Consider the following 42,353-nt stretch of genomic DNA (forward strand, 5'->3'; position numbering starts at 1 on the left):
GACAAAGCTAGCGACAGAGTGATAGCCTTGCGGTATACCGATGGCGGCACTGTACAGCGCTTCCCTTAGAAACAGCTCCTCATGCTGTTCGATAAGGTCACCAGCCCAGGTCTGACGAGCGCCATTGAGCGCGTCGCCTAAAGCCATCAGCAGTGAGGGAGACACGGCTCCGTTGTCCAGCTTCGTATTGATGATCTCTGACGCATATCGTTTTGCCGTCTCATAGTCTTGAGGCCTGCGACCGACAGACCGCACCAGTTGAAGTTTGGCATCATTAAGCGAGTGGCTGGCGACCACCTCCTCGAACAAGCGCTCTGCTTCGGCATGTTTCCCCAGGTTACGGAGCGTTTTTGCATGGTGGTGCTTGATTACAGCGGCTTGACGTGCACTGAGGTCAGCCATGGCCTCAAGATCGCCGTAGGCCTGCACGACCGTTCCTAGCCATTCTACGGCAACCACTTCCCCTGACGCTTGCCAGAGATAGCGTTCCTTTGCTTCGATTGTCTCGAGGACGACCAGGATGGCCACGTCGTTGTTGGCCGCGCCCAACGCCTTGAGCCGCTGAGCCTCTTCCAATGGGTTGGGCAGCAAATGGATCTGAATGGCGCTGCCTATCCAGACCATCGACAAAGCGTATAGGAATGCCGGACGACGATCACCATTCTCGACATTACTGGCGATCTTGCCCTTCAGTTGCGATGCGATCAGCTGTAAGCCATGTCCGTCCTCGCGGATCTGCTGGAGAATGAACGCCTCGAGCTTACTGTCGATTTGTCGTGCCTTCTCTTCGGTTAGCCAATCCAATGAACTAAGGGCGGTGAAGACGATATCGTGGATGCGGATCGACGCTTCGTTCTCGGGGGCAGTCAGTCCGTGACGCTCGAATGCTCTCAAGCGAAGCGGTCCGATAACGTACTTGAAAAACGCGCGATCGCAGTGACTCTGGCCCGCCCACTGGAACAGGCACAGCTCTTCCCCTAGTGCCGGTTTCAGCCGTCCGAGAATTCGGTCAGCAAGCCGTGCGCCACCAACCGGTAGATTAGCGACATTGGCGCAGTCCTCGGCGAGTTCGTTCCACGACACGCCCTCGTACGCGGCGGCATTAAGCATCACCAAGCTAAGAGGATGACCGCCGACTGCGCGCCAGATCGTCTGGAACTCCTCCATAGACGGCTGGGTATCAAGCCCCTTACCAAGCAATTCGCGAGCCTGTAGCTCTTTCATAGTAGGCATAGCGAACGCTCCAGGTGACGTGTTTTGCCGTGTGATCAGAATCCGAGAGTTCGGTCCACATAATGCGGCTAACTGTTCTACCACGAGGCTCGGGTTTGCATCGTCTACGACTAAGAATGTGCGGTTCCTGCGTAACAGAGCACTGACGTTACGCTCGGCACCGCCGCGCTGGACCGGAACCGACGAGAGCCGTTCGACACTGTCGATGTCGCGACCGCTGACCCAGAACCTGTACTCGAAACGGTGTTCGCTACGCAGTAGACAGGCGGCTGCGGCTTGTGACTTGCCAATGCCGCCAATGCCGCCGATCTCGACACACGGCGTTGTTTCTAGGAGCCGGTCCAGTTCTGCGTCGATCGCCTCATTTTTAACATAAAGCGCGCTCAGCGGCGGAGCGTTCAATGACGCGGGGTGGTCATCGCGGATCTCAGCCAGGACGGGTAGATGCTGGGCCAGGTCGTCGATCGCGTCGTCACGTAGCATCAGCGTGTCAATGATGGCCTCGGCGATAGCGCGGCTGTCCATCAGGTGGAGGCGTCGCCCGACCATGCGATCCTGCTGGAGGGCCGCATTTACCATCGCTTCGATTACGCCAGTTTCTGCGCGCTGCGAACTCAGCAGATAGATGTCTTCGGCCAATGGTGCCAGCGTGAGAGTGTGGTCGAGATCGCTCCAAGGCTTTTTCATTGCGCCCGAAAAATAACCCTTCACGATCGACGCCTCGACGACGATCCGGCCATCTTCGGAAACGGCATCCAACGCTCCCCCGACGGGGCTGCCGCCTACTGACGAACCGCGCTGCACCAACCTGACATCGTTCATTCGCTCAATCAGAATGACCCCAAAACGCTCGAAGATAGAGCCAGGTGCCAAGATGCCAAGCGAGTCAATCACGCGCTGGATGAGCAGATTGCGGGTTTGCGGATTCATGAAGTGTTCCGGGTATTAGTAGATCTGAGGCGACGTGCCACGGCCGCTTAGTTCGTTGCCGGAGAGTCTCGCAACAAAGGTTCGACCAATTGCCAGATATCGCGCGCAACCGCACTTGGCAACTGGTCCGCGTCGATAAGATGACAGCGTCTCGGGTTCTCGTGTGCCACCGTTAGTAGCCCGTCTTGGATGGCCGCGAAATCCCGCGTCGCTTCCGCCGGGTCGGCAACGCCGTCGTGACGCTGACCCCGCCGATGCTTTGCAACCTCGATCGGAAGGTCGAGGATGATCGTCAGATCCGGGAATGTGGATCCCACGACAATGTCGCGGGTCGACCGGAATAACTGGTGCAGGTCGACGTCGGATACCGCAACCTGAAACGCGTAAGTCGAATCGATGAAGCGATCGGAGATGACCCACTGGCCATTCGCTAATGCTGGCCGGATAATACTTTGTACGTGATCAAATCGAGCAGCGCTTACCAGCAAGAGCTGCTCTACGGGATCGAGTCGGCGGTCGGGCCGTGTCAGGATCGCCCTCACTTCCGCACCCAGTTGTCCACCATCCGGTTCCTTTGTCTGTAGCACCGATTGACCGGCGCTTCTCAGATGCTCAACAAGTAGCTTAACCTGCTCGGTCTTCCCGCTACCGTCGATGCCCTCGATACTTATAAATGGCATGTGCGTCCTTTCTGCTCAAACACAAGGAAGTGGTACTTAATGAAGCGTTCGAATACAGTTGCATTCGTATCCGCCGGTATGTTGTCGCCGAAGAAGCGCGATCATATGCTTGCGCGCCGGCAGCTATATCTCAACTACGGTGCATTATCGCTGGCAACGATCCTAGATGCCATTGGGACCGAGACCCTGCTGTTGCATGGCGAGCACAGCGAACCCGCCGACGTGCTTGGCGTGCTGCTTGATAAAGGCGTATTTCCGTCTCGGTTGCCAATAATGCTATCCATCCCCAGCTTCTATGCGCTTCCGTGGGCGCAGACTTTTTGCCGGCTAGTGCGTAGCGTTGATCCAGACGCCAGAATCATTGTTGGGGGACGTTGGGTAGTTGGGCCCGATCCTGACTGGTTGCATGCGAAACTGCCTGAGGCGAACCTACTCGTCCCAGGGCTGGCAGAACCGCTTATAGCAAGCCTCCTCACGAACTCCCCGGACTTGCGCCGCCTGCCTGCGCCAACACCAGATTTTGTCTTGAAGCATCCCTTGATATCAGGTTTCGAGCGCTATCAACCGAGTATCGAGGCATCGCGCGGGTGTGGCATGGGCTGCGCCTTCTGTGAGGAGCGAGATATCCGGCTTGAGAAGCTACGTGCGCCGGAGCAGATTGCAAGTGCATTTGCGGCGGTTGCTAGCCAGTATGGCGACAGCGAGATCCGACCCTATTTCCAGTCATCGATGTTCGCGCCTAATGAGAAATGGGGAACAGGCCTAGCGAATGCCTTTCGGGCAGCGGGCCTCAATGTCCAGTGGCGGACGGAAAGCCGCGTCGATGCGCTCACGCCTGAAACGATCGCCTGTCTCGCCGAGGCAGGTATGAAGGTACTCGATCTCGGGCTCGAAACGGCGTCGCCGACGCAGATCCTGAACATGCGCAAATCGCCCAATCCGGATCGCTACTTAGAGCGAGCGTCTACTTTGCTCAAAGCATGCAGCGATCATGGCATCGCCGCCAAGGTCAATGTCTTGCTTTATGCCGGGGAAACGACCAAGACTTTAGATGAAACGCGTTCGTTTCTCGATGAGCACAAGGGTTCGATTACCGGAGTCTCGGTCGGCCCGGTCGTGGCCTATGGCCCACCGAAAACTGCGGACATTCTTTTGCGTGAATGGTCGAGGAGCGGTGCTGCGCCGGTCGACCCAAGTAGCGCGAACGACAGCGGGATATCAATGATTCATCTCAGCCATGATTTCGACGCAAAGTCGGCTGAGGCCGCAAGCTTGGAATTGTCTAGGCGCTACATGGATGCAGACGCATATTTCTACCTGAAGAGCTTCTCTTATTACCCGCGCGACTATACGCGTGCGGACTTTGATTGTGATATTGCGGCAAGCGATACATCGCAGTTGCCGTTTCGCGCCTTTCCACGTCTCCCGTCCTGACTGGAAGAAAATGTCGATGGGCAGGCATCTGTATCGCTGAGCATGAACAAACTGACCCTGCCTCGATTCCACGTACGGCAACAAGTTGGAAGCATCAGATGTATAGGGTGTCGAGATGAGAGATAGCAATGCGCCCAAGCGGGAGTACACGGACGGGTTTAGTGCGGAGGCGGTAGGCTGGCCAAATCAGTAGCGTGCGCGTTTAGATGTTTCGCTCGCCGAGTTCGATGGTATTAGCAGTCTTCGTAAACCATGGTTTTACAGAGCTAGCTGCTACCGCGGGCGCGGCTTAGGCCGCAATTAGCCTGAAGCAGTAAGGAGATCTATAAAGGGAACGATCAGCACCGTACGGATCGCCATCGAAAGCAAATTACCAATATATGAAGCAGATATTTCGGTAATCGCCCAGTAATTGTGCAGAGTAATGGCGGGGCGATCAGCGCATCCAGCAGGGCACTTGTGATGATCACGGTAGCGCTGCCGCCGTTGGTCAATACGGCGGCGGGCACCATGGACACCAAAAGTAAGTAGGTCGGCTATCTGTCTGGGCCCGACCAGCTGCGCGAATATCTCAAAAAACTGGATTTAGCCGGCCAACACATCTGAGAAGCAAAGTAATGGAAAAGTTCGGTGGCCGGCACGTCGGCGTATGGTGCACCTCATTTTTTTGTCCTATCCAGTCGCAAGCACGCCTGTGGCAAGTCGGTGAATTTTTGTTATTACACCAGGCGCCGCATTTGGGCTTTGACGACAAGTTGTCAGCTCTGGTAACAGGCAGAGTATCGATGAGCGGGATGAGAGGAATTTCGTCCCCTCCGGTCTCAGGCGTAATGATTGATGCACCAACCACTGTGGCCTGATCAGGAAGCGGGGGAGTAATCCCCCCCTTCAGGATGAAGACTCCTAGTCGGCGATGAAGCCCCGCGTTCTCCATGTAGCCCGGACATAATCCGGAAATTTGTAACCTTCGCCTAGGGTCAGCCTATCTGCATGATCCGAGACGATGATTTGCGGAGTTACGCCTGTCTTCTTGCCGGTTTCATCACAGAACTTGGCCAACTGGGTGAACATGTTTGTCACAGCACTCATGTCTGCGTCGACTGCGTTTTCACGCTTGGCCTGTTTTGAAAGTTCTTGAGCATCGAAATCCTCTGCGTCATCCAGTGAGGCAGGGAAGTACACTTGGGTGGGCTGATCAAGGAACAGGATTGGTGGGATCTTGCACCCTTTGTTCGACAGCGCCGCGAACTGGTAGTGCAGGGACATGAACAAGGCGAGGTGAGAGTACAGCCAGTTCGCACCGCTGCCCATCGAGCGTAGGTAAACCCGAGTGTTCTGATTCTGCTGATACCAAAGGTCGAACGTTTCAACGTCAAAGCGCAGCTTCGAAGGCTTGTACGTTTCCTCGAAATCGAAGTGGTTGCCAAGCTCACACATCTTGGCGTCGATCTCATTGCTTAACGTTTTCAACCTGTCCTTGATGTCGTATTTCTCAAGTAAGCCGGCCAGGCGATCAACCTCAGTGCGCAGATTTTTTTCTTCAGTCGCCAGCTCCGACTCAGGTTTGTCCAACTGATCTTGAATGGCGATTTCAAGCCGAAGCTTGGCCTTGGTGGCCTGCTCATCGATCGATTTGGATGTCTTGAGCTTGGCAATTTCTTCATCGAGTGGCTGGATGTCGGCCTGGATACGACGCAGCTCTGCGTTCACCTTATCGAGCGCTTCCTGAATGTTTCGGCGCTCTGCAGCGAAACTCTCCCGAGCATAGGCGGACAGCTTGAGTTCGTCATTCAACCACTCAATAGCGCCTACGAGTTTGTTTGCTTCCATGGCGGGGGTGCTGGTATGAGCCTCGCAAAGCGGGCAATGAGCTTCGGACAGCTCAATGGAATCGGGCAATGTCTCAGCGGTCATGCTCAAGCTGAATTGTGTTGCAGAAGTCAGAGACTCATTGACCAGCCTCATCTGTCCCTGCAGCTTGCGCTTTTCGATGAGCGCAGCGATTCGTTGAGAGTGAAGTTCAGCCCGACGCATTTCAACCTGATCTGAGAGCACGTCGATTTTGACGGAACGCCCGGAAATCATCTTCAGCATCGTCGCGGGTTTGCTGTAGATGTCCTCAGCCGTGGCATCGACTAGAGGAAGACCTGCCAAGGACTTGAACTCGATTAGGTAACGGTTGTAACGAGCGATCGCAGCTTCTTTGCGCTGAGCTTGCTTGGGAATCTGCGCCTGGATTTTTTTGAGTTCGTGCTTGGCAACCTCATGATCCCGGTACAGATCGAAATAAGCTTCGTCCACAAGACCCATCAGAATCTTGAAGTGATTGATCGCCTGGTCACGTTTTTCCTTCTCATCGAAGCGGTAGAAAATCGCGTGCTTGTTGGCCACTAGGTTTTGATGCTGGAGCATGAAGGAGGAAAAACTGCGTACCGATGGAGTGGCTGATTTGTTGCGGCCGGCCGCTTTCAGGTACGGGTCTTCGTCGATGTTTTCCAGCGTGATCGCAAAATAGCGCCCAAGGCTTTTCTTGAAGTCTGCCAGTGGCATGTAGTGCTTGGGATCGAAGAAGGCCTTGGGTTGCTCGATTAGTTGGAGCAATTGATCTGGGTCGGAGCCTTGTACCTCAAGCAAAAAGCAGCGGTCGGATTTTTTCTTGCGTGCGGCCACGATGAAGTAGCTGGGAAATTGCAACGCAATGAAAAAGGTCTCGGCGCGCTCAGTGATCGTGCCCACCGGAATTGTGTCTTCGGTGCTGCCGAGGCAATAGTCGAATATTTCCAGGATCGCACTTTTTCCAGTGGATGACTTGCCAGTGATGACGTTGAGCCCAGGCTCCAGTCGCACTTTGTGAATTTTTTCTTGAGTGTCGACTACGCCGATGTACCGCAGAAAGCATTTCATAGAGACTTGAATCCTAACGTCCTGTAGATGGAAACGACGTCTGCCTCTGCGCAGACCATGGAAAGACGGCGGGCGGCTTCGAGTTGTTTGGGGTTGGCATTGGAGGCCCTGACGTCCCCGACCGACTTCACAGTTAGGTCGTCGGTGATCTCGATGCTTTGCTCTGCTTGAAGGACAAGTAGAGCGGCGTTGGTGAGGGATTTGAACTGCTGGGTGTTGTGGGTGAGCCCTACCAGCCGCGACTGCTCTTTGCAGAGCGTGCGCAGGTTGCTGGTCTTCCTCACGGCCAGCAGGTACGTTTGCATGGCCGGGTACAGCACCATGGGCAGCACCAGATAGCTCAACAGCAGGTCTCGTTCCCTAGGTTCGGAATGGGCGAAGAAGTTGTGGATCACCGGTGCCAGTGCGATGGGGGAACGCTGAAGCGTGAAAAGGTGTTCAATGGGTTTTGCACTCATTTCCAGAGCCTCCAGTGAAACTCCTTCGCTGAGCTTGCGGGCACTGAATCTGCGAGCATGTGGTAGATGCCATTGCGGAACTCAACGGGCGTGTCTTCGTAGTTTCGAAAGCCCACGACATCCAATTCACAGCGCGCGTAGTAGAACTTGAGGGATTCCTGCTTCAGTTTCGAAACCGACCAGGTTTCGTCGCAACCGATCATCAGTTTTGCCCTGCTGGCACTATGAGTGCGCATATGGTTCTTGCTGTAGCTTTCCACGTCGCTCTGTGACGTGGTGCAGTCCTTGATCAGCTCGGCAATGTATTCGTGGGCATGAAGCAGATCGGCAGTTGCCTCAAGAATAAGCTCCTCCTCGCCGCCGATCTCATCTAGCTTTTGGGCGTAAATGCGGTCACGCACATTCATCTCAGCAGCTTCCCGCTCGATCTCCTCAGTGTTGACACGGGGAAACTTCACCGAGCCAATCAGGTAGCGGGCGGTGAGCTCTGTGAATTTGCTGTCGAATTCCGCGGTGGTGAACCGCCATCCTTCTGTGACCTTAACGGCGCTGGTCATGAAGCCAAAGAGGTCATTCAAGAAGTCGTCCATGCGATGCTCATGGATGCTTTTAAGATGGGCCCTCTTGTACCTGGCGATCAAGCCAAGCAGGTCAGGTTGCTCGGTGATGATCTTGACCTTGGGCAGAGCCTCCATCAGCGACTCACGCATGGCTTTTGCCATCACCTTGCGCTGCAGGGTCAGCGCCTTAGAAGGCCCTGGAGTTTTTCCTCCTGTACCACCTTCCTCGCTTTGGTCAGCAGTTGCCTCTTTCTCCTGCTTGGCCTTTTCGAAGCGAGCCTCCGCATCCTGGAGGATACTTTCCAGCGCAGCCAGACGCTGATCAGTATTCCACTGATACCAATCTTTGATAGCTGCTCGCTCACCATAGGCCTGAGTCGTCAGCAGGATCAGGTTGGCGTATTGCTGATGATTGAAATCAGGCTTTAGCCAGTTATTGAGGGTGTTCCAGAGGTTTTCATGGCTGTCGGTCAGGCTGTCGCTGTACTCCTTAACCTCAACCTGATCACGGCCTTCGACGGTGACATCGCCAAACACCTCGATCCAAAGGACATCGTCCTTATCAAGGGTATGGCAGTAGTCGATCGCTACGTGGATTTGGTACTTCAGGGCTTCGTAGAGCTTTGATGCGTCAAAATCGAGCTTCGCGTTCACAGCAACTCCAATCTTGGAAAACAAGATTGGCCAGTGAGTAGCTAACTTCGCCATCCTGGCCAGGAAAATCCACGATACTGTATTGATATACAGGTTGAATGTATTCAGAGCGCAATCTTATCAGCCCAAGCTGGCTAAACGCCATATTGAGTCATGCTGATACGTCCCTGGTTCATAGACACCATTGAGCGGCAGCTTTTGGCCGGGTAGCGACGGTCTGACCTCCGCCGTCGCTGTGGATGGTCAAACCTATCTGCTCCGCCATTTCCAGGGCACCATCGACCTCAATACCCAGATATCTGGGTGCTTTTAGTTTCGTATGTCGAGGTGACTGAGGATCTCGATCAGTGCCCCTTGCGGTCAGGACATAGAACAACACTGCTATATCTGGAACAGCTTGAATGGCAATCAAACCTATGTCGGTAACGTCTGCATTTGGTCCCGGTGTCTGGTTGATTAGGCGCATCAGAGTGAGAAGCGACATGATGAGTTAGAGAGGGCTAGCATAGGCGGGTGTTATCGGGGCTGCTGCATGGATAAACGCCGACAGCCGCGTGGGTCAGTCTTGCTGCAGCAGGTCGAGCAGGAAGTCCATGAGCAGGTACGGCTTTTCGAAACAGGCATCAATGAGTGTATGGACGAAGAGTGTGCCGTCGTCCAGCATGAAGGGGATGGCGGAGCGATCGATCTTGAAGGTCTTCAAGCGCTTACGTGCGTTGCCTTTCTGGCTGAAATCGTCGGCGCGTAGGTCAAACTCTTCGTGGGTGTAGAAAATGAATTCGTGGTCGATATGCGAAACGAATAACCGGCCGCCGTCGATGAAATACTCCAAGTGGATCATACGGGTCACTGCGCAATCTTCAAGCAGTTCTGGGACGTGGGCGATTTCCTCAAAGGTCATGCTGTTCGCAGTGATCGAACACCAAGTTTTATCCTCACTGTCCGGTCTGTAAAAGGTCGAAACCGAGGGCCGTACAGCAGCACTATCGTTCGGCAAACTGCTTTTGCGGAGTACTGTACGCAGCACTGTCCCGTCCGGTTGTCGGGGCAGATTGTCCACCGTTAGCGGTACCGTGATGATCTGATAGCCTAGGGTGACGAATATGTGTTTGTCCGTTTCAATCAATACATCGTTGCTGGCTAGCAGGGCTAGGTCTTTAATTAGTCCCTCATTGCGCAGGCGCTCGAACAGCCTTAGTACATGCTCTGGGGTGTTTTCGATAAGCAGTTGCAGCGGTCGTTGCGGGTCGAGGATCCTATTGGGTATTCCTATTAGTAGTTTGGTATCCAGGGTGACTGAGTACAAGTTGTATTTGCTGTACTGCGTGTCGGTCTCAAGCAAGTCGACTTCCGCGGCCTTGTAGTACTGGTAAAGTTGCGTGGATTTTTGCGGCACACGCATGTATCTGCGTTCCTCGCGTTGCTCTGCACAGTGCGCTTCATACACGATGCGCAGCAACTTGGTGAGGAAGAAGTTGTTCTTGCACTGGCGAGCAGCGAAGTCCTTTGCGGCCACCAAGGTGGAGCAAAAATCGTCGTAGGAGCGCAGGGCCCGCTCTTGCAGGCTCTCGAAGCACACATCATCGAGTTCACGCTTCTTGAATTCTATTTCGCGGCGGTTATAGGTAGGATCGATATGAAGCCGCTCCAACTCTCCTTCGAGCCTGTTGCGTTCTAAGCGCAGGATGCTGTCCATGAAAGCTGCTTCTTGTACGGCCTCCTGCAACCATGGTATGGCGTTCTCGAATAGCGTCGCGTCATTGTCTAGGAAACAATCTGTGATCAGGTCGAATGTTCCGCCTTCGCAGCTGAAGTCATCTTGCAAACAACGCAGGCTTATCTGAAGGCGCTCCTCGCTGAGTGAGTCGAAGTAGCTTGCAAGTGCAGCGGGCAGCTTCATGATGAATGAATCCTGAACTATGGGAGATATTTAAGGCGTAGTAGGCATTATGTTGGATTGGCTGTCGGGTGACACTCGCTTGGCAGGGCAGCAGCCATCGGACTGTTTCTACTCCAAGCTCAATGAGGCCCGTTTTTCGTTGCGGTCGTTGTCCAAGGGGTGATCAATCATATCCGCCTGTCCCCCCCCATGAAAACTATTACGACCTGCAGCTATCAACCGCGGAACAGAGGAAATTGGTCGAGCAGAAAGTCCCACTCCGACTCAAAGATAACTGGTCCATTCGGGTGAGGCCGCGATCTAGCGCTCTTCCATCTAGCCATCGAAAGCAAATCGCGGACCTGCGATTTGACTAGGTTGCGCGTACGCGACGTTCCCCACGGGAACATGTCTCAGCGCGAGCCATCGTCATGCAGCAGAAAACCCAACGCCCCGTGCAATTAGATAACACCGAGCAAACGCGGGTAGCTTGCGCTCTTTAGCCAATGACTCATTTAGCGCGTGAGGCTCGGTTAATTGAGAGGGTGCTTCAATCCTTCACCGGACTATAGGTGAGTTCAAATCAGTGCCAGTAGTCTCAGGCGGGGTGTCACTGTCGAGCACCTGGAATCGGACATAACCTTCGACCTGAGTTTACGTTGTAGTTGCCTTTCCCATGCCACGGCAAGGGAGAGGGATGCCGGCTTTGCGACAAGCTTTGGCGACGGCGACGTCGGAAACACCAATTTCGTGGGCCAGTTTGACCATGGGTGTTTGCCATACTTTTTCGAACAGTTCCTTGACGGTAAAACTCACGAATGTGTACATGCAATCTGCCACCTTTGCTCATCGCCAATTATGGATCACAGCATGGGGACGTTAAATTCCGGTGAACGCAGGGTGAAACAGCCCTATGAGGATGTCCGGGGCTCTTTCGTCGTGTACGCTGGAAAAGACAACTTCGACTCGTTTGGCGTGTGCTCGTAGGTCGAGGACAGCACCGCACTGAGTCGATCGCCCAGCAAGTTCCAGGCGTTTTTCTTCTCGTCGGCATAGTCGTGATGCAGGTAATGGCGCCTCACCCGAGAGCCGGCCAGCACATGGTTTTGGCAGCGATCGATGATATCCAGGCTAACGCCTAAGGCTTGCATCATGGTCGCCCCCGTACGGCGCAGGTCATGCGGAGTCCAGTCGCCGTTTTGGCCGTCGGCAAGGACCAGGGTATCGTCATGGCACCGTCTGGAGAGGGCCTTGCGGTTTTTGAACCGAGCCTGGCGATCACCGACCTGTTTACTCACCACCTTTACGTCCACATGCCCATCATCCTGCTTGTTGGGAAAGCACCATTGCGAGTCGCCCGTCAGGATTTTGAGTTCCTGAAAGAAATGCAGGGCGAAGGGGGAGAGGAAAACATGGTGGTCTTGTTTCTTGCCCCGGGCGCCTTTGACGTTTTCGCTGGGGAGGAACCAGGTCTGCTGGTCTAGATCGACATTTTTCCATTCGGCCTGCAGCAACTCGCCAATCCGGCATAGCGTGCCCAGGCTGATCCAGAGCGCAAGCTGTGTTTCCTTCTTTAGCGGTCGAATGCCGTCGTATTTTTGGCCCGCGGGGAGGGCGTCGTAATCGGCGGTCATTTGCTGGAAGCGGGTGTGCAGTTCCAACAGCTCAGCCGGGGAAAGGATGCGGCTTCTTTCCGCTTCGTAGTCGGCAGGGATCAAGGGGGAGATGTCGACCAGTTCCGTCGGATCGCCCTCGACCAGTAACGCCCGCCAGGGCTGGCGCTTTCTGGCCCAGCTGAACATCTGGGTGAGGTCGGCGAAGAAACTGATGGCTTGTCGGTGAGCGCCGCGGTTGACCACGGTGCGGATCAGCGCCCGAACATCGTGTTCCGACACACTGCTCACCGCCGTTTTGCCGAGGGCCGGGTATAGGTCCTTGTTAAAACGGCGCTGCAATTCGGCATTGCCGTCTTTACGCGCGACGCCATCCAACAGCCAGGCCTTGGCCAGATCCTGGACGGTCAGTGTTTGCGCCTTCGACGTCTTTACCTGTTCGGCCTCTATATCAGCCGCGGCGTATGCCTGTGTCTTGGCGGTCTTCTTTTGCTCGTTAGGATTGATTTGCTCATCGATGAGCGCCCGGGCTTGGTTGCGTGCCTTGCGGATGTCCGTCAGGGATTTGCGCGGCCAGGTTCCGCAGGCGTACTCTTTGTTCTGGTTGCCCCACCGATAGCGATAGAAAAAGCTGACCGACACACCGTCCTTACGGACGGAGATTCGCCCGGCCAGATTGCCGTCCTCCCGGAGGATTCGGCCGGCATCGTTGGCGCTCAGCGACTCGAGTTCTTTGATGGTGATTTTGGCCATAAAATGGATTCCCCCTACTTTTACCCCCACAAAAACGTCGGCTCTTGATGGACGTTACTAGACTCTCGTGGAGCAGAACACCGCTGGAGCTCAAGTAAATACTAGCTTGGAAAAATCCAGAGTAAAATTTTGGAGTCTTTCAAAAAGTACGAAAAAGGAGATGGGGTGCTAGGGGTCGAGTGTTCGAATCACTCCGTCCCGACCATATTTTCTGTGTAAAATCAGATACTTAAGCCGATCATCTAGATCGGCTTTTTTGTGCCTGCGCAAAACCCGCGCAAATTCTCTATTTTTCACGCCTGCTTCCTCTTCAGAATTGACGCCCCCAAGTTCGCTCCGTTGGCTCTATATCGAATACGAAACCTATTGCGTCGGTGTCGAACTGGACGATATGTGGAAAATCTACGGCGGAAAGGAAGGCGCCACGGAAGAGCAACTGAGGACCGGAAAGTCAGCGACGAATCTACCAATCCGAACACGTCATGGCCAGTGAGCTCGCCTTCAGCTTGACCGGTCCACAACGCAAAATGGTATCGGCGATTCAGCGGATGATTTCCGTGGCGGAGTTGTCGGCGAATCGGGGATCACCGGTATCCGCAGGAGTCTGTGAGGATGGGGGTGAAAAATGACCATCTCGATTTTCCATTCGCAACCTGATGGTTGACGCTGGGGCCGGAACTGTCACCGGCCACCTTCGTGGTACTGCTGGAAAACTCAAAAGCCCCTGAGAGGATTGAATCTAACCTGGATCAACAATAAGCGACTGTTTTTAAGCGATTTTTTTGTTTTTTATCTTCCCAGACGAAGCGAAAGTTGATAAATTCCCGCGCATCTTACAGAGGCCCTTACAGAGGCCCTTACAGGGCTTATAGCGTAAGGTCGCAGCATCTCGATGTTGCTCGCAAGCTGCAAAATCAGGAATAGAGTGCTGGGCACTCGTAGCAACAGATACAGGGGCGTCGCCAAGCGGTAAGGCAGCAGGTTTTGATCCTGCCATGCGTTGGTTCGAATCCAGCCGCCCCTGCCATTTTCCTTATACTCATTCCGGTATAACTCAGCCGACATGCTCGAAAGCATGTACCGGCGCGTCCGCAGAGCGCCATTGCGGTAATAGAATCTTCAAGCGTCCTGCTCGTAGGTCTGCGCTAATATCCCACATCGATTTCATTGCAATACCGTAACCGTGAACCGCCCACTCTCGAGCAACGGCGCCATCATTCGTCTCGCGAGCGTTTGCAAGCGGGACCCTACAACTTTCGACTTTGCCATTTTGGGTGAAGCGCCAGTCGTTCGCAGTCCCGGCGACAGAGTTGAGGACAATGCAGTCGAAACGGCAATTCAATGATGATAAATTTCAAGTCGTTAGCAAGATGTATGGGCGAGAAGGGCGCGCCTGGTCCTGGGCTCGGATGACGGCAACAACTTCACCGAGCCTCAGAGCAGCGCTTGTTCCGATGGGCGATGTATTCGCGCTAACAATGGAAAGACAGAGCAATGCCCTGCAGAAGGGTTACTGAATGCCGAAGAAAAAGCCGGAAAGTAAAGTAGCCGCGACGGCTACTGCTAATGAAATTGAGCACGCCATCCAAGCCCTGAACAGAATGGCTGAACGCCTTTGGGGAGATGGTCGAGAGATAGAGGCGAAAGCCCTCCTTGACGCCCTGGATTCTCTAAACAGGGCACTGGACCGGATCAGGATTGGTGAAAGCCGCAGGGTTGTGACTCTTCATTGAAGACAGCCATGCACACCTTTTTGGATATGGACATTCAATGAAAAGCACCCGGTTTTTTATCTCCCTTTCATGCGCCGTAGTCGTTTCTTTGCTGAGCGGCTGTGCGGCCTCCGTAAAAAGCGGCGGCACTGAAGCGCTGACGATTGAAGAGTCCGCCAAGACGAACCTGGTGGTGAATATTCAGGGGAACGGCAAGGTCCGGCAGAACGAAGACTGGATTCGCCTGCGGCAAGAATGGAATGAAGCCCTGAAAAATGAAGCTGACCGCGCTGGATACCACCTCACTGAGTCGCATGTAGCGAACCCCGCAGAGAAAGAGGGGGTGGGCATCAAGATCAACGTTACGAATTTCCGGTATCTGACACCAGGTTCGCGTTATGTCGCTGGCGTGATGGTCGGCAACGCTTGGATTAACTCAAGTGCAGATTACTCAGATCTGAAGTCTGGACGCTTGATCGGGACCCGGACATATGACACCTCTTCATCTGCTTGGGGGGGGGTTATGTCAGCTATGACTCAAGAGCAGGTAGAGGCTATTGCGCAGCAAATCATAAGCGACATCAAGAGCGCAAAGGCTAAGTAACCTGGCGTGGCGAAGATCTGTGCTGTTCCGGCTGTGCAATGGCCGCTGATGGCAACGATTGTTTCAATAAAAAAGTGAATTAGCGGTGGTGGAAGTGACCGGCGCGCTATGTCGCGCCGGTTGAATCCAAAGCCGATAGCTGCCGCAGGCGAGTGAGTTATGCCCAGATGCATGTGTTCTCAGTTTTTTGGCTCGCCTTGTTCCACCATGGCGCGCCATTCCTGGACGCTTGATCGCTCGTTCATTCTGGCATGCCATGCATGCAATGCTTCACATCCATCAGGTATAGGCAGTTTCACCAGCGAGGCGAAAATCATGCCGCCCAGTACTGCAATGTCGGCCATCGAAAATGCATTGCCCGCCACAAAAGGCTGATTTTTCAGGACACTGTTGAAATAGTGCATCCCCCTTACGGCCTTATCCCGCATCCGCTCACCCCATTCAAAGTTCTGAGAAAGCTCGACATCCGGCCCAAGCCCTGGCGTCGCGTGATGGAAGTACGCGCTGACAGCGTCCAGAAATTCAATTTCCGCACGTTTGGTCATCATATGGATGATGCCTTTTTCAGTGGGCGTTTTACCGGTGAGCACAGGGCTGTCATCCAGAACATCCAGGAACTGAGTGATAGCGGTGCACTCCGCGATGAGCGTACCGTCGGCCAACTCCAGGACGGGAAGTGTTCCGGAATAGTTGATGGCGAGAAACGCTGGTTTCTTGTGCTCGCCTGTCCATAGATTGACCGGTACAAACTCGATCCGGGACAGCAGGCCTTTCTCTGCTAACGCGATTCGCACCCGCGCCGGGTAGGGCCCGTTGTACCAGTCGTAAATTTTCATCATTGGGAATTTCGACGCGTCGGAGTGATGCTGCTGAAAAGTCATGATTTATTTACCTACCTATCAAGTGGTAGGCAGAGATTGGGCGCTTGTTCCTGCGCTGTCAACAACTACCTACCAGATGGCAGGTTATGAAATATGCGAGTAACATCGCGCGAAATCACCCCATCAATCAAAGAATCGAGGAATGAAAACGTGAGCGAAAATGCCCGGGAAGCCATATTGGAAGCGGCCAAAGGGGCGGCTCAAACCCACGGCTACAGTGGGATCAATTTCCGAAGTATTGCTGATGCGGTGGGGATCAAGAACGCAAGCATCTATTACCATTTCGCGAGCAAGGCCGACCTCGGCGCCGCAGTAGCCAGGCGATACCGGGAGGACACTGTCAGTGTTCTGGAAGCCCTGCGCGGTGAACACCCCGATCCGATTCGCTGCCTGCAGGCGTACCCGGGTATCTTTCGAACATCTCTGGAAAACGGCAACAGGTTGTGTATGTTCAGCTTCATGGCTGCGGAACACCAGGACCTGCCCGAGGAGGTGAAGAGTGAAGTGCTGGCGTTTGCAGACATCAATGTGGCGTGGCTGGCAAAAGTACTCGCTGAAATCGGCCTGGGCAGCATTGAAGTGTGCGAGCGACGTGCCCGCGCCATTTACACCGCCGTGGCTGGCGCTCAATTGATTGCCCGAACTCGCTTCGATATCGGTTTATTCGACGAACTGGTTCAGAGCTATCAAGAGGCGGGACTCCTTCCAGCCTGACCGAAGGGGTGAAAGCAGTACGTCACGAATGGCTGCTCGCCGAACACCGCGCCACTCCCTTCCGACGGTTGGACTTTTCCTCGAGTTGGATGGCGAAATCCATGGCCTCTTGGTAGCTGAAACGGTAGGCCCAAGTCTTGCCAGTGTAGCGCTCGACGACCTGGAAGATGCCGAGCTGCAGGGTCACCACCTGGAAGCGAACACCGCGGCGCGACTTCAGTCGATTAGTGCGCCGGAAGAAATCGATGCGTGTTGCGTTGGAGCGGACGAGCAGGGCGCCGAGCTCTTCGATACGCTGCAGAAAGGATGGATGCATGTCTGATCCTCGAAGGGGGAGCATGTATTCGTAAGCACTCGTACCGCTAGCTGCTCGTCCATGGATGCAGAGCTAGTTCTGACGGATAAAGGTAGTCGTAAAAAAGCCATATCGAAACCTGACTCTTCTTTATGCGACACACGGACTTCTTCGCGACCCCTAGTGTTTTCTCTCACAACCCCTGCTGAGCCTGCACGGATCGACGGCGAGAAGGGCGAACGTCACCCTCTATCTATTCGAGGCAGACTCCAGGCGTTGTGGGCAAGCTATCGAGAAATGCGGCAATCTGCCGGGTGCCGCGTAAGTGCACCGTAGAAATGTGCGGGCCTATGGCCAGGCGCACCGCCTCGATACCCGGGCGATAGCCACGATCGAAATTCCACACGAAGTTCAGGAAGGTCAGGAATGCCCGGTCGAGTTTCTCTGTACAGCCTGCTGCAAGGTCAGGGCGAGGGCGGTTCATTACGCTGCGTATGATCACCCGGGTGAAACAGGTGAGCCGCGACGTATCGAGCCAGATGATCAGGTCGGCACGGGACAGGCGCAGGTCGAAGGTTCGCCGCGCATAGTTGCCTTCACAAATCCAGGCATCCGGTGCGATCGCTTCGCGGACCCGTGCGCGGAACTGCTCGGCGTCGGGTTCGACCCAGCCGGGCTCCCAGAACAGCGTGTCCAGGTGCACCACGGGCAGGCTCAGGCGCTTGCCGAGGGCGCGGGCGAGGGTGGATTTGCCGCTACCGGCATTGCCCAGAATTACAATCCGTTGCATGAGGACTTCCTGTCGCGAAAAAAGCCGGCGATTGTGCAGGTTTTGGAAGGCCAGTTAAAGGCTGATCGATGGGTTATTCAGGGCGAGACAGTTGCTGCAAATAAGCCTTCGGTGAACACCCGGTTTTTTGCTTGAAGCAACGGTAGAACGTGGACAGCGAGTTAAAGCCTGAGGCGCTGGCAATCTCGTCGATGCGTGAGGCGTGGCGTTGCGCATTCAAGCGTGAAAGGGCTTCATCCAGGCGCAGCTGATTCAGTAGCGTATAAAACGTTTGCCCCCGAACCTGATTGAGAAAGAACGAGATCTGGTTGCGTGTGTAGCCAGTCGATGCCGCGACATAAGACAGGTCCAGCCGTGGATCGAGGTAGGGCTTGGTCTGTTCGAAGTACTGCTGCAAATCATTGGCAAGCGCCCCGACCTGACGGGCTGATAATCCCAAACGACTGACCGCCTCAGCGCTAGAGGCCGGGCGGGTCAACGTTGAGGCATGACCGACCAATATCGCGTGTTCGTTGACTTTAATGATCAACCCGTCCCGTACCGACAGCGCTTCAACAGTGCGGAATGAAACAAGACCCTCGCTGCCATTGAGCGTCACCCGGTACTGCAGGAACGCGGTGTCGCCATCGATGCGCAAGCGATCGGTGTAAATCTGAAACTCTTCTGATCCCACCGGCATGCTTGCCGCGAGATAGTCGCGCAATTGCGAGTACTCGATGGTCCGGTTCTGGAAAAAATCGTTGTACTCGATGGCCGGGTGATAGAGCGCCATCACCGCGTCCAGGTCACGCCGCTTCCATGCCTCGTGATAACGCACCGCAACTTCATGAGTCTGTGTGCTCGAAGGATCCGCCAGGAAGGTTGGGGTGGTGGGTAAATCAGGTACTTCCACGACGAACTCCAGGGTGCAGATCAGGGCAAAGCCCAGAGTATTCCAGAAGCCGTACTTTTCCGCCCGTGTCCGCTGCGATGTTTGCCTGCCCGTTGTGCCTGTGAAAGCGTCGGGTATTGCTTTAGCGTCAGCCCAAGAATTTTACGGAGCATGAGCGCATGACACTTCCCATCGCGAACCAGTCCCTGGCGGACGCTCGGCCTTATCCTGTCTGGCAGGAAACACGAACGCCAGCGGCCGCCGCGCCAAGGCTCACGGGTGAAGTGACGTGTGATATTGCGATTGTGGGCGGCGGATTTGTCGGGCTATGGACTGCGTTGATGGCGCGTCAGCGCTGGCCTGAAGCAAGCATCGTTGTGCTTGAAGCCGGGCAGTGCGGTGGCGAGGCGAGTGGGCGCAATGGCGGGTTTTGTGCGCCGAGTATTTCCCACGGTGTTTCCAATGCGCTGAAACGTTGGCCCAAGGAAGCAGAGCAACTGGTGCGACTGGGCAGGGAAAACCTGGTGGCATTTGAGGAGGATCTGCAGCGCTATGACATGGACGTAGCGTTTGAGCGCTCCGGAAAATTGAATGTCGCGAGTCAGCCCTGGCAGGTTGAAGGGCTAAGGTCGATGCAGCGTAACTACGAGCGCTTTGGCATCGCCTGCGAATTTCTGGATGGCGAGAGGCTCAAGTCGCACCTCGACTCGCCGGCCTATGTTGCGGGCGTTTTCGAGCCCAATTACGCGCTGCTGAACCCGGTGAAGATGGTCGCGGAACTACGGCGCGTGTGCCTTGCACAAAGTGTGCAGCTGTTCGAGCATTCGCCGGTGACCGCATTGCATCAAGATCGCAATCATCAGGTACTGGAAGCCGGTCTGGGCTCTGTCAAAGCGGCCAAAGTCGCACTTGGCACCAACATCGCGCCGCCGTTGCTGGGGGCGCTGAAGTCCAAGGTCATTCCCATTTATGACTACGCATTAGCGACTCAGCCGCTCGGCGATGCTCAGCTGCGCGCCATCGGTTGGGTCGGCCGCTATGGGATTGCCGACAGTGGCAATCAGTTTCATTACCTGCGCAAGACCGAAGATAACCGCATCCTCTGGGGCGGTTACGACGCCATCTATCACTTCGGGAGCCGGCGCGACGAGGCGTTGACGCAACGTCCGGAAAGCTTTGCGACATTGGCTCGGCAATTTCAATCGGCTTTCCCGGCGTTGGCGGACGTCACGTTCAGCCATGCCTGGGGCGGCATCATCGATACCTCCGCGCGCACCACCCTGTTCTGCGGCACTTCGTCTGACGGCTGCGTTGCCTACGCCCAAGGGTTCACGGGGCAGGGTGTGTCCGCCAGTCGTTTCGCGGCACTGACCATGCTCGATTTGCTCGAGGGAAAATCTACCGAGCGCACGAAACTGGCAATGACCTCGACAGCACCTTTTCCGTTTCCCCCCGAGCCCCTGCGTTATGTGGGCGTGTCGCTGGCGCAGCGCTCACTGGCCCGAGAAGACCTTTCCGGACACCGCGACTGGCTGCTCAAAGGGTTTGATGCGCTGGGTATCGGTTTTGATTCTTGAACTGGAGTGAGAATGACCATGACCATGAGAAACCCTGATCACATCATCGATTTCGCCAACCCCGATTTGCCCGTCGTCGAGTTCGAAACCAGCGATCCCGAAGTGGTCGACACCCCGTATCGCAGCCGTAGCTGGCGGCACTTTGTGGCGCCGGAGAAAAAAGCGGTCGCAGGCATCTGGGAAGCGCCGGAGCACCTCGAGCGATGTGAGTGCGACTACGACGAACTCTGTCATTTGCTCGAAGGACACGTTCGTCTGACCGACAGCAATGGCGTCAGCCAGGAGTTCAAGGCCGGCGCCACGTTTGTGGTCGCCGCGGGCTTCAAAGGCACCTGGGAAAACCTGACGCCGGTGCGCAAAGTGTTCATGATCCTCCGGGGCTGATGCTTGTAGGAGCAAAGCTTGCTCGCGAAGGCGATTTTCAGTGAATAAAGCTGCGACTGACCTACCGCTTTCGCGAGCAAGCTTTGCTCCTACAGGGCTGCGTTCGCTTCAGTGTTGGGGAGCGCCATGATCGCCCTTGCTGCAATGTCAGTGCCGCGAGTCGCCTGCATATTCTTGCTGAACGCTTCGAGGCGCAGTTTCATCGACTGATCCGCCAGCAGCTGTTCGAGAGCGGCAGGAAGCGCGGACAGTGGATCGGCAAAGCGTGGCAAGTAGCGGCCGACGCCGACTTCCTCGGCGCGTACGGCATTGTCATGACCGTCCCAGCAGTAAGGAATGATCAGTGACGGCAAGCCGAAGTACAGCGCTTCGCAGAAACTGTTGTTGCCACCGTGGTGGACGAACAACTGACACTCTCTGAGCACGGCCGGCTGTGGAAACCAGCTGTCCAGATACACGTTGTCCGGGACGGTGGTGTACATGTCCCGATAGGCGCCAACGTTGATGAGAAAGCGATAGGGCAGGGTTTCGATGGTCCCGATCAGGCGCTTCATCATGTCGGTGTCGGCGGCACCGAGGCTGCCGAAGCTGATGTAGATCAGCGGCGCGTCGTTGTGCCGTGGGAAGTCGGGAACGATGTAAGGCGCCTCGCGGCGTACGCAACCGTCGAGGTACACATAGCGCTGCGGATCCAGCTGCGACTGGCGTTCATAACGCACTGGCGTCGGCGACAGCAACAGGTTGAGCCAGGGTGAATCGTTGAGGAACTGGCCAGGTGGGCAAGGCGCCGTTCCGTTGTTTGCGAGAAACTGCGAAAAGCGTTCATGGGCCGGTGCTACGGCTTTGCGGTAATGCACGGCAAAACGTTCGCGGGCCTCCGCGTCGCTGGCCAGGCAACCCGACAAATACGGCGGCACGGCGGCATCCGGCAGTTCGGTTTCAGCACAGGAGACCATCCGTACCCACGGGCATCCCGCGTTGGCGATAGCGGGGAACATGACCACGTTGTCGAGGACGATGACGTCCGGCTTAAGGCGCCCGAGCAACTGTTGCAGCGGCTTTTCCGCTTCAATCGCGGTGTCGATAATGGCTTCCCAGGCCGGCGCCACATAGCTGTCGATCTGCGCTAGCGGAGTCTGGTCGAAGTAGGGAATGTTGCGCTCGATAAAACGCTCCCAGTAATGCTGGTGTTCCGCTGCCGACAAGGGGCTGGCTTGTGGAATCGGGTACTCATCGAAGCCGTATTCGGCGAAAAGCCCTTGAAAATGTTCGTGGCAGATAAAGACCGGTTTTGCTCCCAGCTCACGCAGCGATTGGGCGATGCCAATGCAGTTCAAGGCCGCGCCGAAACTGGCTTCCGGAAACAGAGCGATAAGTTTTTGTGTGTGCATGGCGAGGACATCCAAGGCGGGTACAGCCCGCCGTGCCTGAAGATGATTGGATGCTGTCTTATTTTATAAAAAAAATCATCATGTTTTTTGAGCTGTTCAGCGACGCCCGAACAACTGGCCTTGCGGGATGCCGCGGTTGGCAGTTTGCGGGCGCTGGGCGGCGCTCAGGCGCAGGTGCAGTCGCAACAGGTCGGCGGCGATCTCCAGCTGTCCGCGCTCGATGTGCGCGATGATTTGCAGATGTTCGCGCAGGGCTTCCTGGAGGCGGTGCACGCTGACCGTCGGAAGCAGGTTCGGCAGGCGCCGCAGGCTTTGGTGCTGGAGCAGGGCGTCACCGATAAAACGATTGCCGCAGCTCTGGCCGAGCAGTTCGTGGAAGCTGATATCGAGTTCGCGAAATTGCTGGATATCGAAATGCTCTACGGGGCTCGAGAGCAAGGTTTGCATAGCGCTTCGCAGTAGCGCCAAGCGTTGTGGGTCGGCGTTGAAGTTTGGGCTGAGCAGGGCTTCCGGCTCCAGAATCAACCGGAATTTGAGGCTTTCTTCGAGGGCGGCGAGGCTGTTCAGCGACGGGCGAAACAGCCAGGACTGGCCGGGGCCGCGCTCGATGGCCTGGCTTTCACTCAGTTGTTGCAGGGCTTTTTGAGCGGCTGGCCGACCGATGTCGTAACGACGCATCAGTTCGCTGATGCTGATGCTGTCACCGAGGCGTCCGGCCATGCGGTCGCGCAACACCGAGGTCGCCAGCTCTTCTTCCTCGGCTTGTGGCAATGCGGCATTGAACGCCTGGCCGGTCGGCGGTGCGATCAGTCGATAGCCTTTGCCGGCCTCATGACTCAGCAGGTTTTCTTCCAGCAGTACTTTAAGTGCGCCACGAATCAGTGTGCGTGACACCTGGAATGTCCGCGCCAGCGCTTGCTCGGCGACCGGATCGCCGGCCACCAGCCCGGTTTCCTGGGTGTGCTCCAGAATCCGGCGGGCGAGTTCCAGGTGGTTGGTGCGGGGTTTCTTCTCGGGTGTTGTGCTCAAGCGTCTATCTCTTTTGGGCGCGTCGACTCAGGTGCTCATCTTATGCCATGCATCGCAAAACCGTCAGGCGCAAAAAAAACCGTTGACATCGAATCGTGCTGGTCCTAATTTCTAAAAAAAAACACAAGCAATCGTTTCTCTTTACACCGTACTGCCTTCGAACACAAAAATAATCAATCGTCGGGTGAGTATTATGAGAAAGCTGAAAGGCCTTATGTGTCTGGGATTGAGCGTCTCCCTGGCGATCGCTTCACAGGCTGCAAGTGCAAAAGACATGGTGATATCGATCTGGGACGGCTACATGGCCCCGGATGCGCTGGACACGTTCAAAGCGGCCAGCGGCGTTGACGTCGACAAGGCGTTGCACGCGACCAACGAAGAAATCATGGGCAAGCTGATGGCGTCTGGCGGTGAAGGCTATGACGTTGTGTTTGTCTCCTCTCCCTTCGCCGAAGTCTTGCACAAGCAAGGTCTGCTGGCAGACATCGATCCCGTCAAAGTCCCCAATCTTAAAAACCTCTATCCCGAAGCCACCCAGCTGGAATATGACCCGGGCAACCATTTCTCGGTGCCGTACACCTGGGGCACGACCGGGATTTGCTACCGCTCCGACAAGGTCGCACCAGCGCCGGTAAGCTGGAACGAACTGCTCAACCCGAGCGATGCGCTCAAAGGCAAAGTGACGATGCTCGCCACGGACCGCTGGATGCTCGGCGCCGGGTTCCTGGCCAAGGGCTGGTCAGTCAACGACAACGATCCCAAACAGATCGCCGCCGTCCGCGATCAGTTGATCGCTACCAAGAAACGCATCCTCTCCTTCGACGACACCACCTTTTACTCCAAGCTCGCTTCCGGCGAATCGCTGATGGCGCACGCGTGGGATGGCTGGTGCAACTACGGCACCCAAGCCAATGCGGCCATCAAGTTTGTCGTGCCCAAGGAAGGTTCCGACCTTTGGGTGGACACCATGGTCGTGCTGAAAAGCTCGAAGCATCAGGAGGAGGCGTTCAAGTTCGTCAACTTCATGCTCGCCAGGGAAAACCACGTCTGGGTGGCTGAAAACATCCTCTACAAAATCCCCAATCAGGCCGCAATGGCCGGTTTGTCCGCTGACCTGCTCAAGCAATACCCCAACTTGACGATCGCCCCGAGCGAGCTGTTGAAGATGGAACAGTTGCGCGATCTGGGTGGCACTACGCAAAAGGCCTACACCCGGGCCGTCACCGAAATCATGGCAGCACAGAACTAAGAACTAGTTCGCATCGATCCGAGGCATGTCCCGCATGCCTCGCCACGCTCGCACGCCGCCTCCGTTCCGGGGCGGGAGGATATGGGTAATGAGTGCTTTGCATGCTGACAGGCGCCTGTCGGCCTGGCTTCTTGCGCCCGGCTTTGGCTGGCTGCTGACCTTTTTGGTGATTCCGTGTCTGCTGGTGCTGGTCTACAGCTTCGTCGAACGCGGTGCCTACGGCGGTATCGACTGGCTGTTTACTTGGGAAAACTACCAGCGCGCGTTCGATCCGCTGTACCTGGGCATCTTGCTCAAATCGGCCAAGATCGCCGGTCTGGCGACGGTGTTTGCGGTACTGATCGGCTACCCGGCCGCCTACGCCATTGCGCGTGCTCCGCGGCGCCGGCAAGCGGTGTTCCTGTTTCTGGTGATGCTGCCGTTCTGGAGCAATTACCTGATCCGCACCTACGCCTGGATCGTCCTGCTGAATCGCGAAGGCTTGATCAACCGGATGCTGCAGATGTTCGGCTACAGCGGCGAACCGATCAGCTTGCTGTACACCGAAGCGTCGGTGGTGCTGGGCCTGGTCTACAACTACATTCCGTTTGTGATCCTGGCGATTTTCTCTTCGCTGTCACGGATCAACAACGAGCTCTGGGATGCGTCGAAAGACCTTGGTGCCTCGGGCTGGATGACTTTTCGGCGGATCATCCTGCCGCTGAGCGTTCCCGGTGTTGCGGCCGGTGCCGTGTTTGTCTTCGTCCTGAGCATCGGAAACTTCATTACCGCCGACCTGTTGGGCGGCAAGCAGGTGCAGATGGTCGGTAACCTGATCTACTCGCAATTCCTCACGGCGAGGGACTGGCCGTTCGGTGCCGCGCTGAGCTTCTTCCTGATCGCGATCATGCTGATTCTGTTGTTCGTTCAGGCATTGGTCGCCCGTCGTGCAGAAGGGGGCCGCGCATGAGCCAGTCACGTTCGGTTGGCGGCACGGTGCTCGGCACGCACCTGGGATTGGTGTATGCCTTCCTTTATGTGCCGATCCTGGTGTTGATCCTGCTGTCGTTCAACAAGTCCGGTTTGCCCACGGCGTGGGGCGGCGTTTCGCTGAAGTGGTACGTGGCGCTGGCGCGTAACTCGGCCATTTTGTCGGCGGCACTCAACACCTTGATCGTCGCGCTGTCGGCGACATTCATTGCCTGCGTACTCGGGACGTTCCTGGCGCTGGGCATCGAGTTGCGCCGCAAGGGCAATGACAAGGGACAAGTCGTCGACACCTTGTTGATGGCGCCGATGATCATTCCCGACATCGTCCTGGCGATTGCGCTGCTGAGCTTCTTCAACCTGCTCAAGGTTGGGCTGGGCCTGCACTCGATCATCATCAGCCACGCCGTGTTCAACATCGCCTTCGTTTGCGCAGTGGTGCGCACGCGGTTGAAGCACTTCGACTATTCGATTCTCGAGGCCTCGATCGACCTGGGTGCGAGCTGGTTCACCACCTTTCGCCGGGTGCTGCTGCCGGCGATATTCCCCGGCGTGCTGGCGGGCGGTTTGCTCTCGTTCACCTTGTCGGTGGACGAATTCATCATCGCCTTTTTCAACTCCGGTTCCGGCCAGGCGTCCACCACGTTGCCGATGCAGATCTACGCCATGATCCGATTTGGCGTCACCCCAGAAATCAACGCTCTGGCGACGCTGGTGATGCTCGTCAGCATCACTGCGCTGCTGGCTTCGCAGCGTCTCAACAAGGCTCCTCGCACCCATGAATAATTCATCTGCGGTACTGATCCTGGACAAGGTCAGCAAGTCTTATGGCAACGGTCTGGCGGTCGACGAGGTGTCGCTGAACATCCGCGAGAACGAGTTCTTTGCGCTGCTGGGGCCGTCCGGCTGCGGCAAGACCACGCTGTTGCGCATGCTCGCCGGTTTCGAAACACCCAGCGCCGGCTGCATTTATCTGGATGGCAAAGATATCTCGCCGCTGCCGGCCAACAAGCGTCCGTTGAACCTGATGTTCCAGTCTTACGCGCTGTTTCCCAACATGACCGTGCGCAAGAACATCGCCTACGGGCTGGAGATGGAGCGTCTGCCTGAGTCGGAGATCCGTCGCCGGGTCGATGAAGTGTTGAGCACTGCGCAGCTCGGTGAGCTGGCGGAGCGTAAACCGGATCAACTCTCCGGTGGTCAACGTCAGCGTGTCGCACTGGCGCGGGCGCTGGTTAAACGGCCGCGGGTGTTGCTGCTCGATGAGCCGTTGGGCGCACTCGACAAAAAGCTTCGGGAAAAAATGCAGCTCGAACTCAAACGCCTGCAACTCGAGAGCGGCATCACTTTCATCATCGTCACCCACGATCAGGAAGAAGCGTTGGTGATGTCGGACCGCATGGCCGTGCTCGATGGCGGCAAAGTCTGCCAGTGCGGCAGCCCGACCGAACTCTACGAAAATCCCAACAGCCGGTTTGTTGCCAACTTCATCGGCGTCAGCAACCTGTTTGAAGGTGTGCGTTCGGGCGAGCGCACGGTGCGCGTCAACGGACAGGAGCTGACCGTCGAGACCGACGCACCGTTGATCCCGGGCCAAAAAGTTGCCGTCGTTGTTCGTCCGGAACGTTTACAGGTGCTGGCGGAGGAGGGCGACGATTACTGCGCCAATCGGGTGACCGGCAACATCGTCGAAATCGCCTATCACGGCCTCGACACCAACGTGCATGTGCAAACAGCGCTCAGCGACAAGGCCTTGATCGTCCGGGTGCCGTCCTCGCAATTCGAATTTGCTCATTTTGCTATCGGTATGAGCGTCCGGCTCGGCTGGCAGGCTCGCCACGCCCGTGTTCTGACGCGCTGAACAATAAAAAAAGACCAGGCAGGAGTACCGCTCGATGAAACAGAAAGTGATCGCCTTCTTTCCGGAAGCCGCTTATGGCCCGGCGCTCAATTCAGTCGGTATCGCCCAAGCGTGCGAAGCCCTCGGCCACAAAGCTGTATTCCTCACCGACCCGGGCATGAGCGGCGTGTATGCCGGGTATGGTTTTGAAGAACACATGGTCAACATGTCGGCGCCCATGCCGGCCGAAGAAATGGCCCGTTACTGGGTCGATTTCATCAACGGCCACATTCCCAACTTCCGCAAATCCCCGCTGGATCAAATCGACAACTACGTGAAGGAATGCTGGGCCGCCATCGTCGACACCGCGAAGTGGGCGCAAAAGGATCTGCCGGCGGTGCTGGACAAGGTCAAACCGGACCTGATTTGCGTCGATAACGTGATTCTGTTCCCGGCGATCAAGCAATACGGCAAGCCCTGGGTGCGGATTATTTCCTGCTCGGAAAACGAAATCGAAGACCCGGATATCCCGCCGCACCTGTCGGGCATGAGCATCGACGACAAGGCCGGTCACGCACAGTTTCGGCAGCGTTTTGAAGAGGTGATCGGGCCGATTCACGAGGACTTCAACCAGTTCCTGCAAGCCCATGGCGAGCAGCCGTATCCGCTCGGCACATTCTTCGAAGCCTCGCCTTACATGAACCTGTTGCTGTACCCGGACGCGGTCAAGTTCGAGCGCCGTCATCCGTTGCCGGCCGAACGCTTCCACTACCTGCAAGGGTGCGTGCGTCACGATACGACGTACGAGATTCCCCAGTTCCGCGCCAACAACGACAAGCCATTGCTCTACGTCAGTTTTGGCAGCCTCGGTTCCGGCGATGTCGATTTGCTCCAGCGCCTGATCACGGCTGTTGGCAAGTTGCCTTACCGCGCGCTGTTCAACGTCGGTGAGCACCTCGATGAATACCCGGACCTGCCGGACAACGTGCTGATCTCCAACTGGTTCCCGCAGCCGTCGGTGATTGCCCAGGTCGATGCGGTGATCCACCACGGCGGCAACAACAGCTTTACCGAGTGCCTGTTCTTCGGCAAACCGGCGATTGTCATGTCGTACGTCTGGGACGGTCACGACAACGCCATGCGCGCTGAAGAAAGCGGTCACGGTTTCAAGCTCGATCGCTACGACTGGAGCGAAGCGCAGTTGGCGGAAAAACTCGCCGCCTGCCTCAACGACGAAGCGATGCGCCAACGTTTGCAGGACACCAGCGTGCAAATGCAATCACGCAAAGGGCCAGCGGACGCGGCCGCCATTCTCGACAAGGTGCTTAACAATGCCTGATCAAAACACCACGGCGGGTTTTACGCCGTACCTCGAAGCCGTCAGCAGTCGCACCGATCTGGTGGACTGGGGCGTGCAGAGCGACGCCGTCGAAGGCGTCTCGCACTCCAGCGGCCGACTGTTGTTCAAAGGCCCGAACAACAGTCCCGAAACCGGACTTTGGGTCTGCACGCCCGGTCGCTGGCGACTGTCGATTCCCCGTGACGAGCTGTGCCATTTCATCTCAGGCCATGCCACTTACCGCAATGACGACGGTGAAGTGATCGAAGTTCGCCCCAACACCCTCGTGCTGTTCCCGGCCGGCTGGACCGGCGAATGCCACGTCCGGGAAACCCTGCGCAACGTTTACATGCTGGCCTGAACCCGATTTTTTTTGGAGAGCAACACATGACTACCCCGTTTCTGTACGACCCGCTGAGCATCACTGACGTCAAGGATTGGGGCGTGATCCCGACCATGCTCGAAGGACAATCCCATGTCTCTGGCGTGGTGCTGCACAAAGGCCCCGAAGGCCAGTCCGAGTGCGGTGTGTGGATCTGCACGCCGGGTAAATGGTTTTGCCATGTCACCAGCGACGAGTTCTGCCATTTCCTCGAAGGCCGCTGCACGTACGTCCATGAGTCCGGCGAAGTGATCGAGATCAAACCCGACACGGCCGCCTTTTTCCGCAAGGACTGGAAAGGCGTATGCACCGTCCACGAGACGGTGAAAAAGGTCTACATGATCCGGTGAATGCCATGATTGAAACACGTGCGTTATCGCCAACTCGTGAGGACCAGCGTGCAGCCTTCCTGGCGCGTGCCGGCTTCGCCGAGGCGCAGCTGGTTGCGTTGCCAGCGGATGCCTCGACCCGGCGTTACTTTCGTTTAAGCGGCGAAGGTCTGTTGCTGATGGATTCGCCACCGCACAGCGAGCCGATCGGGCCGTTTGTGCAGGTTGCCCGTCACTTGCACGGGCTGGGGCTTTCCGCGCCGGCCCTGGTGCAGGTTGACGAAGAGGCGGGTTTGGCGCTGATCGAAGATTTCGGCCACGACACCTACACCCGGTTGCTCTTGGCCGGACATCCCGAAGCGGCGCTGTATCGCTTGGCCGTCGATGTGCTGGTGGCGTTGCATCGCGCGCCACCGGCGACAGAAATGGCGCCTTACGATGCCCGGCAACTGAGTGACGAGTGTGCGCTGCTGATCGACTGGTACATCCCGCTGCTGATTGGCAAGGAGGCGGCGTTCGACCTGCGTGATTCGTTTCTGAAACTGTTCGCCGAGGCCTGTAGCGATGTCGCGCAACGTCGCGAAGCCTTGGTATTGCGCGACTTCCATGTCGACAACTTGATGCTGCTGGAAGGCCGCAAAGGCGTTGCGGCCTGCGGGCTGCTGGATTTTCAGGACGCACTGATCGGTGCGGCGGCGTACGACTTGATGTCGTTGCTCGAAGACGCTCGCCGCAACGTGCCCGAAGCATTGCGCGTGGCGCTGCTGACGCACTACCTGATGCAACGTCCGGAACTCGATGCGCCGCGTTTTCTCGACGATTACCGGCGGTTGGCCGCCCAGCGTCACGCCAAGGTGCTGGGGATTTTTGTACGCCTGGCAGGCCACGACGGCAAGCACGGTTACCTGGCGCATCTGCCGCGCACCCTCGGTTTGTTTGTTCGGGCGCTGGACGCCGAGGCCTTTGCTCCGCTGCGCGATTGGCTCAACCGGCACGTACCGGGTTGGCGCGAGGATCTGCCGCCCGCGACCTTGGCGACGTTGCGCGAAACCCCTTATCGATTGGTTCAAGGATCAACCCATGACCACGTTTAACACTGACATTGCCCTGCGTTTCATCAACGCCGAGTACCAGCCCCTGACGAATGCCCGCGCCCGCGAAGTGCTTGACCCGGCGACGCTGCAACCTGTCGGGCGCGTCGGCGTATGCGGCGAAGCCGACGTGCAGGCCTCCGTCGATGCCGCCACCGCCGCGCAAAAACAATGGCGGTTGATCGACGCCAAAAGCCGTGCCGCGCGCTTGCATCAGTTGGCCAATGCCATCGAACAGAACGTCGCCTGCAACCGCGAAGTCGCGCGATTGATGACCCTGGAAATGGGTAAGCCGTTTCCTGAAGCCATGGGCGAATTGGCGAACTGCGCGCCGATCTTTCGCTACTACGCGGAAATGGCCCGGGACGATGCGGGCAAGGTCGCCGGCACCACGCAGATCGGCTCGTTCCAGCATGTGCGTTATGAGCCGTATGGTGTCAGCGTGCACATCATGCCGTTCAACTTTCCGATCCTGTTGATGTGCTGGACGGTCGCTGCATCGCTGGCGGCGGGCAACGCCTGCATCGTCAAACCGGCGGAAGCCACAACCCTTTGCACGCTCAAGTTCATGGAGCACTTCACCTCGCTGTTGCCGGGTCTGGTGTCTTGCGTGCCGGGCGATGCGGTGACTGCGCAGTTGCTGGTGAAGTCGACCGGGACTCACGCCGTGGCTTTTACCGGCAGCGTCGCGGCGGGCAAAGCGGTGGCGGTGGCCTGTGCAGAACAAATGAAACCGTGCGTCATCGAGGCCGGTGGCAGCGATCCACTGATCATCTCGAAACACGCACCACTGGACGTCGCAGCGGCGGGAGCGGTGACCGCGGCGTTCCACCTGAGCGGGCAGATTTGCACCTCGGCAGAACGCTTCTACGTGGTCGATGAGATCCACGATGAGTTCGTCGAGCAGTTCGCCGAACGTACCCGCGCCTTGCGCATTGGTCATGGTCTGGAGCGTACGGAAATCGGCCCGATGGTCAGCGAAGCCGCACGCAACAAGGTCATGCGCCTGGTCGACGACGCCGTGGCCAAGGGTGCGACGCTGATCTGCGGTGGACGGATTCCACCACAGCATACGGTGGGCTGGTTCTACGAACCGACCATTCTCACCGGCGTGACCCGCGACATGGCGATTCTCCAGGAAGAGTGCTTCGGCCCGGTCGCGGCGATTTGCCGTGTCAGCGATTTCGACGAAGCGGTGCGTCTGGCCAATGACTCGCCGTTCGGTCTCGGCGCATCGCTGTTCACCACCGATCTTGCCGAAACCATGGAAGCCGCCGAGCGTCTCGAAGCCGGGATGGTCTGGGTCAACAACCCACTGATCGACAACGACGCGCTGCCGTTTGGTGGCTGGAAGATGTCGGGCCTGGGCCGCGAACTCGGGCGTCAGGGTCTTGAAGCGTTCCGGCGCTCGAAAATGGTCATCATCGATCACCAGCCGAAAATTCAGGACTGGTGGTATCCGTATGCCGACGACGTGTTCTATCGCGATCAGGTTTAACTCATTCAGGTACACGGGAGGGTCGCAATGGGCGACAACATTTCCTGGCCAACCCTGGCGGTGATTCTCGCCGCCGGGCAGGGCACTCGCATGCGTTCGCAGTTGCCGAAAGTCATGCACCCGGTGGGCAATAGGCCGCTGCTCGGCCACGTGCTGGCGGCGGTCGAGGCCGCGGGCATCGAGCAAGTGGCGGTGGTGCTGGGTGCTGGCAGTCGGCCGGTTGCCGATTACTTGCAACGGGTTGCGCCCACTGCGCGGCTGTTTACCCAGCACGAACAATTGGGCACGGCGCACGCGTTGCTCGCGGCTCGCGTCGCGTTGCAGGCCCATGAGCAGGGCTGCGTGCTGGTGCTGTTTGGCGATTCACCCTTGATCAGTCCGCAGACATTGTTGCAGCTCCGTCAGACCCTGATCGACGGTGCAGCGGTCGCGGTTGCAGGGTTTCACACTCAACACCCCGGGCCTTATGGGCGACTGCTGGTGGAAGAGGGCCGCTTGCTGGCGATCCGCGAAGCCAAGGACGCCAGCCCGCAAGAATTGGCAGTCGGCTTCTGCAATGGCGGTGTCATGGGCTTGCGCGCCGACACCTGTCTCTGGTTGCTGGAACGCATCGACAACCAAAACGCGCAAGGCGAGTACTACCTCACCGACGCGGTGGCTATGGCCAACAGCGCCGGGCTGCAAGTGACGGCAGTGGAAGTCGATGAAGACGACGTGCTCGGGGTTAATGATCGCGAGCAATTGCATGCCGCCGAACAGCTTTTCCAGCAGCGTCGACGCCAAGCGGTCATGCAGTCGGGCGTCAGCCTGATGGCGGCGGATACTGTGTTCTTCAGTGCTGATACGCAGCTGGCCAGCGACGTATGCATTGAACCTTGCGTGGTGTTTGGGCCGGGCGTGAGCGTGGGCAGCGGGGTGCGGGTCGACGCGTTCAGTCGACTGGAAAATATTCGCTTGGAGCAGCCGCTGAATGAAGGCGTTCGCCATGCGTGATTAGCCCCTGCTACAGGGGCGTGTTTCGGTTTTATTCACTTCAGATACCACCCCCACGGCTGGTCACTGACGTACTCGGTCACTTGCTTGATCTCCAGGTAATTGTGCAAACCCCACTGGCCGAGTTCTCGGCCAATACCGCTGTGTTTCATGCCGCCCCAAGGCGCTTCGACAAAGGTCGGTTGCGAGCAGTTGACCCAGATAATCCCGGCGCGCAGTTGGTTGGCGACGCGAGCGGTGCGTTGTAAGTCGGCACTCATCACGGCGGCAGCGAGGCCGAAGCGACTGGCGTTGGCCATTTGCACCGCTTGTTCTTCGGTCTTGAAACGCTTGATGCACAGCACCGGGCCGAACACTTCTTCACGCCAGAGAATGCTGCTGTGTCCCGGCTCGTCGAAGATCGCCGGCTCAATGAAATAGCCGTCTGGCAAATGCGCCGGTTGCCGACCTCCGGTGAGCAGGCGTGCGCCGCTGGCCAGTCCTTGATCGATAAAGCCGAGGACCTTGTCGTGCTGACCTCGGCTGACCAAAGGGCCCAACAACACGCCGGGTTCCAGCCCTGGGCCGATGGTGATCTTGCGGGTTTCCTCAACCAGTCGTTCGATCAGCCTCGAGGCAATGTTTTCCTGTACCAGCAAGCGTGAGGTGGCGCTGCACACCTGGCCCTGATTCCAGAAAATCCCGAACAGAATCCACTCCACCGCAGCCTCGACATCGGCGTCGTCGAACACGATGAACGCCGACTTTCCGCCCAGTTCCAGGCTGATGTTCTTGATGTCGCGGGCCGCTGCCGACATGATTTTCGCCCCGGTGGGCACGCTGCCGGTGAAGGCCAGTTTGTCCACGCCGGGGTGCTCGGTGAGCGGACCACCGGCATCGGCCCCGAGACCGCTCACGACGTTCAGGACTCCGGCCGGAAGACCGATGCGGTCGGCGGCGGCCGCCAGTTCCTGTGCCGTGAGTGGCGTCAGCTCGGACGGCTTCAACACCAGCGTCGCCCCGGCAGCCAGCGCCGGGGCGACCTTCCACGCGGCCATCAGCAGCGGGTAGTTCCAGGGAATGATCTGCCCGGCAACGCCGATCGGTTCATGGCGGATGCGGCAGCGAAAACGTGCGTCCGGCAAGGCCAAAGGTTGATCCTGCTGCTGGTCCAGTTCACGGGCCAGCCCGGCGTAATAGCGAAAGCAACCAATCGCATCGCCCACGTCCCACTGCGCTTCGGGCAACGGTTTGCCGTTGTCGCGTACTTCCAGTTCCGCCAGCGCCTGTTGACCGTTCTCCAGTTCATCGGCCATCGCTTCCAGCCACTGCGCGCGTTCGGCGCCCGTGGTTTGGCTCCAGCCGTTATCGAATGCTCGCCGGGCGGCGCGCACTGCATGATCGACGTCTTCTTCAGTGCCCGCGGCGACCCGATGGAAAACCTGCCCGGTGGCCGGGTCGATGACGTCCAGGTAACCGCCCAGGTCCGGGCTGACCCACTCGCCGTTGATGTAAAGCTGATCACGCATGGTGTGACTCCTGGACGCCGGTGCGGCGGTTTTGCAGGTGACGGGAAGTGAACAGCAGCGCCAGCGACGCGCAGATGATGACGGTCGAGACCGCGTTGATCTCCGGCGTCACGCCACGGCGGATGGACGAAAAGATATAGATCGGCAATGTCGTTTCGGAGCCCGCGACAAAGAACGCGATGATGAAATCGTCGAAGCTGAAGGTGAACGCCAGCAGAAACCCGGCCATGATCGCCGGACTGATCTGCGGCAAGGTGACCCGCCAGAACGTTTGCATCGGCGGCGCATAGAGGTCCGCCGAGGCTTCGAGCAAGGCTTTGTCCAGCGAGTCGACGCGGCTGCGCACGATCACCATGACCAGTGCCATGGTGAACAGCGAGTGCGCGGCGATCACCGTGAAGAAGCCCATGTTCAACCGTGGAACGCTCGGTATCCAGGCTGCGAGCAACGGGTTGATCAGGTCGAACAGGCTAATGAATGCAATCAGCGTCGAGATGCCGATGACAATGCCCGGCACGATGATCGCGCAATAGGTTAGCGCATCGAACAGCAACCGCACTTTGGCGCCGGCGCGCTGCAAGCCGAACACCGCGAGCGTGCCGAACAGCGTGGCAATCACCGCTGAAGTGAAAGCAATGAACGCGCTATGACCCAGTGCCTCCATGATGAACGGGTTGCCAAACGCGCGACCAAACCACTGCACCGAGCAGCATTCGAACGCTAGGCCACTGCGCCCGGCGTTGAAGCTGAACAGCACAATCAACGCGATCGGTGCGTAGAGAAACAGGTACAGCGAAGTCGAATAGCTGCGCAGCCACATGTCACAACCCTCCGTCGGCAGGGCGGCCGCCATAGCGCGCCACCAGTTTCAAATACACGCCGATGATCAGCAGCATCATCGCCACCAAGGTCATCGCCAGCGCGCTGCCGAAAGGCCAGTTGCGCGATTGCAGGAACAGGTCGACCAATGCATTACCGACGAAGAACACTTTGCCGCCACCGAGAATGGCCGGGATCAGGAACTCGCCCATCAACAGGATGAACACCAGCATCACTCCGGTGATGATCCCGGGCGCGGAGAGTGGCAGGGTGATTCGCCGGAAACTTTCGAAAGCGCTGGCACCCAGGTCCGCCGACGCTTCGAGCAGACGCTTGTCGAGTTTTTCCAGGCTGACGTAAATCGGGAACACCATCAGCGGCAAGTAGCCGTAAACGATGCCGATCAGCACCGCCCATGGCGTATTGATCAGCCGCACGTCTTCAAGGCCAAGGCTTGCGAGCAAGGCTGGAATGCCCTTGCCGCTGAGGATGAAAATCCAGGCGTAAGTGCGGATCAGGAAACTGGTCCAGAACGGCACGATCACCAGCGTCAGCAACAGCGAGCGATTGCGGGTGACCTTGACCGCCAGAAAATACGCCAGCGGGTATGCCGCCACCAGGCACACCAGCGTGCCCAGTGGCGCCAACATCAGCGTGTTACTGAACGCCGCGCCACGGGAACCGAGGTTCAAATAGTTGGCCAGCGTGAAGCCCCCGGCGTAACCGCCCACGGCACTGCGCTCGCCGAAACTGAAGACCAGGATGATCACCAGCGGCATCAACAACAGCAGCAGGAACCACAGGGTCGAGGGCAAGAGCATCAGCAGGGTGATCCGCCGACCGAGGCCGCGCCGCTGGCGAACCTCGACCGACAGGGCACTGCCCGGCTGCACCGTTTGCGGGTGGGTGACGGCGTTCATGGGGGACTCCTCATTGGCCATGGTCAGGCGATCAGGCGGACTTGAAGCGCGCCATCAGTTCGGCGCGCGCCGGGCTGGTGAGCGTTGCTGCGGCACCGAACTCCAGAGGACTGAGCGCTTCGGCGGCCGGGTACATGATCGGATCGTCGAGCATGGCGGTGGGCAACAACGCATCGACGCGTTTATCGCCGCTCGGGTAGCCGTGGCTCAACACTTCGAGCTTGTTGTGCTGCGGATCGAGCAAGTAGTTGATGAAGGCGTAGGCCGCGTCCTTGTGTTCCGAGCTTTTGGGAATGGCAAAGAAGTCACTCCACAGTTCGCCACCTTCCTTGCCCAGTTCGAACTGCATCTGCGCGTTGTCGCGGTGCAACTGAGAGGCATCGCCGGTCCAGGACATCGCCAGCCAGGCATCGCCGCTGCGCATTGACGGCTGGATGTCGGAGTTGATGGCGAATAGGTGCGGCTTGACCTCGATCAGTAGTTTTTCAGCATCGGCCAGTTCTTTCGGGTCCAGGGAATTGAAGCTATAGCCGAAGCTTTTCAGCGCGTTGCCGATGGCGGTCAGTTGGTAGTCGTGAACCATCGTCCGACCGCTGGCGGGGCCTTGGGCTGCAACCCAGAATTCTTTCCAGCTGGAGGGGCCGTTCTTCAGTTTGCCGGTGTCGTAGAGCATGCCGGTCGTGCCCCAGTTTTTCGGCACCGCATACACCTTGCCGTCCACCGTTCCTTGCGCCATGAATTTTTGCTGGAAAGCCGACGCCTCAAAGTTGGGAATGCGCGACAGGTCCAAGGGTTCGATCAGGCCCAGGCCAACGTAAGTGCTGATGGTGTAGTTGGTCGGCACCAGTACGTCCCAACCACTGCCACCGGCCTGCAATTTGGCAAGCATCTCTTCGTTGGAACCGAACACGCTCATCGAAACGCGCGCACCGGTGGTTTTGGCGAAGGTGTCGAGGTTTTCCTGGCTGTGGTAATTCGGCCAGGTCGCCAGCGACAGGCGATCGCCCAGCTTGGCCTGCTCGGCAGTCTCGGCAGTCTCGGCAGCCTCGGCGGTGGAGGTCAGCAGGCCGGGCATGTGGGTTGCGACCACCGCTGCGGCAATTCCCAGGCCTGTGCGGCCAAGGAACTCGCGGCGGCTGATCGAGCCGTTCTGCCAGCTACGCAGGGTTTTGATAAACGTCTTCTGGTCCATAGCACGCTCCACATTCGGTTGATGAAACGAATCGATGATTTACAACGCCATGGCCAGGCCATTGGCGTGATCCCAGCCGACGCTCACTGCCGCGCCGTGTTCGAATGCATTGGCGCCGTGATCCTGCTGGCGCGGCACACGCACGCAAACCACGCCAAAGGCCTGGGTGCGTACGCGGTACTCGGTGGAGTTGCCGAGGTAGATGCGATCTTCCACGTGGCCTTGCAGCTTCACTTCGCGGGTCATGTCGGCGTTGGCGTTGGCGCTGGCGATGCTGATCAGCTCCGGACGCACCGCGATGCAACCGGCGACGTCTGCGCTTAAGGCTTTGCCGGTGGGCGTCAGTGGACTGGTCAGTTCCAGCCCTTGCTCGGTGCGCAGCACGACTGAATCGCCCTGCATTTGACGAACCGTGCCGTTGAATAGATTGGATTCGCCGATAAAGTCGGCCACATAACGGCTGGCCGGCGCTTCATACAGTTGTTCCGGGGTGGCGGTCTGGATGATCGAACCGTTGTGCATCACGCTGATGCTGTCACTCATCGACAAGGCTTCTTCCTGGTCGTGAGTGACCAGCACAAAGGTGATGCCGACTTCGCGTTGCAGGCGCAGCAATTCGGATTGCATTTCCTTGCGCAGCTTGCGGTCCAGCGCCGCCAGCGGTTCGTCCAGCAGCAACACGGTCGGCTTGTTGACCAGCGCCCGGGCCAGCGCCACGCGTTGCTGCTGGCCGCCGGAAAGTTCACTCGGTTTGCGTTGGCCGAAGCCGCTCAGTCGCACCATTTCCAACGCTTCATCAGCCATGCGCAGTTGGGTTTTTTTGTCGGGTCGCGGGGTGCGATAACGCAGTCCATAGGCGATGTTCTGCGCCACTGTCAGGTGCGGGAAGAGGGCGTAATGCTGGAACACCATGTTCACCGGCCGCTCAAACGCCGGCACTCCGGCAACGTTCTTGCCCGACAGGCGCACTTCGCCGCTACTGGGCTGTTCGAAGCCGGCGATCATGCGCAGGGTGGTGGTTTTGCCGCAGCCGGAACCGCCGAGGAAGGAATGGAATGAGCCGCGGCGCACCGCGAAGTTCAGGCCATTGACGGCTGACACCTCGCCATAGCGTTTGACCACGTTGCAGAATTCGATATCGCTTGGCGAAGTGTTGTTCACGCTGTTGTTCACGAGGCGGGCTCCCTTGCAGTGATGAATCAGTGCGTCGGGGGCCAAACTAGCAATCGGGGTTTTGCGCTGTATATATCCCTTGGGGGATAGAGTCGGTTTCAGGTATCAGGCTTCGACGACCAGTTCCTGGCCGGTAAGGTCGCGGATAAACAGCCCGAGCAATTCGGACTGGCTGCCGATGCCGAGCTTGGCGTAGATGTTCTTGCGGTGAATCTTCACCGTGCCAGGACTGATGCTCAGTTGTTCGGCGACCGAGGCGCTGGAGTGACCGCGTAGCAGCAACTGGACAATCTCTTGTTCGCGGCCGGTGAGGATGTGCGCGCCGAACTGATCGAAGGCTTCGCGGATCTTGAAGTCCAGGTCCTGCGCCGGGCGTGGTTGCTGGGCTTGACGCAAACGCCAGGCTTCATTGATGACCTGTTCAACCACGGCTTGCGCGCACTCGATCAACTGCATCTCGTCACGACCAAAAGCACAGCTGGCGGTAGATCGCATCAACGACAGAACGGCCATGGCGCCGCCACCGAGGTCGACGAAAAACGCCACTTCTTCAGCCAGCCCGGTTTGCTGGTAATACGTCAGGTAATACTCGCCGAGGTAGAAGTGGTCGGGTGCGAACTGTCGCAAACGCCACAGTCCAGGCGCTTGCCCGCGAGTGCATGCGAGGTAGAACGGATCCAGTAAATAGGGCCCGCACTGATAGTCATCGACATACACCGCACGCTTGTCGGCGGCGAAGGTGTCGAACAGCGCCAACGGCCGATGATTGCCTTCGTAGACGAACAGAACGAAGTGATCGACCGGGCAGACTTGCCGCAACCAGTGACTTAAGCCTGCTAACCGCGCATGCCCGGGAGGAAGGTCCAGTAAGTGGGCAACACCGGTAGTCCAGAGTTTCAGTTCCTTGGGGCGCATGGCGGCTTCAGGCAGGATTGGATCGCATTTAGATGCACAATTTACGCCATGGCTGTTTTGGCCTTGCAGGGCGGGGCGAGTGACGTCGAGCCGTTGAAAAGATGCCCCGTAACAGGGCCGGATGTTACCGAGTGCTACAGGGTTGGTATCAGTAGGGGTCGGCCGCCCATGGGGCGGTGTTTGAATGTCGACAGGCTCAAATCGATGGATCGGCCTCGGTATCGCCTATTCAGACTAGGCAGCCCTGACGATTCTCTCGTGTTCCCCGGGCACCAAACTCGAAGGCCAGAGGGGTGTCGTTTCATGCGTGACTGGCCAGCGACTACAGTTCCTACATGACCCGGCGAAGTGTTGTCGGTGTCCAGCCTGAGGGCTTGAACATGTCACGCGTTTTCGACGCGCCCTTCGCCTTGATCCGCTCAAAGCGGCCAGCGCAATTGATGGCGGTCGAAGAGGTCGAGGGCGGCGTTCAGGCGACCATTCGCGTCAGCGTTGAAATCGACGGCGAGGAACGTCCCGGCTGTGTGGTCGACACCATCAGCCGTTACTACCTCGCGTGAACCCTTTAGCAGAACATTCGAGGAGTCCAGCATGAAAGAAGCCGTCATCGTTTCGACCGCCCGTACCCCGATCGGCAAAGCCTTTCGCGGTGCATTCAATGACACCGACGCCCCGCAACTCGGCGGCCATGTGGTGCGCGAAGCCGTGCGTCGCGCCGGCATCGAGCCGGGCGAAGTGGACGATGTGATCATCGGCGCGGCGGCGCAGCAGGGCACGCAGTCTTATAACCTGGGGCGTCTGTGCGCGATTGCCGGCGGCTTGCCGACCTCCGTTGCCGGGATGGCCGTCGAGCGCCAGTGTTCATCGGGGCTGATGAGCATTGCCATGGCCGCCAAAGGCATCATGTGCGACGAAATCGACATTGCCGTGGCCGGTGGCCTGGAGTCGATTTCACTGGTGCAGAACAAGCACAAGAACCTGTACCGCAACCAGTCCGACGCGGTGATCGAGCTGGATCCGCACGCTTATATCCCAATGATCGAAACCGGGGAGATCGTCTCCGCACGCTACGGGATTTCCCGCGAGGAACAGGACGAGTACAGCTATCAGAGCCAGGTGCGTACCGCGCTGGCCCAGAGTAATGGATTGTTCGACCGTGAACTCGCGCCGCTGACCAGCCGCAAGGCGATCTTCGACAAGGCCAGTGGCGAAACCCGCTACGAATCCGTCACCTTGCTGCGCGACGAGTGCAACCGCATCGACACCACCCGCGAAAGCCTGGCTGCGCTGGAACCGGTGTGGCCGGGCGGTCAGTGGAGTGAAAAGGGCCGTTTCATCACAGCGGGTAATGCCTCGCAACTGTCCGATGGCGCTTCGGCCTCGGTGTTGATGAGTGCCAAATTGGCCGAGAAGCGTGGCCTGGAGCCGCTCGGAATTTATCGCGGGATGGCGGTCGCTGGCTGTAACTCCGACGAGATGGGCATCGGCCCGATCTACGCCATCCCGAAACTGCTCAAGCGCCATGGACTGACTGTGGATCACATTGGCCTCTGGGAGTTGAACGAGGCGTTTGCCTGTCAGGTGCTGCATTGCCGCGACACCCTGGGCATTCCTCCCGAATGCATGAACGTCAACGGTGGTGCGATTTCGGTGGGCCATCCTTTCGGTATGTCCGGTGCGCGGATGGCAGGTCACGCATTGGTCGAGGGGCAGCGCCGCGGATTGCGCTACGTGGTGGTGAGTATGTGCATCGGCGGCGGCATGGGTGCCGCTGCACTGTTCGAGGTGGTCTGAATGGTCAGTGCACGGCAGATTCAAGCTACTTGGGATTTCCAATCCATCTATATAGAAGGATTTGTTTTGCTCGTCTGTATAGAGAAGAAACGGGCTGTTTTCCGGCGTTCTGCAAGTGTTTGATAGAAAAGCTTAATTAAGGGTTGACGGCAGATTCTGGACGTCTATAATTCGCCCCACTTCCGGCGCAGTCGAAACGGAAAACTCCTTGGTAAACAATGAGTTACGCAGTTTTCGGCAGCGAGTTGCTTCAGGTCATCGAAGCCCAGAAGGAGTTGATCAGGCGGTCTGTTTTTGCCTAATTGACGATTCGATCTTCTCGGTCGAAAGCGGAACAAAAGAGGTGTTGACAGCAGCGATTAACGCTGTAGAATTCGCCTCCCGCTAACGAGAGATCGGAAGCGCAAGTGGTTGAAGTTGCAAAGGAAACTTTGAAAACTTCAGAAAATAACCGCTTGACAGCAACAGAGGCTGCTGTAGAATGCGCGCCTCGGTTGAGACGAAAGATCTTGACCAACCGCTCTTTAACAACTGAATCAAGCAATTCGTGTGGGTGCTTGTGGAGTCAGACTGATAGTCAACAAGATTATCAGCATCACAAGTTACTCCGCGAGAAATCAAAGATGTAACCAACGATTGCTGAGCCAAGTTTAGGGTTTCTTAAAAACCCAAAGATGTTTGAACTGAAGAGTTTGATCATGGCTCAGATTGAACGCTGGCGGCAGGCCTAACACATGCAAGTCGAGCGGCAGCACGGGTACTTGTACCTGGTGGCGAGCGGCGGACGGGTGAGTAATGCCTAGGAATCTGCCTGGTAGTGGGGGATAACGCTCGGAAACGGACGCTAATACCGCATACGTCCTACGGGAGAAAGCAGGGGACCTTCGGGCCTTGCGCTATCAGATGAGCCTAGGTCGGATTAGCTAGTTGGTGAGGTAATGGCTCACCAAGGCGACGATCCGTAACTGGTCTGAGAGGATGATCAGTCACACTGGAACT

At 57.5% G+C, this 42,353-nt stretch carries 39 protein-coding genes, 1 tRNA gene, 1 rRNA gene and 2 pseudogenes (1 of these 43 only partly in view); 22 read left to right on the forward strand and 21 right to left on the reverse strand.

What is annotated here, in order from left to right; translation table 11 throughout:
- Window positions 1-2,163 carry the 5' portion of a tetratricopeptide repeat protein gene (locus PMI27_RS04010; RefSeq protein ID WP_008145671.1) on the reverse strand. 540 nt of this gene lie to the left of the window's left edge, so 2,163 of the gene's 2,703 nt are visible here — the first part of the coding sequence; its start codon is at window positions 2,161-2,163; its stop codon lies off the left edge, out of view.
- Between the two features lie 47 nt (window positions 2,164-2,210).
- A complete protein-coding gene (gene tmk / locus PMI27_RS04005) occupies window positions 2,211-2,843 on the reverse strand; it encodes a dTMP kinase (RefSeq protein WP_008145672.1) in 633 nt (210 codons plus the stop codon).
- Window positions 2,844-2,882: 39 nt separating this feature from the next.
- Between tmk and PMI27_RS04000 the strand changes: the two genes are divergently transcribed.
- Window positions 2,883-4,277, forward strand: coding sequence for a B12-binding domain-containing radical SAM protein (locus PMI27_RS04000; RefSeq protein WP_008145673.1), 1,395 nt, complete (start codon window positions 2,883-2,885; stop codon window positions 4,275-4,277).
- A 903-nt stretch (window positions 4,278-5,180) separates the two neighbouring features.
- Here the strand turns inward: PMI27_RS04000 and PMI27_RS03995 are convergent.
- From PMI27_RS03995 to PMI27_RS03980, 4 genes are all read right to left on the reverse strand, one after another.
- The gene (locus tag PMI27_RS03995; RefSeq protein WP_008145675.1) at window positions 5,181-7,181 is read right to left on the reverse strand and encodes a DUF3732 domain-containing protein; all 2,001 of its coding nucleotides are present in this window, start codon (window positions 7,179-7,181) and stop codon (window positions 5,181-5,183) included.
- Window positions 7,178-7,639, reverse strand: a complete 462-nt coding sequence (locus PMI27_RS03990) for a three component ABC system middle component (RefSeq protein WP_008145677.1) — start codon at window positions 7,637-7,639, stop codon at window positions 7,178-7,180. The genes PMI27_RS03995 and PMI27_RS03990 overlap by 4 nt, the downstream gene beginning before the upstream one ends.
- The gene (locus tag PMI27_RS03985) at window positions 7,636-8,853 is read right to left on the reverse strand and encodes a hypothetical protein (RefSeq protein ID WP_008145678.1); all 1,218 of its coding nucleotides are present in this window, start codon (window positions 8,851-8,853) and stop codon (window positions 7,636-7,638) included. The genes PMI27_RS03990 and PMI27_RS03985 overlap by 4 nt, the downstream gene beginning before the upstream one ends.
- Before the next feature lie 559 nt (window positions 8,854-9,412).
- Entirely contained in the window at window positions 9,413-10,753 is a 1,341-nt protein-coding gene (locus PMI27_RS03980; RefSeq protein WP_008145679.1) for a hypothetical protein, read from the reverse strand.
- Between the two features lie 189 nt (window positions 10,754-10,942).
- On the opposite strand from PMI27_RS03980, the pseudogene PMI27_RS32195 reads away from it, so the two are divergent.
- Window positions 10,943-11,223: pseudogene (locus tag PMI27_RS32195) on the forward strand (integrase); the annotation flags it as partial.
- Window positions 11,224-11,386: 163 nt separating this feature from the next.
- Here the strand turns inward: PMI27_RS32195 and PMI27_RS31815 are convergent.
- Together PMI27_RS31815 and PMI27_RS03975 are read right to left on the reverse strand one after the other, a co-directional pair.
- A complete protein-coding gene (locus PMI27_RS31815; protein WP_008145682.1) occupies window positions 11,387-11,560 on the reverse strand; it encodes a hypothetical protein in 174 nt (57 codons plus the stop codon).
- Between the two features lie 83 nt (window positions 11,561-11,643).
- On the reverse strand, window positions 11,644-13,098 hold the full coding sequence (locus PMI27_RS03975; protein ID WP_008145683.1) for a tyrosine-type recombinase/integrase: 1,455 nt from the start codon (window positions 13,096-13,098) through the stop codon (window positions 11,644-11,646).
- A gap of 482 nt (window positions 13,099-13,580) precedes the next feature.
- Between PMI27_RS03975 and PMI27_RS32560 the strand changes: the two genes are divergently transcribed.
- Window positions 13,581-13,727, forward strand: coding sequence for a DUF6124 family protein (locus PMI27_RS32560; protein WP_443200788.1), 147 nt, complete (start codon window positions 13,581-13,583; stop codon window positions 13,725-13,727).
- 323 nt (window positions 13,728-14,050) lie between these two features.
- Window positions 14,051-14,125, forward strand: a tRNA-Gln gene (locus PMI27_RS0229865).
- A 27-nt stretch (window positions 14,126-14,152) separates the two neighbouring features.
- Here PMI27_RS0229865 and PMI27_RS30795 read toward each other — a convergent pair.
- The gene (locus PMI27_RS30795) at window positions 14,153-14,440 is read right to left on the reverse strand and encodes a LysR substrate-binding domain-containing protein (RefSeq protein WP_238545915.1); all 288 of its coding nucleotides are present in this window, start codon (window positions 14,438-14,440) and stop codon (window positions 14,153-14,155) included.
- A gap of 175 nt (window positions 14,441-14,615) precedes the next feature.
- Between PMI27_RS30795 and PMI27_RS0229875 the strand changes: the two genes are divergently transcribed.
- Entirely contained in the window at window positions 14,616-14,831 is a 216-nt protein-coding gene (locus tag PMI27_RS0229875) for a hypothetical protein (protein ID WP_033053546.1), read from the forward strand.
- A 37-nt stretch (window positions 14,832-14,868) separates the two neighbouring features.
- Window positions 14,869-15,414, forward strand: coding sequence for a DUF4410 domain-containing protein (locus PMI27_RS03970; RefSeq protein ID WP_008145684.1), 546 nt, complete (start codon window positions 14,869-14,871; stop codon window positions 15,412-15,414).
- Window positions 15,415-15,593: 179 nt separating this feature from the next.
- Here PMI27_RS03970 and PMI27_RS03965 read toward each other — a convergent pair whose 3' ends face one another.
- Window positions 15,594-16,295 carry a glutathione S-transferase gene (locus tag PMI27_RS03965; protein WP_008145685.1) on the reverse strand — a complete coding sequence of 234 codons (702 nt, stop codon included), beginning with the start codon at window positions 16,293-16,295 and terminating at the stop codon, window positions 15,594-15,596.
- Between the two features lie 150 nt (window positions 16,296-16,445).
- On the opposite strand from PMI27_RS03965, the gene PMI27_RS03960 reads away from it, so the two are divergent.
- On the forward strand, window positions 16,446-17,009 hold the full coding sequence (locus tag PMI27_RS03960) for a TetR/AcrR family transcriptional regulator (RefSeq protein ID WP_008145687.1): 564 nt from the start codon (window positions 16,446-16,448) through the stop codon (window positions 17,007-17,009).
- A gap of 22 nt (window positions 17,010-17,031) precedes the next feature.
- On the opposite strand, the gene PMI27_RS03955 is transcribed toward PMI27_RS03960, so the two are convergent.
- The 3 genes from PMI27_RS03955 to PMI27_RS03945 all read right to left on the reverse strand — a co-directional run bounded on the left by PMI27_RS03955 (window position 17,032) and on the right by PMI27_RS03945 (window position 18,986).
- Window positions 17,032-17,325 carry a hypothetical protein gene (locus PMI27_RS03955; RefSeq protein ID WP_008145689.1) on the reverse strand — a complete coding sequence of 98 codons (294 nt, stop codon included), beginning with the start codon at window positions 17,323-17,325 and terminating at the stop codon, window positions 17,032-17,034.
- A gap of 232 nt (window positions 17,326-17,557) precedes the next feature.
- Window positions 17,558-18,094 (reverse strand): hypothetical protein, encoded by a 537-nt coding sequence (locus tag PMI27_RS03950; protein WP_008145690.1) that lies wholly within the window; start codon window positions 18,092-18,094, stop codon window positions 17,558-17,560.
- Between the two features lie 73 nt (window positions 18,095-18,167).
- Window positions 18,168-18,986, reverse strand: a complete 819-nt coding sequence (locus PMI27_RS03945) for a nuclear transport factor 2 family protein (RefSeq protein ID WP_008145691.1) — start codon at window positions 18,984-18,986, stop codon at window positions 18,168-18,170.
- 158 nt (window positions 18,987-19,144) lie between these two features.
- On the opposite strand from PMI27_RS03945, the gene PMI27_RS03940 reads away from it, so the two are divergent.
- Window positions 19,145-20,542 (forward strand): NAD(P)/FAD-dependent oxidoreductase, encoded by a 1,398-nt coding sequence (locus PMI27_RS03940; protein WP_008145692.1) that lies wholly within the window; start codon window positions 19,145-19,147, stop codon window positions 20,540-20,542.
- 24 nt (window positions 20,543-20,566) lie between these two features.
- The gene (locus PMI27_RS03935; RefSeq protein WP_238545916.1) at window positions 20,567-20,926 is read left to right on the forward strand and encodes a cupin domain-containing protein; all 360 of its coding nucleotides are present in this window, start codon (window positions 20,567-20,569) and stop codon (window positions 20,924-20,926) included.
- Between the two features lie 89 nt (window positions 20,927-21,015).
- On the opposite strand, the gene PMI27_RS03930 is transcribed toward PMI27_RS03935, so the two are convergent.
- Complete coding sequence (locus tag PMI27_RS03930; RefSeq protein WP_008145694.1) at window positions 21,016-22,317, reverse strand: nucleotide disphospho-sugar-binding domain-containing protein; 1,302 nt, start codon at window positions 22,315-22,317, stop codon at window positions 21,016-21,018.
- A gap of 96 nt (window positions 22,318-22,413) precedes the next feature.
- Window positions 22,414-23,346 carry a GntR family transcriptional regulator gene (locus PMI27_RS03925; RefSeq protein WP_008145695.1) on the reverse strand — a complete coding sequence of 311 codons (933 nt, stop codon included), beginning with the start codon at window positions 23,344-23,346 and terminating at the stop codon, window positions 22,414-22,416.
- Window positions 23,347-23,539: 193 nt separating this feature from the next.
- On the opposite strand from PMI27_RS03925, the gene PMI27_RS03920 reads away from it, so the two are divergent.
- The 10 genes from PMI27_RS03920 (at window position 23,540) to PMI27_RS03875 (ending at window position 33,033) form a co-directional block, all read left to right on the forward strand.
- The gene (locus PMI27_RS03920; protein WP_008145696.1) at window positions 23,540-24,595 is read left to right on the forward strand and encodes a polyamine ABC transporter substrate-binding protein; all 1,056 of its coding nucleotides are present in this window, start codon (window positions 23,540-23,542) and stop codon (window positions 24,593-24,595) included.
- Window positions 24,596-24,683: 88 nt separating this feature from the next.
- Entirely contained in the window at window positions 24,684-25,544 is an 861-nt protein-coding gene (locus PMI27_RS03915; RefSeq protein WP_008145697.1) for an ABC transporter permease, read from the forward strand.
- Window positions 25,541-26,347, forward strand: coding sequence for an ABC transporter permease (locus PMI27_RS03910; RefSeq protein ID WP_008145698.1), 807 nt, complete (start codon window positions 25,541-25,543; stop codon window positions 26,345-26,347). Before PMI27_RS03915 ends, PMI27_RS03910 begins: the two co-directional genes overlap by 4 nt.
- The gene (locus tag PMI27_RS03905) at window positions 26,340-27,422 is read left to right on the forward strand and encodes an ABC transporter ATP-binding protein (RefSeq protein ID WP_008145699.1); all 1,083 of its coding nucleotides are present in this window, start codon (window positions 26,340-26,342) and stop codon (window positions 27,420-27,422) included. Before PMI27_RS03910 ends, PMI27_RS03905 begins: the two co-directional genes overlap by 8 nt.
- A 34-nt stretch (window positions 27,423-27,456) precedes the next feature.
- The gene (locus tag PMI27_RS03900; RefSeq protein ID WP_008145700.1) at window positions 27,457-28,740 is read left to right on the forward strand and encodes a nucleotide disphospho-sugar-binding domain-containing protein; all 1,284 of its coding nucleotides are present in this window, start codon (window positions 27,457-27,459) and stop codon (window positions 28,738-28,740) included.
- The gene (locus tag PMI27_RS03895) at window positions 28,733-29,101 is read left to right on the forward strand and encodes a cupin domain-containing protein (RefSeq protein ID WP_008145701.1); all 369 of its coding nucleotides are present in this window, start codon (window positions 28,733-28,735) and stop codon (window positions 29,099-29,101) included. Before PMI27_RS03900 ends, PMI27_RS03895 begins: the two co-directional genes overlap by 8 nt.
- Before the next feature lie 26 nt (window positions 29,102-29,127).
- Window positions 29,128-29,472, forward strand: coding sequence for a cupin domain-containing protein (locus PMI27_RS03890; protein ID WP_008145703.1), 345 nt, complete (start codon window positions 29,128-29,130; stop codon window positions 29,470-29,472).
- A 5-nt stretch (window positions 29,473-29,477) separates the two neighbouring features.
- Window positions 29,478-30,545 carry an aminoglycoside phosphotransferase family protein gene (locus tag PMI27_RS03885; RefSeq protein WP_033053547.1) on the forward strand — a complete coding sequence of 356 codons (1,068 nt, stop codon included), beginning with the start codon at window positions 29,478-29,480 and terminating at the stop codon, window positions 30,543-30,545.
- Window positions 30,532-32,040, forward strand: coding sequence for an aldehyde dehydrogenase family protein (locus PMI27_RS03880; protein WP_008145706.1), 1,509 nt, complete (start codon window positions 30,532-30,534; stop codon window positions 32,038-32,040). The genes PMI27_RS03885 and PMI27_RS03880 overlap by 14 nt, the downstream gene beginning before the upstream one ends.
- 27 nt (window positions 32,041-32,067) lie before the next feature.
- Window positions 32,068-33,033 carry an NTP transferase domain-containing protein gene (locus PMI27_RS03875; protein WP_008145707.1) on the forward strand — a complete coding sequence of 322 codons (966 nt, stop codon included), beginning with the start codon at window positions 32,068-32,070 and terminating at the stop codon, window positions 33,031-33,033.
- Window positions 33,034-33,068: 35 nt separating this feature from the next.
- Here the strand turns inward: PMI27_RS03875 and PMI27_RS03870 are convergent, their stop codons facing one another.
- The 6 genes from PMI27_RS03870 to PMI27_RS03845 all read right to left on the reverse strand — a co-directional run bounded on the left by PMI27_RS03870 (window position 33,069) and on the right by PMI27_RS03845 (window position 39,560).
- Window positions 33,069-34,541: an aldehyde dehydrogenase family protein gene (locus tag PMI27_RS03870; protein ID WP_008145708.1), complete on the reverse strand. Its 1,473-nt coding sequence runs from the start codon at window positions 34,539-34,541 to the stop codon at window positions 33,069-33,071.
- On the reverse strand, window positions 34,534-35,361 hold the full coding sequence (locus PMI27_RS03865; protein ID WP_008145709.1) for an ABC transporter permease: 828 nt from the start codon (window positions 35,359-35,361) through the stop codon (window positions 34,534-34,536). Before PMI27_RS03865 ends, PMI27_RS03870 begins: the two co-directional genes overlap by 8 nt.
- 1 nt (window position 35,362) lies before the next feature.
- Window positions 35,363-36,280 carry an ABC transporter permease gene (locus tag PMI27_RS03860; protein ID WP_008145710.1) on the reverse strand — a complete coding sequence of 306 codons (918 nt, stop codon included), beginning with the start codon at window positions 36,278-36,280 and terminating at the stop codon, window positions 35,363-35,365.
- Between the two features lie 31 nt (window positions 36,281-36,311).
- A complete protein-coding gene (locus tag PMI27_RS03855; RefSeq protein ID WP_008145711.1) occupies window positions 36,312-37,472 on the reverse strand; it encodes a polyamine ABC transporter substrate-binding protein in 1,161 nt (386 codons plus the stop codon).
- Between the two features lie 39 nt (window positions 37,473-37,511).
- Window positions 37,512-38,645: an ABC transporter ATP-binding protein gene (locus PMI27_RS03850; RefSeq protein ID WP_008145713.1), complete on the reverse strand. Its 1,134-nt coding sequence runs from the start codon at window positions 38,643-38,645 to the stop codon at window positions 37,512-37,514.
- Window positions 38,646-38,750: 105 nt separating this feature from the next.
- On the reverse strand, window positions 38,751-39,560 hold the full coding sequence (locus tag PMI27_RS03845) for a response regulator transcription factor (RefSeq protein ID WP_008145715.1): 810 nt from the start codon (window positions 39,558-39,560) through the stop codon (window positions 38,751-38,753).
- Between the two features lie 416 nt (window positions 39,561-39,976).
- On the opposite strand from PMI27_RS03845, the pseudogene PMI27_RS03840 reads away from it, so the two are divergent.
- The 3 genes and pseudogenes from PMI27_RS03840 to PMI27_RS0229880 all read left to right on the forward strand — a co-directional run.
- Window positions 39,977-40,120 (forward strand): annotated as a pseudogene (locus PMI27_RS03840) (dehydratase); the annotation flags it as partial.
- A 31-nt stretch (window positions 40,121-40,151) separates the two neighbouring features.
- Window positions 40,152-41,354 carry an acetyl-CoA C-acyltransferase gene (locus PMI27_RS03835; protein WP_008145717.1) on the forward strand — a complete coding sequence of 401 codons (1,203 nt, stop codon included), beginning with the start codon at window positions 40,152-40,154 and terminating at the stop codon, window positions 41,352-41,354.
- A gap of 680 nt (window positions 41,355-42,034) precedes the next feature.
- Window positions 42,035-42,353: ribosomal RNA gene (locus PMI27_RS0229880) — 16S ribosomal RNA — on the forward strand; the annotation flags it as partial.

The sequence above is a fragment of the Pseudomonas sp. GM41(2012) genome (assembly GCF_000282315.2).
In the GTDB taxonomy this organism is placed as follows: domain Bacteria; phylum Pseudomonadota; class Gammaproteobacteria; order Pseudomonadales; family Pseudomonadaceae; genus Aquipseudomonas.

Bases quoted from the DNA above. Each gene is read 5' to 3' on its own strand.
- PMI27_RS03950 (WP_008145690.1), bottom strand. From the start codon at position 18,094: ATGCAACGGATTGTAATTCTGGGCAATGCCGGTAGCGGCAAATCCACC.
- PMI27_RS03835 (WP_008145717.1), top strand. From the start codon at position 40,152: ATGAAAGAAGCCGTCATCGTTTCGACCGCCCGTACCCCGATCGGCAAA.
- PMI27_RS31815 (WP_008145682.1), bottom strand. From the start codon at position 11,560: ATGTACACATTCGTGAGTTTTACCGTCAAGGAACTGTTCGAAAAAGTA.
- PMI27_RS03860 (WP_008145710.1), bottom strand. From the start codon at position 36,280: ATGAACGCCGTCACCCACCCGCAAACGGTGCAGCCGGGCAGTGCCCTG.
- PMI27_RS04000 (WP_008145673.1), top strand. From the start codon at position 2,883: ATGAAGCGTTCGAATACAGTTGCATTCGTATCCGCCGGTATGTTGTCG.
- PMI27_RS03915 (WP_008145697.1), top strand. From the start codon at position 24,684: ATGAGTGCTTTGCATGCTGACAGGCGCCTGTCGGCCTGGCTTCTTGCG.
- PMI27_RS03910 (WP_008145698.1), top strand. From the start codon at position 25,541: ATGAGCCAGTCACGTTCGGTTGGCGGCACGGTGCTCGGCACGCACCTG.
- PMI27_RS03930 (WP_008145694.1), bottom strand. From the start codon at position 22,317: ATGCACACACAAAAACTTATCGCTCTGTTTCCGGAAGCCAGTTTCGGC.
- PMI27_RS03980 (WP_008145679.1), bottom strand. From the start codon at position 10,753: ATGAAGCTGCCCGCTGCACTTGCAAGCTACTTCGACTCACTCAGCGAG.
- PMI27_RS03890 (WP_008145703.1), top strand. From the start codon at position 29,128: ATGACTACCCCGTTTCTGTACGACCCGCTGAGCATCACTGACGTCAAG.
- PMI27_RS03940 (WP_008145692.1), top strand. From the start codon at position 19,145: ATGACACTTCCCATCGCGAACCAGTCCCTGGCGGACGCTCGGCCTTAT.
- PMI27_RS03920 (WP_008145696.1), top strand. From the start codon at position 23,540: ATGAGAAAGCTGAAAGGCCTTATGTGTCTGGGATTGAGCGTCTCCCTG.
- PMI27_RS03870 (WP_008145708.1), bottom strand. From the start codon at position 34,541: ATGCGTGATCAGCTTTACATCAACGGCGAGTGGGTCAGCCCGGACCTG.
- PMI27_RS03955 (WP_008145689.1), bottom strand. From the start codon at position 17,325: ATGCATCCATCCTTTCTGCAGCGTATCGAAGAGCTCGGCGCCCTGCTC.
- tmk (WP_008145672.1), bottom strand. From the start codon at position 2,843: ATGCCATTTATAAGTATCGAGGGCATCGACGGTAGCGGGAAGACCGAG.
- PMI27_RS03970 (WP_008145684.1), top strand. From the start codon at position 14,869: ATGAAAAGCACCCGGTTTTTTATCTCCCTTTCATGCGCCGTAGTCGTT.
- PMI27_RS03990 (WP_008145677.1), bottom strand. From the start codon at position 7,639: ATGAGTGCAAAACCCATTGAACACCTTTTCACGCTTCAGCGTTCCCCC.
- PMI27_RS03880 (WP_008145706.1), top strand. From the start codon at position 30,532: ATGACCACGTTTAACACTGACATTGCCCTGCGTTTCATCAACGCCGAG.
- PMI27_RS03865 (WP_008145709.1), bottom strand. From the start codon at position 35,361: ATGTGGCTGCGCAGCTATTCGACTTCGCTGTACCTGTTTCTCTACGCA.
- PMI27_RS03975 (WP_008145683.1), bottom strand. From the start codon at position 13,098: ATGGCCAAAATCACCATCAAAGAACTCGAGTCGCTGAGCGCCAACGAT.
- PMI27_RS03875 (WP_008145707.1), top strand. From the start codon at position 32,068: ATGGGCGACAACATTTCCTGGCCAACCCTGGCGGTGATTCTCGCCGCC.
- PMI27_RS03900 (WP_008145700.1), top strand. From the start codon at position 27,457: ATGAAACAGAAAGTGATCGCCTTCTTTCCGGAAGCCGCTTATGGCCCG.
- PMI27_RS0229875 (WP_033053546.1), top strand. From the start codon at position 14,616: ATGCCGAAGAAAAAGCCGGAAAGTAAAGTAGCCGCGACGGCTACTGCT.
- PMI27_RS03855 (WP_008145711.1), bottom strand. From the start codon at position 37,472: ATGGACCAGAAGACGTTTATCAAAACCCTGCGTAGCTGGCAGAACGGC.
- PMI27_RS03845 (WP_008145715.1), bottom strand. From the start codon at position 39,560: ATGCGCCCCAAGGAACTGAAACTCTGGACTACCGGTGTTGCCCACTTA.
- PMI27_RS03935 (WP_238545916.1), top strand. From the start codon at position 20,567: ATGAGAAACCCTGATCACATCATCGATTTCGCCAACCCCGATTTGCCC.
- PMI27_RS32560 (WP_443200788.1), top strand. From the start codon at position 13,581: ATGGCCAGTGAGCTCGCCTTCAGCTTGACCGGTCCACAACGCAAAATG.
- PMI27_RS03885 (WP_033053547.1), top strand. From the start codon at position 29,478: ATGATTGAAACACGTGCGTTATCGCCAACTCGTGAGGACCAGCGTGCA.
- PMI27_RS03995 (WP_008145675.1), bottom strand. From the start codon at position 7,181: ATGAAATGCTTTCTGCGGTACATCGGCGTAGTCGACACTCAAGAAAAA.
- PMI27_RS03895 (WP_008145701.1), top strand. From the start codon at position 28,733: ATGCCTGATCAAAACACCACGGCGGGTTTTACGCCGTACCTCGAAGCC.
- PMI27_RS03905 (WP_008145699.1), top strand. From the start codon at position 26,340: ATGAATAATTCATCTGCGGTACTGATCCTGGACAAGGTCAGCAAGTCT.
- PMI27_RS03965 (WP_008145685.1), bottom strand. From the start codon at position 16,295: ATGACTTTTCAGCAGCATCACTCCGACGCGTCGAAATTCCCAATGATG.